The 42933-nt window shown below is 41.6% G+C and carries 47 protein-coding genes (1 of these 47 cut by a window edge); 4 read left to right on the forward strand and 43 right to left on the reverse strand.

Going from position 1 to position 42933, the window contains the following annotated elements:
• The 25 genes from M1G14_RS06475 to M1G14_RS06595 all read right to left on the reverse strand — a co-directional run.
• Nucleotides 1–384, reverse strand: the beginning of a protein-coding gene (locus tag M1G14_RS06475) for an ROK family glucokinase (RefSeq protein WP_247926413.1). 576 nt of this gene lie to the left of the window's left edge; only the first 384 of its 960 coding nucleotides appear in the window; its start codon is at nucleotides 382–384; its stop codon lies off the left edge, out of view.
• 86 nt (nucleotides 385–470) lie between these two features.
• The gene (locus tag M1G14_RS06480; protein WP_247926414.1) at nucleotides 471–989 is read right to left on the reverse strand and encodes a hypothetical protein; all 519 of its coding nucleotides are present in this window, start codon (nucleotides 987–989) and stop codon (nucleotides 471–473) included.
• A 9-nt stretch (nucleotides 990–998) separates the two neighbouring features.
• A complete protein-coding gene (locus tag M1G14_RS06485; protein ID WP_247926415.1) occupies nucleotides 999–2867 on the reverse strand; it encodes an ABC-F family ATP-binding cassette domain-containing protein in 1869 nt (622 codons plus the stop codon).
• Nucleotides 2864–4075, reverse strand: a complete 1212-nt coding sequence (locus tag M1G14_RS06490; RefSeq protein WP_247926416.1) for a CCA tRNA nucleotidyltransferase — start codon at nucleotides 4073–4075, stop codon at nucleotides 2864–2866. Before M1G14_RS06490 ends, M1G14_RS06485 begins: the two co-directional genes overlap by 4 nt.
• Complete coding sequence (dapB, locus tag M1G14_RS06495; protein ID WP_049522726.1) at nucleotides 4072–4839, reverse strand: 4-hydroxy-tetrahydrodipicolinate reductase; 768 nt, start codon at nucleotides 4837–4839, stop codon at nucleotides 4072–4074. Before dapB ends, M1G14_RS06490 begins: the two co-directional genes overlap by 4 nt.
• Before the next feature lie 10 nt (nucleotides 4840–4849).
• A complete protein-coding gene (locus M1G14_RS06500) occupies nucleotides 4850–5698 on the reverse strand; it encodes a DegV family protein (RefSeq protein WP_009731098.1) in 849 nt (282 codons plus the stop codon).
• A gap of 3 nt (nucleotides 5699–5701) precedes the next feature.
• Nucleotides 5702–6076: a DUF1149 family protein gene (locus M1G14_RS06505; RefSeq protein WP_003001888.1), complete on the reverse strand. Its 375-nt coding sequence runs from the start codon at nucleotides 6074–6076 to the stop codon at nucleotides 5702–5704.
• Nucleotides 6077–6277: 201 nt separating this feature from the next.
• On the reverse strand, nucleotides 6278–6715 hold the full coding sequence (locus M1G14_RS06510; protein WP_049472526.1) for a hypothetical protein: 438 nt from the start codon (nucleotides 6713–6715) through the stop codon (nucleotides 6278–6280).
• Between the two features lie 135 nt (nucleotides 6716–6850).
• Complete coding sequence (locus tag M1G14_RS06515; protein ID WP_049472527.1) at nucleotides 6851–7933, reverse strand: hypothetical protein; 1083 nt, start codon at nucleotides 7931–7933, stop codon at nucleotides 6851–6853.
• Between the two features lie 57 nt (nucleotides 7934–7990).
• The gene (locus M1G14_RS06520) at nucleotides 7991–8428 is read right to left on the reverse strand and encodes a hypothetical protein (protein WP_049472528.1); all 438 of its coding nucleotides are present in this window, start codon (nucleotides 8426–8428) and stop codon (nucleotides 7991–7993) included.
• Nucleotides 8429–8723: 295 nt separating this feature from the next.
• Nucleotides 8724–10700, reverse strand: a complete 1977-nt coding sequence (locus tag M1G14_RS06525) for a PTS fructose transporter subunit IIABC (RefSeq protein ID WP_247926417.1) — start codon at nucleotides 10698–10700, stop codon at nucleotides 8724–8726.
• Nucleotides 10697–11608, reverse strand: a complete 912-nt coding sequence (gene pfkB, locus M1G14_RS06530) for a 1-phosphofructokinase (protein ID WP_049522728.1) — start codon at nucleotides 11606–11608, stop codon at nucleotides 10697–10699. The genes M1G14_RS06525 and pfkB overlap by 4 nt, the downstream gene beginning before the upstream one ends.
• Complete coding sequence (locus M1G14_RS06535) at nucleotides 11605–12348, reverse strand: DeoR/GlpR family DNA-binding transcription regulator (RefSeq protein WP_049472532.1); 744 nt, start codon at nucleotides 12346–12348, stop codon at nucleotides 11605–11607. Before M1G14_RS06535 ends, pfkB begins: the two co-directional genes overlap by 4 nt.
• A gap of 229 nt (nucleotides 12349–12577) precedes the next feature.
• Nucleotides 12578–14899: a CAP domain-containing protein gene (locus M1G14_RS06540; RefSeq protein ID WP_247926418.1), complete on the reverse strand. Its 2322-nt coding sequence runs from the start codon at nucleotides 14897–14899 to the stop codon at nucleotides 12578–12580.
• Between the two features lie 416 nt (nucleotides 14900–15315).
• Nucleotides 15316–16032, reverse strand: coding sequence for a tRNA (guanosine(37)-N1)-methyltransferase TrmD (trmD, locus tag M1G14_RS06545; protein ID WP_049522798.1), 717 nt, complete (start codon nucleotides 16030–16032; stop codon nucleotides 15316–15318).
• Nucleotides 16022–16540 carry a ribosome maturation factor RimM gene (gene rimM / locus M1G14_RS06550; protein ID WP_049522797.1) on the reverse strand — a complete coding sequence of 173 codons (519 nt, stop codon included), beginning with the start codon at nucleotides 16538–16540 and terminating at the stop codon, nucleotides 16022–16024. Before rimM ends, trmD begins: the two co-directional genes overlap by 11 nt.
• A 53-nt stretch (nucleotides 16541–16593) precedes the next feature.
• A complete protein-coding gene (locus M1G14_RS06555; protein WP_049522796.1) occupies nucleotides 16594–16926 on the reverse strand; it encodes a MazG nucleotide pyrophosphohydrolase domain-containing protein in 333 nt (110 codons plus the stop codon).
• A gap of 42 nt (nucleotides 16927–16968) precedes the next feature.
• On the reverse strand, nucleotides 16969–17208 hold the full coding sequence (gene kphA, locus M1G14_RS06560; protein ID WP_003001620.1) for an RNA-binding protein KphA: 240 nt from the start codon (nucleotides 17206–17208) through the stop codon (nucleotides 16969–16971).
• Between the two features lie 20 nt (nucleotides 17209–17228).
• A complete protein-coding gene (rpsP, locus tag M1G14_RS06565) occupies nucleotides 17229–17501 on the reverse strand; it encodes a 30S ribosomal protein S16 (RefSeq protein WP_003007475.1) in 273 nt (90 codons plus the stop codon).
• A gap of 123 nt (nucleotides 17502–17624) precedes the next feature.
• The gene (gene pynA, locus M1G14_RS06570; protein ID WP_049486146.1) at nucleotides 17625–18314 is read right to left on the reverse strand and encodes a pyrimidine 5'-nucleotidase PynA; all 690 of its coding nucleotides are present in this window, start codon (nucleotides 18312–18314) and stop codon (nucleotides 17625–17627) included.
• The gene (locus M1G14_RS06575; RefSeq protein ID WP_247926421.1) at nucleotides 18314–18796 is read right to left on the reverse strand and encodes a YkgJ family cysteine cluster protein; all 483 of its coding nucleotides are present in this window, start codon (nucleotides 18794–18796) and stop codon (nucleotides 18314–18316) included. The genes pynA and M1G14_RS06575 overlap by 1 nt, the downstream gene beginning before the upstream one ends.
• Nucleotides 18797–19113: 317 nt before the next feature.
• Nucleotides 19114–19758: a hypothetical protein gene (locus M1G14_RS06580; RefSeq protein ID WP_049522793.1), complete on the reverse strand. Its 645-nt coding sequence runs from the start codon at nucleotides 19756–19758 to the stop codon at nucleotides 19114–19116.
• Between the two features lie 113 nt (nucleotides 19759–19871).
• The gene (locus tag M1G14_RS06585) at nucleotides 19872–20516 is read right to left on the reverse strand and encodes a hypothetical protein (protein WP_049522792.1); all 645 of its coding nucleotides are present in this window, start codon (nucleotides 20514–20516) and stop codon (nucleotides 19872–19874) included.
• 308 nt (nucleotides 20517–20824) lie between these two features.
• Nucleotides 20825–22651 (reverse strand): translation elongation factor 4, encoded by a 1827-nt coding sequence (gene lepA, locus M1G14_RS06590; protein ID WP_009731117.1) that lies wholly within the window; start codon nucleotides 22649–22651, stop codon nucleotides 20825–20827.
• 66 nt (nucleotides 22652–22717) lie between these two features.
• Nucleotides 22718–23155 carry a GNAT family N-acetyltransferase gene (locus tag M1G14_RS06595; protein ID WP_049523377.1) on the reverse strand — a complete coding sequence of 146 codons (438 nt, stop codon included), beginning with the start codon at nucleotides 23153–23155 and terminating at the stop codon, nucleotides 22718–22720.
• Nucleotides 23156–23351: 196 nt separating this feature from the next.
• On the opposite strand from M1G14_RS06595, the gene M1G14_RS06600 reads away from it, so the two are divergent.
• Genes M1G14_RS06600 through pepT form a run of 3 tightly spaced genes read left to right on the forward strand, consistent with a single transcriptional unit; the run spans nucleotide 23352 to nucleotide 26148 of the window.
• Entirely contained in the window at nucleotides 23352–24107 is a 756-nt protein-coding gene (locus M1G14_RS06600; RefSeq protein ID WP_049523379.1) for a LexA family transcriptional regulator, read from the forward strand.
• Nucleotides 24104–24925 carry a Cof-type HAD-IIB family hydrolase gene (locus M1G14_RS06605; RefSeq protein ID WP_049523381.1) on the forward strand — a complete coding sequence of 274 codons (822 nt, stop codon included), beginning with the start codon at nucleotides 24104–24106 and terminating at the stop codon, nucleotides 24923–24925. The genes M1G14_RS06600 and M1G14_RS06605 overlap by 4 nt, the downstream gene beginning before the upstream one ends.
• 2 nt (nucleotides 24926–24927) lie before the next feature.
• Nucleotides 24928–26148, forward strand: coding sequence for a peptidase T (gene pepT, locus M1G14_RS06610; protein WP_003011473.1), 1221 nt, complete (start codon nucleotides 24928–24930; stop codon nucleotides 26146–26148).
• Between the two features lie 249 nt (nucleotides 26149–26397).
• Here pepT and M1G14_RS06615 read toward each other — a convergent pair whose 3' ends face one another.
• From M1G14_RS06615 to M1G14_RS06700, 18 genes are all read right to left on the reverse strand, one after another.
• A complete protein-coding gene (locus M1G14_RS06615; protein WP_049523383.1) occupies nucleotides 26398–28137 on the reverse strand; it encodes an ATP-binding protein in 1740 nt (579 codons plus the stop codon).
• The gene (locus M1G14_RS06620) at nucleotides 28134–29225 is read right to left on the reverse strand and encodes a carbamoyl phosphate synthase small subunit (protein ID WP_024055662.1); all 1092 of its coding nucleotides are present in this window, start codon (nucleotides 29223–29225) and stop codon (nucleotides 28134–28136) included. The genes M1G14_RS06615 and M1G14_RS06620 overlap by 4 nt, the downstream gene beginning before the upstream one ends.
• 124 nt (nucleotides 29226–29349) lie before the next feature.
• Entirely contained in the window at nucleotides 29350–30273 is a 924-nt protein-coding gene (locus M1G14_RS06625; protein ID WP_049523386.1) for an aspartate carbamoyltransferase catalytic subunit, read from the reverse strand.
• A gap of 46 nt (nucleotides 30274–30319) precedes the next feature.
• Nucleotides 30320–30838, reverse strand: a complete 519-nt coding sequence (pyrR, locus tag M1G14_RS06630; RefSeq protein WP_247926419.1) for a bifunctional pyr operon transcriptional regulator/uracil phosphoribosyltransferase PyrR — start codon at nucleotides 30836–30838, stop codon at nucleotides 30320–30322.
• Nucleotides 30839–31100: 262 nt separating this feature from the next.
• Entirely contained in the window at nucleotides 31101–31736 is a 636-nt protein-coding gene (locus M1G14_RS06635; protein ID WP_049523391.1) for a Pr6Pr family membrane protein, read from the reverse strand.
• Between the two features lie 44 nt (nucleotides 31737–31780).
• Nucleotides 31781–32116, reverse strand: coding sequence for a zinc ribbon domain-containing protein YjdM (locus tag M1G14_RS06640; protein ID WP_003016288.1), 336 nt, complete (start codon nucleotides 32114–32116; stop codon nucleotides 31781–31783).
• Between the two features lie 128 nt (nucleotides 32117–32244).
• Entirely contained in the window at nucleotides 32245–32997 is a 753-nt protein-coding gene (locus M1G14_RS06645; protein ID WP_049523393.1) for an HAD family hydrolase, read from the reverse strand.
• Complete coding sequence (locus M1G14_RS06650; RefSeq protein ID WP_003016342.1) at nucleotides 32972–33376, reverse strand: PaaI family thioesterase; 405 nt, start codon at nucleotides 33374–33376, stop codon at nucleotides 32972–32974. The genes M1G14_RS06645 and M1G14_RS06650 overlap by 26 nt, the downstream gene beginning before the upstream one ends.
• Nucleotides 33377–33459: 83 nt before the next feature.
• Nucleotides 33460–34557 (reverse strand): hypothetical protein, encoded by a 1098-nt coding sequence (locus M1G14_RS06655; RefSeq protein WP_049523394.1) that lies wholly within the window; start codon nucleotides 34555–34557, stop codon nucleotides 33460–33462.
• 3 nt (nucleotides 34558–34560) lie between these two features.
• Nucleotides 34561–35265, reverse strand: a complete 705-nt coding sequence (locus M1G14_RS06660) for an ATP-binding cassette domain-containing protein (protein ID WP_049523396.1) — start codon at nucleotides 35263–35265, stop codon at nucleotides 34561–34563.
• Nucleotides 35262–35402: a hypothetical protein gene (locus M1G14_RS06665; RefSeq protein WP_003001697.1), complete on the reverse strand. Its 141-nt coding sequence runs from the start codon at nucleotides 35400–35402 to the stop codon at nucleotides 35262–35264. Before M1G14_RS06665 ends, M1G14_RS06660 begins: the two co-directional genes overlap by 4 nt.
• A gap of 168 nt (nucleotides 35403–35570) precedes the next feature.
• Nucleotides 35571–36041 (reverse strand): 8-oxo-dGTP diphosphatase, encoded by a 471-nt coding sequence (locus M1G14_RS06670; protein ID WP_193389412.1) that lies wholly within the window; start codon nucleotides 36039–36041, stop codon nucleotides 35571–35573.
• A gap of 633 nt (nucleotides 36042–36674) precedes the next feature.
• Nucleotides 36675–37028: a hypothetical protein gene (locus tag M1G14_RS06675; protein ID WP_049514538.1), complete on the reverse strand. Its 354-nt coding sequence runs from the start codon at nucleotides 37026–37028 to the stop codon at nucleotides 36675–36677.
• Between the two features lie 103 nt (nucleotides 37029–37131).
• Nucleotides 37132–37755 carry an NAD(P)H-dependent oxidoreductase gene (locus M1G14_RS06680; RefSeq protein WP_049523398.1) on the reverse strand — a complete coding sequence of 208 codons (624 nt, stop codon included), beginning with the start codon at nucleotides 37753–37755 and terminating at the stop codon, nucleotides 37132–37134.
• A gap of 12 nt (nucleotides 37756–37767) precedes the next feature.
• Nucleotides 37768–39756 carry an excinuclease ABC subunit UvrB gene (uvrB, locus tag M1G14_RS06685; protein ID WP_049523400.1) on the reverse strand — a complete coding sequence of 663 codons (1989 nt, stop codon included), beginning with the start codon at nucleotides 39754–39756 and terminating at the stop codon, nucleotides 37768–37770.
• Nucleotides 39757–40009: 253 nt separating this feature from the next.
• On the reverse strand, nucleotides 40010–40699 hold the full coding sequence (locus M1G14_RS06690) for a hypothetical protein (RefSeq protein WP_024055296.1): 690 nt from the start codon (nucleotides 40697–40699) through the stop codon (nucleotides 40010–40012).
• A complete protein-coding gene (locus tag M1G14_RS06695) occupies nucleotides 40680–41492 on the reverse strand; it encodes a hypothetical protein (RefSeq protein ID WP_024055297.1) in 813 nt (270 codons plus the stop codon). Before M1G14_RS06695 ends, M1G14_RS06690 begins: the two co-directional genes overlap by 20 nt.
• A 1-nt stretch (nucleotide 41493) precedes the next feature.
• Complete coding sequence (locus tag M1G14_RS06700) at nucleotides 41494–42204, reverse strand: ABC transporter ATP-binding protein (protein ID WP_023918267.1); 711 nt, start codon at nucleotides 42202–42204, stop codon at nucleotides 41494–41496.
• Nucleotides 42205–42362: 158 nt separating this feature from the next.
• Here M1G14_RS06700 and M1G14_RS06705 point away from each other — a divergent pair.
• The coding region (locus M1G14_RS06705) for a response regulator transcription factor (protein WP_247926420.1) at nucleotides 42363–42933 on the forward strand (571 nt) is incomplete at its 3' end.

Raw genomic sequence — 42933 nt, forward strand, 5'->3', positions numbered from 1 at the left:
ACCAGCCCCTTTCCAACGTTCACCCAAAGCAGCAACGTTGGCATCATTATCGATAAAGAATGGAATATGAAGGGCAGTTTCGATCTTTTCTTTGACTGGTTGAAGGGTCTTCCAGTTCAAGTTGTAGGCACCGATAACTGTACCTTTTTCACGGTCAACGACACCAGGTGATCCCATTCCAATTCCTTGGAACTCAGAAGCATCAAGCCCAAGCATTTTCAAACGATGCGCGATGGATTCGATCATATCATCTACGATATGGCCACCTTCATCCAAGATATTTGTTTTAATAGACCATTTTTCTTGAACTTCCCCATCCAAAGTAAGGATGGCAAACTTAATTGAAGTTCCTCCAAGGTCAATCCCAATAATTTTTTTAGACATCTGTAACTCCTTTCAAACTTGTAAACACTTACAGATCTATTATATCAGACTTTTTATCAAACGCAAAGGTTTGCACGTAACTTTTCTTAACTTTTTAACAAGAGACTAAAGGATTGAAATCCTAAAATGAGGAAAATCAAACCAATAATATTTAATAGAAAGACGCTAATCGAAAGCGGACTGACAATTAAGAACAAGCCGATAAAGAGCTGTACCAAGGCAAAGAATATATAGCGTTTGGAAAGTTCTTCAATTTTCTTAGAATAGAAATTAGCTTTTCGGAAGTTTAGAATCGAACGGTAGATCAGCCAAATTCCTAAAGTGACTGGAAAGACAATCGGCAAGGTCTTGTAGCCATAGAGCAGTAAGTAGACCGCAAAAACCAAGGCGACCATACTATGAAAGAGCTGTTGCTGCTGAATGATACCAGCCTGACGCAATCGGTAATAGCGTGAAAAACGCGAAAGGGAGATTAAAAAGAAACCACAGGAAATCAACCAGCTAAACGAGCCGATGTGCTCAATCGGATTGATAAACAAGACGATACCGATAATGGTAAAAATAGTGGCTGAAATCCCAAGGGATATCCGGTTCAATTGATTCATAGGGCCTCCTTATTCATCTAATTCGCTCAGGTATTCATAGCGATCGTACTTCTCAAGCAATCGCTCATTTTCCTGATCCAATTCCTTTTGAAGGGCTGACAATTTGCCAAAGTCAGAGCCGTTTTCATTCATCTCCACTTCAATCTCTGCGATCCGATTTTCAATGGCTTCGATATCTGCTTCAATGCTTGCCCACTCTTGCTTTTCCATGTAGCTCATGCGTTTCTTCTCTTCTTTTGGCTTGACAGGTTTCTCTTTTTCAACCTTGTGACTGGCCGTTACTTGAGCTGCTTCAAAGGCTTTTTCATCCAGGTAATCCGTATAATTGCCAAAGAACTCCCGAATGCCCCCGTTTTCAAAAGCCAGGATCTTGCTTGCAACCTTGTCTAGGAAATAGCGGTCGTGGCTAACGGTAATAACGGGACCTCCAAAGTTTTGAAGGAAGTTTTCCAAAACTGTCAGGGTAGCGATATCCAAGTCATTGGTCGGCTCATCGAGGAGAAGCACATTGGGTTTTTCAATCAAGAGTTTTAAGAGAAAGAGCCGCTTCTTCTCACCACCGGAGAGTTTTTCGATCAAGGTTCCGTGCATGGAACGTGGGAAGAGAAATTGCTCCAAGAGATCTGCAATTGATGTCGTCCCAACGGTCGTCTTCACTTCCTCAGCAACTTCCTGGAGGAAATTAATCACGCGCTTGCTCTCATCCAAACCATCGATTTGTTGTGAGAAATAAGCCACCCTCACGGTTTCTCCGATGATGACTTGCCCTGACTGAGGCTGGAGTCGCTCGGCGATCAGATTGAGTAGGGTCGATTTTCCGACGCCATTATCCCCGACAATCCCGATGCGGTCCTTATTTTGCACCAAGAGGTTAAAGTCCTGTATAATCGGCTTGTTTTCAAAAGCAAAACTCACATCTTTAAACTCGATAACTTTCTTTCCGATTCGGCTGGTCTCAAAGTTCATCTCCAAATCTGTCTGGCTGCTTTGACCAGACAAGTCTTGCTTGAGATCATGGAACCGATTGATGCGTGCCTGTTGCTTGGTCGCACGCGCCTGAGGTTGACGCCGCATCCAGGTCAACTCCTGCTTATAGAGTTGCTGCTTCTTATGAAGAAGGGCTGCATCACGCTCGTCTTGCTCAGCCTTTAAGCGGACATAATCCTGGTAGTTGCCCTGATACTCGATCAAGCCACCTCGATCCAGCTCAAAGATCCGCGTCGAGATATTATCCAAGAAATAGCGATCGTGGGTAATGAAGAGCACAGTTTTCTTAGAGTTCTTCAAGAAATTAGTCAACCACTCGATAGTATCAATGTCCAGGTGGTTGGTCGGCTCATCTAGTAAGAGCAGGTCATGGTGAGACAGCAAAACTTGGGCCAGTTGCACCCGACGACGCAAGCCCCCAGATAGGTCCCCAACTTTGGCGTTCAAGTCTTCAATTCCAAGTTTGGAAAGGACTGTCTTGACCTGACTCTCAATTTCCCAAGCATTGAGCGAATCCATCTCCGACATGACCTTTTCAAGACGGGCTTGGTTCTCTTCTCGGTAATCCGCCATCAAAAATTCATAATCGCGAATGAGCTGCATTTCACGCAAATCACTAGATAGCACCGTATCCAGAACTGTCTTTTGATCATCAAAGTCTGGTTCCTGGGTCAAGTAGCCAATTGTATAATCACTCTTGGCAGAAAAAGGACTCACATCTCCATCAAAGCCAGAGCGACCCGACAACACATCTAACAGCGTGGTTTTTCCAGTCCCATTGACCCCGATCAATCCGATCCGATCCAAGTCGTGAATGATAAAGGAAATCTCACGAAAGACGGTCTTATCTCCGACAGATTTGGTTAATTTATCGACAATAAAATCGCTCATTTTTCCTCCTCTTTTGCTTGCTGGATATAGGCAATGATAGCCTCTTTTTCATTGGCCAGTTTCCCATCGACAATGGCATATTCAATTTTTGTCAAAATCTCTCCCAAGGCTGGACCTGGTTGAAAACCGTATTCTTTGATCAGCATGCCACCATTGACCACCACTTCATGCTTATCATGAATGGTCAAGCTATCATAGACACGCTCAATGGCCAAATAATCCACACTCAAGGCATACGCTTCCCGGAGCTCTTCAGCCACTAGCAACAAACGCTTCTCATACTTGTAGCAGGCACGCTTGTCTAGACTTCCATTTTCTCGTAGCTTTAGAATCTCCACGATCTGCTCCACCGTCTTAGCAAAGTCTCTAGAGGTCTTCCATTTCTTAAAGAATTTTGGAATATCTTGAATCTCTAGTGCTAAGACCAAAGCAGCCCAGGCTTGCTCAGAAGTTGAAAAGGTATATTCCAACTCTATGTCAAACAAATGCTCGATAGCTTCTTTACGATCCTTCATCTCTGGCAGATAGTGATAGGCTCCACTGGCCAGCATAGCCTCCAAGCCTTGTCTCCAGTATGGAGAAAGCAAGAGCTTATCAAACTCGATGAAGGTGCGCTCTACTGAAATCTTCTCTAGTAATGGCGCACACTCCTTCATAGCGTCAAAGGTTGCCTCTTCTAATTCAAAGCCAAGACTGGCTTGAAAACGAAAGCCTCGCATGATCCGGAGCGCATCTTCGTTAAAGCGTTCGTGAGGAAGCCCAACCGCCCGAAGGACCTTGTTTTCTAAATCTTCTAGTCCATGAAAGAGGTCAACAATTTCTCCTTTTTCATTTAAAGCAAAGGCATTGACGGTGAAATCACGGCGCTTGAGGTCTTCTTCAAGTGAGCGTACAAAAGACACCGAGCTCGGGCGACGATAATCGACATAGACATCCTCCGTCCGGAAGGTCGTAATTTCATATTCTTGACCATTTTCAAGAACCAAGACGGTCCCATGTTCGATACCGACATCTACTGTTCGATCAAAAATCGCCTTGGTCTCTTCTGGGTATGAGGAGGAAGCGATATCGACATCGTGAATTGGACGATCCAAGAGGGCATCACGGACAGATCCCCCTACAAAATAGGCCTCAAAACCAGCTGCTTTAATCTTCTCTAATATTGGTAAAGCCTCCTGAAACTCAGAAGGCATCTTTTCTAATCTCATAGTAAGTGTTCCAAACCATAAACAAGCTCATGACGCTTGACAACTTCTTTAATCCCTAGATTTACTCCTGTCATGAAGGAAACACGATCATAGGAATCATGACGGAGAGTCAACCCTTCGCCTTGGCTACCAAAAATCACCTCTTGGTGAGCGACTAGGCCAGGTAATCGAACCGAATGGATGCGCATCCCTTCAAACTCTGCCCCTCTTGCACCAGGCATCAACTCTTCTTCATCTGCTGCACCTTGCTGGATTTTCTCGCGTTTCTCAGAGATCAGCTCAGCTGTCTTAATCGCTGTTCCACTCGGAGCATCTTTTTTCTTATCATGGTGCAGTTCGATGATTTCCACATTTGGGAAATACTTGGCCGCTTGCGCTGCAAATTGCATCAAGAGCACAGCTCCAATAGCAAAGTTCGGAGCAATCAAGCCCCCCAAATCCTTTTCACGCGAAAGGTCTGTCAATTCCTGGATCTGCTCAGGAGTGAATCCAGTCGTTCCCACAACAGGAGCAAAGCCATTTTCAATTGCAAAGCGAGTATTCTCGTAAGCAACCTTTGGCATGGTAAAGTCCACCCAAACATCTGCTTCAAGACCTACGACATCTTCTTTGCGGTTAAAGACGGGGACCCCTGCAACCTCTGTCTCATCAGTAAATGGATCGATCAAGCCAGCTAGTTCTAGCTCAGGATCTTCAGAAACCATCTGGTAGGCTGCTTGTCCCATTTTCCCCTTGAAACCTGCAATAATGACTTTAATTGACATAGAATTCTCCTTAAACGATAGGGATATACCCAACTGCTAAGCTATGGTCGCCTAAGTGCGTCCCAATCACGCCTCCAAAGGTAGCAAAAGGAATTTCTCCCTCTACCCCTTCAGCCACCAACATCTGACGAAGCGCTTCGGCTTTTTCAGGTACATTAGCATGGATGATAAAGACTTGGTAATGACCTCCGGTGAGTCCTTCATCAACGATTTCTACCAAGCGTTTCATAGCTTTCTTTTCCGTACGGACTTTTTCAAAAACTTCGATGACACCTTGGTCATTAAAATGAAGGATCGGCTTGATACTCAAGAGATTGCCAATGATGGCAGCGCCATTTGACAGGCGTCCCCCCTTGACCAAGTGATTCAAATCATCGACCATAATATAGGCAGTGGTCCCATCAATCTGGTGTTGGACATTGGCCACAATCTCATCAAACAAACGACCTTCACCAGCCCATTTCAAGCAATCTTCTACCATCATTCCTAATGGAGCGCTAGTGATTTTTGAGTCAGGAAATTCGACGGTCAAGCCTTCAAATTCGTCCTTCAAATATTGGATATTTTGGTAAAATCCAGAAATGCCTGATGACAAGAAGAGACCAAGAGCATGCGTATAACCTTTAGCTGTCAAACCAGATAAGAGTTCTTCTAACGCTGCCACACTCGGTTGGCTGGTCTTTGGTAATTCCTTAGACGCAGCCATCTTTTGGTAGAACTCGTCGTGTGTCAGATTCTTCCCTTCCACATAGGATTCTCCATCGATATAGATCGGAATGTCTAAAATAAATAAGTCGTCGTGATGGAGAAGGTGCTGCGGTAAATAGGCAGACGAATCCGTAATCACTGCTAATTTCATTGATTAAAACTCCAAATTAATACCCGGTAAATCAAGGGCAATTTCTGTAACTTCATAAGTCAAACGGTTGAGCATATTCAAGCAAGGGCGAGCCAATTCTTCCACTTCGTCTTTGCTGAATTCGCTTGGTTCATTGACATAACGACCAAACAAGTGGTTGATTTGAGTGATGGTTCCGCTGATCACAAAACCGTCAAAAACGATCATGTAGCTCAAGATGACAATCAAAGAAGTCGTGTTTTGTTCTTGATCACGATTGATCAATTGAAAGTTTACATCTACTTTTGTTTCAGGGATGCCATTTTCTTTTTCCCACTCAAAATTACGAGCGTCATAGTGGTATTGGCTGACAAATTCTTTTTCACGTTGAATATCCATTTTTATTCTCCTAAAAATATGCGATAGGCTTATTATATCATAATTCAGCTCAAGATACCAACGCCGAATGAGGTGATTTTTTCGCTAGTACAAGAAGAAAAGACCAGGGAAGTTTGGCCAGTCTTTAACTTGTTTTTCTCAATTCTTCTATAACTCTTTTGTAAGGATCGAAAAAACAAGATAAAGACTTTTGAATGACGATTAGTCATAATAATACCAACCGCCATCCCTATAAATTCTTATGGGTTGCATCTCATAAATTCCAAATTCTTTTGGTGTGCTGGTAGCATTATCTAAAGAAAAGCCAACCATGAATTTCGTTTGTTCATTCTGATTCACCTTTCCTCTAAGAGTTAACATATAGCCACCACCTTGAGGTGTTCCATTGCCTACTTGTCCAACTTCCATACTATCCCAATCAAACTGGACACTATCAACTTTCGGGCTCAACGATTTTACAAAATCAGCCATATCTTTTTCCTGTTCCTTTAAATAAGCCAGTTGCTTCTCTTTCGCACTGAGTTGCTTACTTGCTTGGGCGTCATTTGTAAATATATTTTTCTTTTGATTCGTAAGGATCACACCCCCTGCTATTACAGAGGTAATAGCTAAAAGAATGATCAGTTTCCCTTTTTTCATGATCCGTCCTCCTAGAAAAGGAAAAGTTGTTCCAATTATAACGAAATCTGATTTGATTGGCAATTTTCTTTACTAGTTTGTGAGGTTGAAAAAAAGAAAGACCGGAGACCCGACCTTTCTCTGAACAAAGAATACCTAATGGCGCTCGACCAAAACCTGACGTTGCTTGTTTAGCTCATCGTCCTTTTGTACATCATAATATCTGTCAAACTCATCCTTGGTATTCACTTGATGGACCAGACCATCAGAACTCAATTCTGCTGGAATCGTAATTCCTTCATAGAGATTCGTATTATCAGGAACGAAAAGTTGGTACAAGTCGATAAACTGTTGAACATTGCCGTAAACTCTATCATTTTCAAGTTTTGAGTCTAAAAGGATGTAAAATTGAGAATCTTTTTCTGACAATAATTGATATACTTTGGGAGAATATTTTTCTAAAACGCTTCCTTTTAGATACTTTTTATTGAACATTATTTGATTTTGATGGTTCCAATCATAATACGAAATCGTATTTAATTTACTATTCATATCTGACAGTCGTTCTCTCAATTCACCTAGAGCTACACTAGGTATCTCAGTATTCTGATCTTCTTTATGATCTTCCCATTCTATTGTTTTAGTTTCCAAATTCATCCAAACTTGTTTTCGATAAGAAAGATCATGGCCAGATTCATATGTAGAAATAGGTAAGTAAAATTTACCATTCATTTCAGCAATATTTCCTATGGCTGTTGGGACATAGTTAGCATTGTATTTCGCAAACAGTTTATAGAGATCTACCTCTGATTCTTCTAATTTCTTATTTGCTATTTTATAAATTGATAATGTGTAGTAATTTTCTGAGTTATTTTTTGATGACATTATTTTAGGCTTATAGGAATCAAGCTTCATATTCTCTCTAACAATGTAATTTTCATTGGATGCTCCATGTATATTATTTAAATAGTTCCTGCTGGTTTTTGAACCATACTTTAATACTAAGTCATCTTCCTTTTTTGTTTGGCTCTTCCAATGAACTGCGACACCTCGACCGTCCTCTAAAAATTCATAGGAATCAATTTTCCATTTCCCAGTATATAAAAATAACTTTTCATATTTATCACGCTCCTGCTTGGCTTTTTCTATTTTTTGCTGATGTTGATAGGCAAAAAGTCCAAAAACAGCGACTGCAATTGCTAGAACTAACGAAGTAGCAATAATTATTTTCTTTTTCATTTATCTTTTTTCCATCTCTATTATAAATCTAATAAATTTCTAAAAATTTTTAGAAGGCTACTCGTCAAAAAGTTTTCCTTCTACACGAAGTGGACTACCGCTACCAAAACCTTCGATTAAATCTTTCTCGCCATTTTTACCGTCTTTTAAATAGACCAAAACACTCCAACTTGAATTTTGGATATGATTAAAGCCTCCAAAAACTCGAAGAACTTGACCGCCGCTCTGAGGAGTACCATTTCCTACTTCTTCCCATTGTGTTTCATCCCAAGCAATCTGGACAGATTCAACTTTAGGACTTAACGATTTTACAAAATCTTCAATTTCTTTTGCATGCTTTTTTACATCTTCTAACTGTTGTTCCTTGGGACTGGCTTGCTTTACTTGATGACTATTAATTGAAAACAAGTTTGGATATTGAGAACCGATAATGGCCACTCCTGATAACGCAATTGCTGTAAATCCCAATATGAGAACTTTCTTCTTTTTTCTCATTGATCCTCCAAGAAAAATGCTTTCTACTATCATATCGAAATCTATAGAGATAAGCAAGTTCATCACTAGTTGGTGTTTTTAGCAATAAAAAAGTGAGTGGGAAAGAACTCCGTAAAATAAAAAAGTTGAAAAGGTTCCCCAAACCTTTTCAATCTTCCCACCCCCGCACAGTTGATTAGGTCATCTTTGGAGCTTATAAAGTGAACAAAGATGCCAATCAACCACTGCGTCATATATTTATTTTTATAAGACTTCAAAGGCTGGACGATTTTTGCCCAGCCTCTTTTAGTCATGTTTAGTTTTTAGGTTTGCGAAGCAATCCGAATAAGATACCACTTACGACTGCACCGATCAATACGAACAAGATGTAAAGAAGTGGATTTGATGTAAGGGCGATAACGAAGATACCTCCGTGAGGAGCCATGAGTTTCAAGCCTGCAAAACCAACAAGGGCACCTGTCAATGCTGAACCTGCAATGAAGCTAGGGATGGCACGAGCTGGGTCAGCTGCACCGAATGGAATGGCACCTTCTGTGATGAAGGAAAGACCCATGATAATGTTTGTCAAACCAGAATCGCGTTCTTCTTGTGTGAATTTATCTTTGAACAAAACTGTTGCCACGAATACTGCCAATGGAGGAACCATACCAGCTGCCATAACTGCCGCCATAACAGTAGAACCACCACCAGAAAGAGCTGAAGCTGTCAAAGTACCTGTACCAAATACATAAGCAGCTTTATTAACTGGTCCACCCATATCGACAGCCATCATACCACCGACAAGAAGACCAAGAAGAACTGCTGAACTTCCTCCAAGATTTGTAAGGAAAGTATTCATTCCAGTGTTAATAGCTGACATTGGAATGTTCAATACAAACATAATTGCTGCGGTAAATCCAACACCAAGCAATGGCAAGAGTAAGATTGAACGGATACCGTCGAGTGTACGTGGAAGACCTGCAAGAACTTTACGAAGAACAAGAATCACTCCACCTGCAAGGAAACCACCAACCAAGGCTCCAAGGAAACCGGAACTTTGTGCGGCAGGAATAGTTGCTTTAGTAGCTCCGTATGCAACATTTCCGAGGGCAGCACCGCTGTCAGCAATAGCACCTGCTACAAAACCAGCAACCAAACCTGGTTTTTCTGCAATAGAGAATCCAATAAATCCTGCAAGAATTGGTAACATGAAACCAAAGGCAGCTTTACCAGCAGTCATGAAGTAAGCAGCAGGCTGGTTATAAGAACCAAGTTGTTTCAAAGACTCAAGGTCAGTTGGCACACCAAGGATTTGGTCGAACAAGAAGGCAAGGGCGATCAAGATACCACCACCGATAACAAATGGAAGCATTTGAGAAACCCCACTCATCAAGTGTTTGTAGAAGGCTCCACCCAAGCTCAATTTTTCTTGGCTAGCGCTAGCTTGTGCTGCATTTTCAGCGTGGAAGACATCTGCTTTGCCATCCAAGATGGTTTGGATCAATTCTTCTGTTTGACGGATACCGGCTGCGACTGGTTTAGAGATCAATTTTTTACCATCGAAACGAGCAGTTTCAACTGCTTTATCTGCTGCAATAATAACCCCTTCAGCTTTGGCGATTTCTTCAGCTGTCAAGCGGTTGCCGACACCTGATGCCCCGTTGGTTTCAACGCGGACTGTGACACCCATTTCTTCCCCTTTTTTGATGAGGGCTTCTTCTGCCATATAAGTGTGGGCGATCCCTGTTGTACATGCTGTAACAGCAACGATGAGAGGTTTGTCAGATGAAGCTGCTTCTTTGACCGCTTCTGCTTTTTTCGCTTCTTCCGCGGCAGCTTCTTGCTCTTCTGCATCAAAGGCAGCGATCACTTGATCAGGAGTGCTTGCTTGGCGAAGTTTGTCCGCAAATCCTGGTTTCATCAAGTACTTAGACAATTCAGCAAGGGCTGCCAAGTGAGTGTCATTTGCTCCTTCTGGAGCTGCGATCATGAAGAACAAGTCTGTTGGTTGACCATCCAGTGAAGCATAGTCCACACCCTTGTTTGATTTGGCAAACAAGACAGTTGCTTCTTTGACTGCTTCATTTTTGCTGTGGGGCATGGCAATTCCGTCACCCAAACCAGTGGAAGTTTGTGCTTCACGGTTCATGATTCCAGCCTTGAAGGTGTCAAAATCTGTCACCACACCATTATCAACGAGCGATTGGACCATCTCATTGATCACGCCCTCTTTATCTGTTGCTTGAAGATCAAACAACATCACGTTTTTATTTAAAACGTCTTGAATTTTCATAGTTTTTCTACCTCTACTTTTTCATAAGTTTCTTTTATATAGTCAGCTGTTGCCAAATCATCTGAGAAGGTGGTCGCTGTTCCACAAGCCACGCCCCATTTGAAGGCTTCGATGACATCTCCTGTTGTTGCGAGCTTCCCAGTGAAGCCTGCCACCATGGAATCTCCAGCCCCAACAGAGTTCTTGACTTGTCCTTTGATTGGTTTTGCAAAGTAAGTTCCACTAGGACTGACAAGGAGAGCACCATCACCCGCCATGGAAATAATGACGTTTTGTGCACCCTTGGCCAAGATTTCTTTGGCGTAGCGTTCAATTTCTGGCAATTCCGTCAAGGTAACACCAAAGATATCTCCCAATTCATGGTTGTTTGGTTTGACCAATTGGGGATTGAACTCCAAGGAATCAATCAAGGTTTGTCCTTCAAAGTCGCAAACCACTTGCGCACCTGTCGCACGTGTTGCTGCGATCAATTGTTTGTATACGACATTCCCAAGTGAAGATGGAGCAGATCCTGCAAAGACTACCACATCATCCGCTGTTAAGCTCGATAAGATGTTGAGCAATTCTTGCAACTGCGCTTCCGTCACTTCTGGCCCGTTCCCATTGATCTCTGTTTCCTCATCAGCTTTGATCTTGACATTGATCCGTGTATCTTGGTCCACTGTCACAAAGTTGGTTGAAATGGCTTCGCTAGTCAGTACGTCTTCAATGAAGCGTCCAGTGAAACCACCGATAAATCCAGTCGCTGTGTTCTCGATATCGAGACGCTTCAAGACACGACTGACATTGATTCCCTTACCACCGGCAAATTTATCTTCTGAAGCCATCCGATTGACCGCTCCTGTCTCTACATGATCGAGACGGACAATATAGTCAATTGCTGGATTCAGTGTTACTGTATAAATCAAACCTCTATAACCTCCGTTTTTTCTTTTAAAACCTTTAATCGTTGCGGTTCACATTGATTGGTGATAATCATGGCTCGCTTGATCGGAGCCACTTTGACAAAGGATGTCACCCCAATTTTCGAATCATCCGCTAGGATATAGGTTTTTTTCGCATTTTCGATAATCGCACGCTTGACAGATCCTTCTTCCAGGTCTGGAGTGCTGTAAAATTCATCATCGATTCCATTCATTCCAAGAAAGGCCTTGTCAAAATTCAACTGACCGATCTGATTGAGCGCGATCCCTCCGATACTAGCATCTGTAGAAGATTTTACCTTCCCACCGATGATGACCGTCGGAACATTTCGCTCGACCAACTTGGTCGCATGGTGAATCGAGTTGGTCACCACGGTTACCGTTGGATTGACAATTTCTTGTACCAAAAGTTCATTAGTCGTCCCAGCATCGATAAAGATCACGTCATGATCTTTGATCAATTCCGCCGCTTTTATCGCGATTTTTGACTTAACTTGAATGTTTTTGATAGATTTTTCTTTATTGCTTTCTTCCTCTTGAAGAAAATGCAGGCTTTCCGCACCACCGTGAACCCGGCGAAGTTTACTTTCAGCTTCTAATTCATCCAAGTCACGTCGAACCGTTGATTCAGACGTCCCTAGCTCTTGTACAAGGGTTTCTAAGGAAACAAATTTTTCCTTCAGTACCTTCTCGAGGATGAATTGTTTTCGTTCAGACTTAAGCATTTCTCCTCCTTTTGCAATCGATTACAAAGACTATTATACTCCATCTCCAAAAAATGTCAACACTTTTTATCAATTTCTATCATTTTCTTTCAAAAATTCTAAAAGTGTACAAAAAAAGAGCAGGAAAGAACTCATTTTGTTAAAAGAGTCCTTTTCCCACCCTCATCAATCTTCTTTGAAGAGTTTAAGCAATAAAGTGTCTAAGCATCCACTCTATCTTCGGTATGTCTTAATCATTTTTTGAAGATTGTTTCTTTTTCTTAAAACCAAACAATCCAGCAAGTAGCCCGACGGCAACACCTGTTGTTGCTACTGCATATTTAGAGGAATCAGATCCAGCCACAGCTTGGCTGTTTTCTTTTTTCGGTTTGATTTCTTCTACTTTAGCTTCTTGTTTTGGAGCTGGACTAGCTGTTGGTGCTTGCACTTGCGGACTATTGGTAGTTGTTGGAAGAACGGTTGGTCTATCCGGGAAAGTTGTTGGATTGCTTGAGCGGATATCCATTGGCATATCTGCTGCTTCTAAAATAGCTGGATCCATTCGAGACGCTAGATCTTCATATTGGGAATTCAACAGTTCCACGACACTTTGATAAGATTGAAGGGTTGTGAATTCTGCTTCCAATTTTTCTTTTTTATTCTCTAAATTAGCCACCGCAGCTGATAAAACGGATTGGGCTTTGACCAATAATTCTGGAGCATTTTTAAAGTCAGAAAGACGTTTTTCAGCTGCAACTAGTCGCTCTTGCGCCGCCTTCAAGCCCTCATGCGCTTCTTGAACGACTTGGGCTTTTTCTGCTTCTTCTGCTTTTAAACGATCTAATTTCTCACGCGCAGCTGCTAACAAATCTTTCGCTTTTTGAAGTGCTGCTTCTTTTGGTTGGATGGCTGCTTCAATCCGACCTCGAGATACATCAAGAGTCGCCTTCGCCTTTTCAACCGCATGGTCCTTGCTAACGAGAAGAATCTTGTAATTTTGGATGGTCTTTTGGACATTGGCCATTTCTACTGCCACATTCGAATTAGCATGGCGAGCATCTTCTAACTTGCCTTGCAAGATAATGATTTGTGACTCTTGATTGGCCTTGTCCAGTTTGAGATTAGCGACTTCATCAGATTTTGCTTTGACATCTGATCTTGTCGTTGTAGCACCAGCTCCCTGACGCAATTGGTAAGCAAGTGCATTGGTTGACACTGCTGAGGTAACTGGACTGTGTAAGAAAGCAGCTTCTGACATGGCATTACTTGGGTCATAAGCCACTGATAAAGCCGTTGCTTTGTTGTCCACCATTTGGAGGTAATGACCAACCTTGGCAAAGGCCTCAGCCCCAATCTTCATATAGATGTCATTGGCATCGATTTGTGTTTCGTCTGTTGGTAGACCGTATTGAGCTGCTACTTCTTGGTAAGCCGCTTTTTCATTGTACCAAAAATCTACTGCACCAGCAGGTGAGAAGCCATAAGCAATGTTTTCGTTTGGCAAATACTTAAACATATGCCAGTTAGCCTTTTTGAAGTATTCTAACTGAACTTGACTGGCAGGAAGGGAATAAGGATCCAGCTCCAATTCAGGCAAACCTGCATTGCGACGATAGCTATTAATGGCATCTGCGATTTCAAGAGCTCGAAGATTGGCTTGCAAGGATCCAGACTCTCCAACCATCAAGCCGTCTTCTTCACGACCACGCTTGTAGAGGGCTAAAGCACTTGCTGCAGCTTCATTGCCATTGTCAGCCAAGTGTTGCAAATAACCTTCATAAGTCGCTTGGCTTAACTGAACCGGGCTATTGGCCGCTGCTTGTTCTAAGGCTGCCAACTCTGCTTCATTGGTTGCGATGACCGCTTTCAAATCTGTCAGACGCGTTTGAGCCAGTTGAATATCGCTCTCAATTTGAGCCACTGTATCTGAGCCAGTTTGCTGACTTGCTTGCAAGGTCGCGAGATAACTCTGAGATTCTCGAATACTTTGCTCGACTTGGCTTTGCTCCAACAAGGCCTGGTTTAGCACATTCTCATCATTTGAAATCGGTACTTTGGCTTTGTTCAATTCATTTTGTGCTACATCGACCAAAGATTCCTGAGCTGTGACCTGATTTTCCTGTTGTCGAACAGCTTCTACGACTTGATCATGTGCGGCTTCTGCTTCTCGAACCTTATTTTCTTCGATGGTCACATAGGCTTGAGCCACCTTGACGTCATTTTCTGCATTCTGAACTTGTGCATTTGAAGTCGTTGCGATGAGGTTTTCCGCATCTGTCACATCTGCTTTCTTTTCTTCTAGTTCTTGTCCAGCAGCCTTGACTTCCGTTTGAGCATCGATCACTTTTTGCTCTTGGTAGTGGACATCTTTCACCACTTGCCCTTTTTGAGCTGTAATTTGCTTCAACTCATCAACTGTAATTGGTTTTTCGACTACTTCCGTACTGTTGGTTTCTGCATTTTCATTTTGCTTCACTTCTTCCGCACTAGCCTTATGATGAAACATTCCAGACAGTACCGTTGTCGCCGCAACTCCTGTCGTAAAAACCGATTTTCCTAATTTCTTTCCCATTAAACTCACCCCCAAAACTGAATCATTTTCTTGAAGTTTCTCTACCCCATAGCATACCACATTTTGTTACCAATAACTAGTAGGTTTAAAAAGTTTTTTTCATAAAATTTTGGGGCAAAAGAAAAACAGCTAAGGCTGTTATAGAATGTAGACAAACTATTTTAAAGTAAAATAAGTTAAATGATTCTGTAAAAAAATTAAAATGAGTTCCAATTTTAATATCGATTCAGAGGAATACCGAAACTTTCCGCTGTGAGAAAAGTGCCTGAAACAATAACGTTTCAGGCACTCGGAATTATTGAGACCTTAGGCTCAATAATTAGTCATGGAACTTCGTAGAAGTTCGCTGACGTCCGTACTCACCTAAGGAAAGTTTTTAATATGACTTTGTCTTCAATCTGAAACAGCTGACGCTATTAGTCTTCTTGTTTAATTTGTTCCAACATCTTCATTTCTTCTGCTGTCAATTCGTAGTTGTCTAGCAAGTCTGGCCGACGTTCTAAGGTCTTTTTCAAACTCTGATAGAGGCGCCACTGACGGATATTTTCATGATGACCACTCATGAGAACATCAGGAACTGTCATTCCTCTGTATTCATAAGGCCGTGTGTATTGAGGATATTCCAGAAGACCAGAGGAGAAACTGTCATCCTGGTGACTGGACTCTTTTCCGATCACTTCTGGAATCAAGCGAACTGTCGCATCAATCATGGTCATGGCAGCAAGTTCCCCACCCGTCAGGACATAATCCCCCAGTGAAATCTCATCCGTTACCAAGGTCTTGATCCGCTCATCGTAGCCCTCATAGTGACCGCAGATAAAGATCAATTCATCTTCCTGAGCCAACTCTTCTGCGTAGGCTTGGTCAAAGGTCCGACCAGCAGGATCCAGCAGGATCACGCGCGGATTCTTCTTCTCAATGGCATCAAAGGCATCAAAAATCGGCTGAGCTCGCAAAAGCATGCCTTGCCCGCCACCATAGGGTTCATCATCCACATGCCGCGCCTTCTCTGCATTTTCGCGGAAATTATGGTAGTTGATCTCTAATAGACCTTTTTCACGAGCCTTTCCGACGATGGAGTGCTCCAGGGGTGAAAACATCTCTGGAAAGAGGGTTAAAATATCAATCTTCATCGTCTAACCCTTCCAAGATATCTACATCCACTCGGTTTCCTGGAATATCAATATGGAGGACCACTGGTGGGATATAAGGCAAGAGAAGGTCTCGTTTACCTTTGCGTTTGACCACCCAGACATCATTGGCACCTGGTTGAAGGATCTCCTTGATCTGACCGATGAGCTGGTCATTTTCATAAACATCAAGGCCAATAATCTCGTGGTAGTAAAATTCACCCTCCTCCAAATCCGTCAAGTCTTCCTCGGAAACCTTGAGACTAAAACCCTTGAACTTTTCGATGGCATTGATATGGTACATATCCTTAAACTTGATGATATCAAAGTTCTTGTGCTTACGGTGACTGGCAATGGTCACTGTTTGGACAAACTGATCCTTCTCATCGAAGAGAGCCAACTCCGCTCCTTTTTTAAAGCGCTCTTCCGCAAAGTCTGTCACAGACAAGACCCGCATCTCCCCTTGTAAGCCTTGGGTATTGACAATTTTCCCAACATTAAAGTAATTCATGATTTCTCCAGTGTAGTTTATTCACTCTATTTTATCACGTTCAAGAGATTTTCTCAAATGGACTTATCTGCTAGAAACTGCTCCAAATCCCGCTCGTGCTGGTATTTTACGGCTGCTGTTTTATCTTTTTCAAAGATAGTTTTAGTAAGGTCGATTTCATTAATGGCCGCGATAGCGACCGTGTAGTGAATCATATCAGCTAGTTCTTTAGCCAATTCCTCATTTGAATCTTGGACACCCGCTTTCCGTCCAGAACGTCCATTTAACACCTCGGCTACTTCGCCAACCTCTTCAACCAGCTTGATAAACAAACCTTCTTCCGTCCGGGTATTCTGGTAATGTTCTTGTAAATAGGCTTGTAACTGGCCAATGGTCACTTCTTTCATTCTTTCTCCTTCCAACAAAAAACGGGACCAAGTCCCGCCTTTTTATTTTTCGTCAATAACGATTCTTACTTTTTTATCTTCAGTTGGGACAGAGTAGACAATCGTTCTTATCGCAGAAATGGTGCGACCTTTTCGACCGATTACACGACCAACATCGCTAGGATCAAGGTCAAGGTGGTACTCCAAAAATTCAGGAGTATCTTCGATCTTGATGGTTAAAGCATCCGGTTGTGAAATCAAGGGTTTCACAATTGCAATAATGAGATTTTCAATCGTATCCATACATCAACCTACTTAAAAAATTATTTTGAGAATTTAGAATCGTGGAATTTCTTCATCACACCAGCTTTTGAAAGGATGTTGCGAACTGTATCTGAAGGTTGAGCTCCATCAGCCAACCATGCAAGAACGCGGTCTTCTTTCAAAGTTACTTGGTTTTCTTCAACAAGTGGATTGTAAGTTCCAACTGTTTCGATGAAACGTCCATCACGTGGTGAACGTGAATCTGCTACGTTAATACGGTAGTAAGGTTTTTTCTTAGAACCCATACGAGTCAAACGAATTTTAACTGCCATTTTTATAAGTCTCTTTTCTATATTTTAATTTTCGGTGAAATAGACAAGCTATTTAGCACATGATCTATTATAACACATTTTATAGAGCTGTCAAGAAAAAAACTTGACAGTATTTAAAATTTTTTATTTTATCAGTAAATCGGCGATTTCTTGATAGTTGCTAACGGTATAAGTCGGTACTACCAGGCTGGTATTTTCCTTACGATCAGGATTATACCAGACGGTATCAATCCCCGAAGCATTTCCTCCTGCGATATCCGCCGTCAAGGAATCTCCGATCATAAGGGTCTCTTCCTTGCTAAAACCTGGAATCAGTTGGCCAACTTTGTCAAAAAATGCAGGTTCTGGTTTCTGAGTATGAAGCTGTTCAGAGATAAAGACCTCTTTGAAATAAGAAGCAATTGTAGAATGAGCTAAGCGTCCTTCTTGAATGGCAGTCACTCCGTTCGTTGCACCATAGAGCTGGTAACCTGCTTTTTCAAGTCGAGCCAGTAAGTCCTCCGCACCGTGGAAAGACTGCCCCTGAAGACTGATGTAATCTTGGTAGCGAAGAGCCATCTCAGCCCCATCAACCGTGATCCCAAAGTGGGCAAACCCAATTGCAAACCGACTATCCACGAGCTCTTGCTTGGTTAATTTCTTTTGTTCCAAATCCTTCCAGAGCCCTTGGTTCATGGGTTTGTAGTAATCCTTAAAGGCCTGTACATCTGGAAAATTCATGTCTTCTAACATCTGCGTCAAGGCTGTTTCTTCAGCAGATTCAAAGTCCAACAAGGTATGGTCCAAATCAAAAAGTAAAAATCTATATGCCATTACAAACGATCCTTCAATTTTTCTACAAATAAATAAGCCGCTGGGCAAGTGAGGGTATTCTTGATGGTTAGATGGTTGATCTGATAAATCTTCTTGCGATCGGTGTGAGGGAATTCCCGACAAGCTTTTGGACGAACATCATAAATGGAACAGAGATTGTCCCCACCAAGAAAGGGGCAAGGCATGGATTTAAAAACCTTGTCCCCATCTTCGTCAACTTGAAGAAATTCTGCCTCAAAAGCAGGAAGTTTCATCTTGAAATATTTGGCGATCCGCGTGATATCGGCTTCCTTAAAATCGGGCCCTAAGGTCTTGCAGCAATTAGCACAAGCCGTACAATCGATTTCTTGGAAAACTTCATCGTGGATTTCTTGCGCTATTTTATCTAAATTCTTAGGTGGCTTCTTCTTGAGATTCGCCAATACCTTGCGGTGCTCCTTTTGCTTTTGGAGAGCTAACTGATGGTATTTTTCAATATCAATTTCCTGTGTCGTCCTCTATTTCCTCTTCTAAACAATAGAAGCATTATACCACAAAGACTGTGAAAAAGGGAGTGGGGCAGAACTCCGAGGAATTCAAAGAGTTGAAAAGGTTCCCCAAACCTTTTCAATCTTCCCACCCCCGCACAGTTGATTAGGCTATCTTTGGAGCTTAAAAAGCGAACAAAGACTTGTGAAACTTGCTGCGCAAGTCCTATCCACCACCTCAAAGCAGTGCTCTGAGCAATCAACCACTGCGTCATACTGTTATTCTTATCAAACATCGAAGGCTGGATAGTTTAAGTAAAACTTCCTCTTCATCAATCCGTTACAGCGCCTGTTCCATCTAGGCTCCAAGTGTCTTCGACATAAGGAGTAAATTGAGTTATTGTTTTCTCAAATCCTTCAACAACAATCAAATAAACCTTATCATCTTTTTGGAATACCCATCCAGCAACCTGCAGACCTGACTTGAGAAATATATGTATTTTAAGCGACTCATTTCCTCCAACAGTCGTCGTAGATTTTGTCATTTTCTCAACAATTTTATAATCATTCCACCTACTCTCCAACCTTTGAGCTATTAGCTCTGCATTAAATTCAACTCCTTCGGGGACATTTGCTTTTTCTCTAGTGGCAGCATTTAAAACAATAATATTGAAGGCGTTTTTATCTGTGTACTGAATGTTATCCCCAACTTGGATATTGTCATTCTTTTTCCAATCACTCGGGATATTGACATAGCCATAATCTGCTGAGCCGATTCGTTTCGTTTCTACAGTCCCCTTATCACTATCTGGAATTTTTTTCTCTACATTGCTACTTGATGTTGTAGTCTCTTTCACCACATTCGTGGAACTAGATGCTGCCGATGATTTACTAGACTCTTTCTTTGGACTTGTACAAGCAGAAAGGCTTACAACAGACAAAAACGTAACAGACGCGAGTAGGAACTTATTTTTCATATTCTCTCCTCAATGATGTATTTTCTTTCCACTAGTCTACCATGATTTTCTAGGATTTGAAAGTGCGATATCTATAGCATAAAGAGACTAGAAATGATTCTAGCCTCTCTTCATCAATCCTTTACAGCACCTGTTCCATCTAGGCTCCAAGTGTCTTCAATGTATGGGATAAAGGTTTTCAAGGTTTCTGCATCCCCTTCAAAAGAAATGGTATACACTTTATCACCCTTCTGGAAGATCCAAGTAATCAGGTATTGACCAGATTTCATGACAATTTGAAGCTGGTAGGCGTCCAGACCTGAGACTTTAGTCCGCGCTCCCGTCATCTTCCCAACATCTTGGTTATCTTGCCACATTACGGCCAGTTTCTTGGCTAAAAATTCTGCATTAAACTCGATATCTGCAGGGACTTTTGCCTTTTCCCGCGTAAAGCTGTTCAAGGTGACAATATTATAGCCACTCCCATCCGTATACTGGACAGCTTCTGTCCCATCGATATCCGTGAATTTGAACCATTTACTTGGAATATCGATGTATCCATAATCTGCATTTCCAATTCGCTTGGTTTCTTGACTGGAAGTGTTTTTCTTTGTAGAAGAAGTATTCTTTGACGAAGAGCTGCTTGTTTGCTTTTCGACTTTGCTGCTACTTTCTTTTGTAGAAGAAGCTGCTGTGTCCTTTTGAGTGGTGTGACTACAAGCCATTAATGTGCAGGTAGAAAGAATCGTCAGTGATGTGACCCATAATTTGTGTTTCATGCTCAACCTCCTTGAGAACGTTTTCTTTCTTCTAGTCTACCATGAAAGTGGGTATTTTAAAATAGGATAAGTGTCACATCTGATCGATCCTTTCTACTTCAGTCTATTTCTTTTACACCTAAAACAAAAGGCTGGGACAAAAGTCCTAGCCTCTCAATTATTTTTGGATTGTCGAGCAAGACGCAGTGGTTGAGTGGGCTCTACTACGCTGATTTCATCAGCTTTTACATCCCTACTCAACTGTGCGGAGGTGGGACGACGAAATCGAATTCTAACGAATTACCGATTTCTGTCCCACTCTCTAATTGTTATTCTTCATCCATTGACAAGACAGATAAGAAGGCTTCCTGTGGTACTTCTACAGATCCAATGGCCTTCATCCGTTTCTTACCAGCTTTTTGCTTTTCAAGAAGCTTGCGTTTCCGGGAGACGTCCCCACCATAACACTTGGCCAAGACATTCTTACGAAGGGCCTTGATATCTGTACGGGCCACGATCTTATGACCGATGGCTGCTTGGATAGGAACTTCAAACTGTTGACGAGGGATGATCTTCTTGAGTTTCTCAACGATCAACTTACCACGTTCATAGGCAAAGTCCTTGTGAACGATAAAGCTGAGGGCATCGACAGTATCCCCATTAAGAAGGATATCCATTTTAACCAATTTAGAAGGACGATATTCAGACAACTCATAGTCAAAGCTCGCATAGCCACGAGTAGAAGATTTCAATTTATCAAAGAAATCAAAGACAATTTCCGCTAGTGGGATTTGATAGATGACATTCACCCGATTTTCATCGATATAATCCATGGTCACAAAATCCCCGCGTTTGCGTTGAGCTAATTCCATAACTGCCCCGACAAACTCTTGTGGCACCATGATTTGGGCTTTGACATACGGTTCTTCGATCGAAGCGATCTTGGTTGGATCTGGAAACTCAGATGGGTTTGAGACATCCAGTGCTTCTCCATCTGTCAAATTAACCTTGTAAATAACAGACGGCGCTGTCATGATCAAGTCAATGTTGAACTCACGCTCCAAACGCTCTTGGATAACGTCCATATGAAGAAGACCCAAGAAACCACAACGGAAACCAAAACCGAGAGCTTGAGAAGTTTCCGGTTCAAATTGAAGACTGGCGTCATTCAATTGCAATTTTTCTAAAGCTTCACGAAGATCATTGTATTTGTTGGATTCGATCGGGTAAAGACCAGCAAAGACCATTGGGTTCATCTGCTTGTAACCATGAAGAGGCTCACTTGCTGGATTGGTCGCTAGGGTCACCGTATCCCCGACACGGGTATCCGCAACGGTCTTGATAGAGGCCGCAATATAGCCAACGTCTCCAGTCGCAAGGAAATCACGTCCAACTGCTTTAGGAGTAAAGATCCCAACTTCTGTGACATCAAAGGTCTTACCATTGCTCATGAGTTGGATCTTATCGCCTGGTTTAACCATTCCATTGACCACACGAACCTGAAGAATTACCCCACGATAGGCATCATAAACAGAGTCAAAGATCAAGGCTTGAAGAGGGGCTTCAACATCACCCGTCGGTGCTGGAACTTTCTCAACAATCTGCTCCAAAATTTCTTCAATCCCGATACCAGCCTTGGCAGAGGCTAGGACAGCTTCACTAGCATCCAGACCGATGACATCTTCTACTTCTGTGCGCACCCGCTCTGGATCTGCAGCCGGCAAGTCAATCTTATTAATGACTGGCAGGATTTCCAAATCATTGTCCAAAGCAAGGTAAACATTGGCTAGAGTCTGGGCTTCAATCCCTTGAGCGGCATCTACTACGAGAATGGCACCCTCACAGGCAGCGAGCGACCGCGAAACCTCATAGGTAAAGTCCACGTGTCCTGGTGTGTCAATCAAGTGGAAGATATAGGTTTCCCCATCTTTAGCCGTGTAGTTCAACTCTATGGCATTCAGCTTAATGGTAATCCCACGTTCCCGTTCCAGGTCCATACTATCTAAAAGTTGGGCTTGCATCTCTCGACTAGATACGGTTTCGGTTTTTTCTAAAATTCGATCGGCCAAGGTTGACTTTCCATGGTCAATATGGGCGATGATAGAGAAGTTCCGAATCTTCTCTTGTCGTTTTTTTAATTCTTCAAAATTTGGCATAATCATCTTCCTAGTCAATTTAATCGTACTCTTCATTATAACAAAAAAGATAGGCCTTTGCCTATCTTAATTCATTATTTTCAAAAATCGCTTCTGCGTTTTATTTCCCTCATAGCCAATGCGTTCGTAAAAGAGATGCGCTTCTTTTCGATGAGAGGCAGAATTTAAACGGATAAAAGCAGAATGCTTGCTTTTGGCAAGATCTTCTACTCGCTCCATCAATTGGCGACCAATCCCACGTCCTTGAGCAGATGGAAAAACCGCTAGACCCAAAACATTCAGACCGGCGTCACTATAGAGACTTTCATAAACTTCTGCTTCCGCATAACCAAGAATATGGCCTGTTTGGTCCTCTTCATAAACAAAGCAAAAATGACCCGAATCTGGCGAATTAAATTTATCGATCTGAGCTGCCACTTTCTCAAGGGTCGAATCATACCCCAATGCTTGGTGACATAAATCTCTAATTTGACCTGCATCTTTGACTTGAACAGTACGAATCATAGCTCCACCTCCATGAACTCTTTGCTTTTATCTTAGACCTTTTTCCTCAAAAAGTAAAGGAATACCCGATGAAATTTTAAGCGAAAATCCGATTTAGATCAAATTCATCTTTTTTTCACATTTCTCAGGGATTTCTATTTACTTTTTCGATTTAATTCATTATAATAGTAAGGGTAAATACAAGGAGGTGAGTACGTTGGCCAGAGGTCGTGGAAAAGCAAGCCCTCAAGACAAAGAGGCATTACGGATTATATCGGAAAAAATTAGAGAATTACTGAAAGAACAAGGAAAAAAGCAGATCGAATTATCTCGTATTACTGGAATCCCTGCAAGTACCCTGACTGGATATGTAAAAGGAACTTCTCTTCCCGTTCCTGAAAATTTAGAGAAGATTGCAGCCTTTTTCCAAGTAGCAGTTGCTGAAATTGACCCTCGATTGCGCAATGATTTTGTTGTCATTGATTCTGAGATTGAACGATTATACAAACAGCTCGATGAAGGAAATCAAGAAAATCTTCTTTCTTATGGAAAAAGTCTCTTGACCCATCAAAAAGAAAGACAGAAGATTGAAAAGCAATACCACTCTTATTCTGTCTATGATTCTTTTGCAGCTTACCAAAATCAGAAACAAGCGGATATCGTCTGGTTTGATCAAAAGATTTCTTACGATTTGGCTTTTTGGATTCATACAGATTCCCTCGAGCCTAAATACGAAAAAGGGGCTGTTGTGTTAATCAAGCAAACCTATTATGATCAGGCAGGGGCTATTTATGCCATTGATTTTGACGGGCAAACGTTGATCAAACGGGTATTTCGTGAGGCCAACGGTATTCGACTGGTTTCCCTCAATAAGAAATATAGTGATCAAATCATTCCATTAGATGAGGAACCTGGGGTGATTGGAAAAGTGATTGATGGCTTTGTTCCTCTTGATTTGGAGGAAATCAAATGATTAAATTAATCGCGATTGACTTGGACGGAACTCTTTTGCATGAGGATAAGACTCTCTCTAAAGGCAATATTGAAGCTCTTCACCGGGCCCATGAAGCCGGCTATGATATTGTGATCTGTACGGGGCGCCCCTTAGCGGGTGTACGGCCTATCTTTGAAGAGATTGGACTCCCTGATGGTAACTACTATATGATTATCAATAACGGGTGTACAACCTTGTCGACTAAGAATTGGGAAATCATTGGCAAGGAAGAATTGAGCCTTGAGGACATGCACCGGTTGCATGTTTTGACAGAAAATACAGACGTCCAGCTAACCTTATTTGACATGGATCACTACCTAGTGGTCGCACCTGAAGCCAGTGAACTTGTCACGATGGATGCGGGTATTGTTAATAGTAAACCGACACCTGTCTCAGAAGAGGATCTGCCCAACCTTGTTCCTATTTTTCAAGCCATGTACGTAGGAGATCCCTCTGCTATTGATGATTTCCAAGCCCAACACGAGGCTGCGTTGGAAGCCGATTTTAACACTGTTCGTTCACAGGATATCCTGTTTGAAATCCTGCCAAAAGGCGCGAGCAAGGCTTCTGCTCTTCAAGCATTAAGTCAAACATTGGGCTACAGGAGAGACCAGGTCATGGCTCTTGGAGATGCCAATAATGACCTTGAAATGCTACGTTTTGCTGGTTACAGCGTTGCTATGGGAAATGGCAATGCTGCTGTCAAGGAAATCGCCAACTTCATCACCCTGACCAATGATGAGGATGGCGTGGCCCATGCTATTCACAAATTAATTGAAACTGAAAAAGGAGAATGACCATGAAATACCAAAATTTGTTGGACCGTTTTATTACCTATGTAAAGGTTAACACACGTTCAGACGAAAACTCTACAACCACTCCAAGTACCCAATCACAGGTTGATTTTGCAACAAATGTATTGATCCCTGAGATGAAACGCGTGGGTCTTCAAAACGTCTACTATTTGCCAAACGGCTATGCTATTGGAACGCTTCCAGCTAATGATCCAAGCTTTACACGCAAGATTGGATTTATCTCTCACATGGATACCGCTGACTTCAATGCCGAAAATGTCAATCCACAAATCGTTGAGAATTATGATGGGGGTGTCATTGCCCTTGGTGACTCTGGTTTCACACTCGATCCAGCCGATTTTGCTCATTTGAACAACTACAAGGGACAAACCTTGATCACGACGGATGGTACTACTCTTCTGGGTGCAGACGATAAGTCAGGTATCGCTGAAATCATGACAGCTATTGAATACCTGACAGCTCATCCTGAAATCAAACACGGAGAAATCCGTGTCGGCTTTGGTCCAGATGAAGAAATCGGAGTTGGGGCAGATCAATTTGATGCAGAGGATTTTGACGTAGACTTTGCCTATACTGTCGATGGGGGTCCTCTTGGAGAGCTTCAATACGAAACCTTCTCAGCAGCTGGGGCTGAAATTACCTTCAAAGGACGCAATGTCCACCCAGGTACAGCCAAAGGTCAAATGATCAACGCTCTTCAATTGGCCATTGATTTCCATAACAAACTCCCTGAAGGAGCACGTCCAGAATTAACCGAAGGCTATGAAGGCTTCTACCACTTGATGAACATCGATGGAACTGTCGAGGAAGCAAGTGCCAGCTACATCATTCGGGACTTTGAAACTGAAAGCTTTGAGAAACGCAAAGACCTTATGAAATCTATTGCCGATCAGATGAATGCGGAGCTCGGTAGCGAACGCGTTCTCCTCACCCTCAAAGATCAGTATTACAACATGAAGCAAGTGATTGAAAAAGATATGACACCGATTACCCTTGCTAAGGAAGTCATGGAAGATCTTGGAATCACTCCAATCATTGAACCAATCCGTGGTGGTACAGATGGATCTAAAATTTCCTTTATGGGGATTCCAACACCAAATATCTTTGCCGGTGGCGAAAACATGCATGGTCGCTTTGAATACGTTAGCCTCCAAACCATGGAACGCGCAGTTGATACCATTATCGGTATTGTGACCAAAAAATAAGAAACAAAAAGGATTCGCATAATACATCCAAATCCTTTAAATATCATTGAGAATGTACCGAAACTTTCCGCTGTGAGAAAAGTGCTAGAAACACGCTTGTTTCTAGCACTCGGGAGTTTTGAGACCTCAGGCTCAAAACTAAGTCATGGAACTTCAAAGAAGTTCGCTGACGTCCGTCCTCACCTAAGGAAAGTTTTAAAATATAATTTTATTTTTAATCTAAGGATTCGGATAGTTTGTCCGAATCCTTTATTGTCTATCAGAAAGCTTGATAATATCTTTGATCTGATCAATGGTCTGAATCAGGCGAAGGCTTGTCTCATTGATAGAAAGATAATAGACTTTATCTGCCAAAGATTCTGTAAAAGGACGATTCGTGAGTAAGATCACCTGTTGTCCTTTTTCTTTCAGCTCTTTCACCTGCTTTCTCACCTTTTGGTAAAAACGCTCATCGCAGATTTCTAGATCATCCACCAAGACACAAGCAGCGTCCAAACCCAATGATTCATTGGTTCCGTTTTGGGTCAGATAATAGGATGCGCCCGCTTTGACCTCATATAAGCCAGCTGATGGCTCAACCGGAAGGAAGGCTGGACCGGTTGCAACTTCTGCTTCTTTTTCCATTGCTACAAGATTGGCTAGGACCTGCAAATAGACAGGTGCTAATTTACTCAAATCCAAGAGTTCCTCAAACTCAAAACCACGTTTCAAAGCTTCTAAGATATAGAAGAGCCGGTGGGGCATATGACGAGCAATTTTCTGGATTAATTCATCATCGCTCATTTCCTCAGGAAGGATGGTCAGCAAGTTCTTGTCTTTAATGGTTTCTAGGGCTTGTTGATAAGCTTCATCGATTCTCTTTCCAAATCCATAAACTGCCCCATAAGAGTGAATTTGGGTATTGAGGCGGGCATTTTTAGCAGCATCAGAAAAAATCGGGATCTTAAAGAAGATATAGTCCAAACTCGGTTCGTAAACGGCCTTTAAATCCTTTAATAAGGGATGAGGCAAATGCTCGAGAGAGCGCCCTAATTGTAACTGAACTCCTTGCTCAAACAAGGAATAGCCCAAGCCCATAGAGGCCATCGAGATACTATCGGAAGCAAATGGATTAACCTCTAGAATATAAAAAGCATAGCTCGTCGGATCAAGAGCAAACTTGATCGAAATGGCTCCTGTCAGCTTCAAATAGCGACTGATGTGGATCGATGCTTCTCGAAGATTTTGAAACTCTCGGTCAGTCAGGGTGACAGCTGGCATAAATTGATAAGAGTCACTAGAGTGGATCCCGACAGGATCAATGCTTTCAATAGAGGCCGCCAGGTAGTGATTGTCTTCACGATCGCGCATGACGACAAAATCCAATTCCTTAAAGCCATAGGTCGAAAACTCTAGCAAACACTGCTGACTTGGAGAGACTGAAAGTCCCGTTTCCACTGCTTCGCACAGGTCATCTAGATTATGAGCAATCTTTCGTCCCTGCCCTTGCTTACTCGCTACCGGCCAGATCATAATGGGAAATTGAATGCCTTCAGAAAACTCGATGGCTTCTCGAACAGAACCGACCAGGGCGGAAGCGGGTACCTGATAGCCCAACTCTTGAAAAAGGCGTCGTTGGTCCGCCTGCTGATAAAAGGTCCGGTAGCGTTGAAGACTCGGACCGACAATCATGATCGATGCTTCTTTGAAAAATCCAGTTTCTTCCAATCGGAACAAGAGATTTAAAATCTGTTTATCCGCAAAAGCTAGGAGCAAGCGAGATCCAGTACAAGAAAGAAGAGTCGTCCTAAGAGCATCCAGCTTGAGCTTGCTGACCACAACCTGTTCTCCAGCTTCTTGTGTGATAGTATTTTCTTCGCCCAGATAAAGGACAAGAGCATTCCCGTCCTTGGCATTGAGTTTTTGGGCTTCATTTACCGCAGCCAAGAGGCTAATATCCTGATAAGAATCTCCACATAGGAGAAGCAATTTCTGGTTTTGTTTCATTATTCCTTCTCCCTTCTACTTTCGTGAATTTTGGCATCAATCAACTCTAAAAATTCATCGTAAAAATAGAGATTTTCCCTTGGCCCTGGACTAGCATCCACTTGGAATTGAACCCCTAAAATCGGTTGGTAACGATGGCGAAAAGCTTCGATACTATGGTCATTGACGTTTTCATGCGTGACCAATAAATCATGGGGTAGGCTATCGCGTGCGATACTATACAAGTGATTTTGACTCGTTATCTCGATTTTTCCTGTCGCAATTTCACGAACAGGAATATTTAATCCGAAGTGTCCAACTTCCATAGGAGCTAGCTCCGCTCCATAAGCTTGAGCCAGTACCTGTGCTCCCAAGCCCATGCCCCAGATCGGAATCTGTCCATTGAGCTTTTTGATCAAGCGGCAGAGTTTTTTTACCTGATGGGGATCGCCAGGCCCACTAGATAAAATAACGCCATCGGGCTGCTGTTCCATCAGTTCATCATAAGAGATATCATAGGGATAGACCGTGACATTACAGTCCCTTTGACTCAGCTGGCGCAAGACAGAGTGCTTGACCCCTAGATCGATCAAGGCAATACTCTTTCCAAAACCTGGTACAGCATAGGCCGTTTTTGTCGAGACTTGACGCACTTGGTCTTTGGGAAGCACTGTCGCTCGCAACTGATCCAGGATATGCTCGATTGAATCCCCCTTGTTAATGACAGTCGCCTTCATCCGTCCATACTTGCGCACAATTTTTGCCACCTGTCTCGTATCAATCCCTACAATACCAGGGATTTTTTTTCGCTTCAAGAATTCATCCAAGGTCATCTGCTGCCGCCAATTGCTTGGCATCTCCACCAGATGCTGAACGACTACTGCTAAACAAGTGGGCGTAATGGATTCAGAATCATCTCGATTGATCCCTGTTGCGCCAATAACTGGAAAGGTAAAGGAGAGGATCTGGCCACTAAAAGCCTGATCCGTGATCAATTCTTGATAGCCTGTCATGGCTGTCGTAAAGACCAATTCACCAGTCACATATAAGTCTGCACCAAAGGCTTCCCCTTCAAATACAGTCCCATCCTCTAGGACCAATAATCGTTTCATCGAACCCCTACCTTCTTTTACACTAGTCCAATTTTATCATAGTTCCTCAAAAAAAGGAAAGTCAGATTCCATGTAGCTCTCTACTCTGTCCTCTTCCTTTCCTTTCAATGAATGGTCAGTTATCTTATTTTGCACCGCGACCTTTAAGGACGGCTTCAATGATGGCCATACGGACAAAGACACCGTTGGTCATTTGTTCTACGATACGTGATTTAGGAGCTTCTACCAAGTGGTCCGCAATTTCAACGTCACGGTTGACTGGTGCTGGGTGCATCAAGATCGCTGTATCTTTCATACGCTCATAACGTTCTTGAGTCAAGCCATGAAGACGGTGGTAGTTTTCTTTAGAGAAGAGTGATTCGTAATCATGACGTTCATGTTGCACACGCAAGAACATCATCACATCTACTTCTTCAATGACTTCATCGATAGTGACGAAACTTCCATAGTCTTCAAATTCCGCACTTCTCCATTCGTCTGGACCTGCAAAGTAAAGGGTTGCTCCCAAACGTTTCAAGATTTGCATATTTGATTTTGCCACACGTGAATGATCCAAGTCCCCAGCGATACAAACTTTCAAGCCATCAAAGTGACCGAATTCTTGGTAAATGGTCATCAAATCAAGCAAGCTTTGGCTTGGGTGTTGACCTGAACCGTCTCCACCATTGACGATAGAGGCTGTGATCGTTGGGCTTTCAACCAATTCTTTGTAGTAGTCCACTTCAGGATGACGGATGACACAGACATCTACTCCAAGAGCTGACATGGTCAAGATGGTATCGTAAAGTGTTTCCCCTTTGTTCACAGAGCTTGTCTTCACATCAAAGTCAAGGAGATCACATCCCAATTTCAACTCTGCCACTTCAAAGGCTTTGTGGGTACGAGTTGAAGGTTCAAAGAAAAGGTTTGAGATGATGTGTTGGTCTTCGTAGGATGCTTTAGCTCCGTTTTTGAACTCAATCCCACGTTTGATCAATGCCATTACTTCTTCATTGGTAAGAGTTTCCATTGAGACAAGGTTTTTAAGAGCGATTTGATTTTCAGACATGTTGATTCTCCTTTTATAATGTGAATGCAAATAGTTTACAATTTATTTAAGCTTCTCTGATGAGGACGCGGTCTTGACCGTCTAGCTCCACCATCTCGACAATGATTTCCTCTGACTTACTTGTCGGGATATTTTTCCCAACAAAGTCCGGACGAATCGGCAACTCCCGATGCCCACGGTCGACTAGAACCGCAAGACTCACTCGAGCAGGACGACCGTGACTGACCAAATTGTCAATGGCAGCGCGTATCGTGCGACCTGTATAGAGGACATCATCGATCAAAATGACTTCTCTATGAGCGATATCAACTGGTAAGACCGTTGTATCCTCAGTCGCCTTCATGTCATCTCGGAAAGGCTTGGTATCTAGTTCTGCTACAGGGACATCGATTTGTTCCAGCTGAGAGAGGCGTTCTTGGATCCGGCGAGCGATGTAAACACCACGCGTCTTGATCCCCACCAGCACAATCTGGCTCAAATCTTTGTTTCGTTCAATGATTTCGTAGGCGATCCGGGTAATGGCCCGTTTCATCGTCAAATCATCAACGACTTCTTTGGTTTTCATTCAGTCCTCCTTAATTGTAAAAGAAAAACCTCCTTTTTCAAGGAGGTTCAGCAAATGAATGGTCTAAGAGGATAGAGTCTCGCCCTATGGTCCTAGCCATTGTTTTTCACAGTCTCCTTGCCTGCCTCACGGGACAGGATTAAAGGATTTATTTAATTGAGATAACTATATCACAGTTTCAAACGACATGCAAGAAAAAACTCAACATTTTTCAAAAAAATTTAAAAACATGACTTTACGTCCGAATAATGTTCGGTTTTTACTAAGAAGCAGCCGATTTCCGCTTGATATTTTTCATCCCATAGAGCACATAGCCAGCTAAGAGGTAAGCGATAAAAATGATCACCACCCATTTGCCCACAAAGGCCCAGCCGTATTTATTAACATTGATAAAGAAATAGGCAAAGGGACTATCTTTTGCACCTGGAATCGGCCACTTCAAGACCAACCCATTGAGAAGGGCAAAGAGCATGTAAGCCAGTGGAATCGAGGTCCAAAGGAAGGGATCGAACTTACGGTATTGCTTGGCTTTATCAATCACTAGAGTATCAAAGAAGAACATCAAAGGAACGATGTAATGACAAAGGAAGTTTTCCAAACGATAAAACTTCTCTGGTGTCGCAAGAGGCGCCAACATAAAGTGGTAGATGACACAAGTGATCATAATGGACATGGTAACTGCGCCTTTCATGCGAAGGTAGCCCTGAGTCTGGGTCGAACGCCCTCGAAGCATGCGCCAAACCATGTCTCCCATAAAGAACATGACCAACATGTTAGATAAAATGGTGTAATAGAGCATCATGCCAAAGCCACCATGCTTGGTCAGTTGCAGATAAACGCCAAGTACACTCAAAATAAACAATAGAAAACGATAGCTAAATAATAGTTTGAATTTCATAGTATTCTCCTGAAAGAAAAGGGGCTAGGCCCTTATTCTCATCTTTAGATTTTCTTCACAAATTCTGATTTGAGTTTCATTGCACCAAAGCCATCAATCTTACAATCGATGTTGTGGTCTCCTTCCACGATACGGATGTTTTTCACGCGCGTACCTTGTTTCAAATCTTTCGGTGCACCCTTGACTTTTAAATCTTTGATCAATGTCACTGTATCGCCATCAGCCAATTTGTTTCCGTTGGCGTCAATCGCTACGACACCCTCTTCTTCTTCGACCTCAGCTGGGTTCCATTCATACGCACACTCTGGGCATACCAAGAGCGCTCCATCTTCATAGACGTATTCAGAGTTACATTTTGGACAGTTTGGTAAGTTATTCATTTTTATCTCCTTATTCAAATTAACTTTCATAGTATACCATGAAAGCGAAAATTTGACAAATCCTGCTCGACTGTAGCATTTTCAAGAAAAAAGGAGGCGACTTGGCCTCCCTACATAGATCATATTTTTCAATCTTCCTGCAATTCTTGAATATCTCGAATCACGCGCACACCTGCTTGATTCTTCTCGCGCAGTTCAGCATCAGAGTATGGGAAGGTATTGATCAAGATACTCTCCATCCCGATACTTTGGGCAACAGCGACATCTGTCGTAAAGTCATTCCCCACCATGACCGTTTTCTCAGGGTTCAACTGGTGTTCTTTCATCACTTCCAAGAGAAACTCTGGCTGAGGTTTACGAATACCTGCGTCAGACGACAAGTAAATGGCATGGAAAAGCTCTCTCAAACCAACCAAATCAATCTCAGGATTGGTAAAATCTGCTTGGGCATTGGATAAGAGAAAGATTCGGCAACCTGCAGCTTTCATATCCTCTAATACTTCTTTCGTGTGAGGATAAAGCTCCAACCGTTTGCGAGAAAGGACACGGAAAGTCCGTGCAATCAAACGTCCCCACTCTTTGAGATGGGCAACACTATTCCCACTTGGATGACTTTCTAAATACAATTGCACAAAAATGACCGTCAGATCAATCTCAGGATAGGCAACTTGTTTTTCCTTAGCTAAGTCTTCTTCAGCTTGCTGCACCAACTCTCTATAACGCAGGCGCAGACCTTCTCCAGTGTAACTTACCCCGTAGGATTGGTAGATCTGAGCCATGGTATCCCATAAGACTGGACTTGACTCATCGGTTTCGATCTCAACCAAGGTTCCATAAAAATCAAAAATATAATTTTTAAATGCGTACTTGTGCGGATTCATCTCTCACTCCCGTAACAAACATCGTAAAGGTTGCCTTGCAGACATTGGCACCGTCTTGATTGGTAATATCCACATCCACAACTCGAGTCGTCCGTCCACTGTGGACACATTCGCCATGGATCGTGAGGACGTCACCCAGACGCCCTGCTTTCAAGTAATTGATGGAGGATTGCAAGGTCACCCCATCAACCCCCTGAGAAACTACGACCAAACCACTGACTTGGTCACACAGAGTAAAGAGATAACCTCCATGCGCATTTCCATAATAATTGAGCGAGGATTCCACGACCTTGGTTGTCACCACTACATGGCCATCTCTCATCTTTTCGATTTCATAATTTTCAAATGCAGCAATTGCATCAAAGTGAAAATCTTTCATATACTTGCCACCTTTTCTAGCATCTTTTCAACTCCTCTATCATACTACAATTAAGAAGCAGATACAAGCAAAGGGGCAATTCCTTAGAAGCAGAAAAGGAGACTCCAACTAAGTAAGAAGACGATACTAGGAACAATGTATTTTCTTGGGTGCTTCCAACATTCTCTCTTTAAATTCCATTTTCTTAAAGGAAAATAGATTTCAATCAGTAAGTGCAAAACAGCTTCAACCACTGCTAGAATCATCATACCTAGTAAAAATAGGATCCCCAAGTCAGGCATGACCACCATTTTTAATAAAAGAGCAACAAATAGATTAACAGATAAGAAATAAGTCAGCAATACACGGTAATACATCAGGTAAAAGAACCGACTCTTAGGAAGAGACTTAACATGATCAATCAAATCTTTATCCGCAGAAATGAGAGTGGTTAATGGCGTATTGACAGAAGCAATTGTTAAAAGGATGATGATTTTTAATGGAGCCTCGTAATCCTGTATCAGAATGAGAAGGAGGAAGATGAGAGTAAAGACAAAATTGATGGAAAAATAGCGCTCTTGAAACAAGGAAATCCAAAAATAATTGCCACTTCTTCTCTTTGCGACGAGCAACTGATCATTTTTTGAAATCGCGACCAGGTCCTCATTTTTAAAAATCAAGACAGCAAGGAGGGCTGACAGTAAGATCATATAGGACACTTGTTGGACCCATAAAGAAGAGACTGTAAGAGCAGTCGTTACAAAAATGAGCACCCCTCCTAGAAAACTGGGCCTTGTATTGAACTGGATAAAGACATAAAACACACTCAATACCACCAGTAAAGATAGGAGGACAAGCTTAAAGGATTGTGGCAGGTCTAACTGGACTCCCAAAAAGAGGATCAATAACAGCACGCGCTCTAACAAATTGAGAAGAAAGGTTACCGTCAGAAAAGAACCTTTGAAACGATTGAGAGACAACGGAAGCTGGTAATAGGCCTGGACCCTGTCCATCGAAAAGTAGGAATACAACAATTGAAAGGTTGATAGAGCAGTGACAATAGCCGTACTGATCAATAAGACTTGAAAGCTCGTAGAAAATTTGCCCCCAACAACATGGTAATAAAGAGCAAAGGCTAAGGAAGTCAAGAACAAAAAGAGCCGATTTTTGGATACCAAATCTCTAAAAATTGCTAGTAGCATGCTCTACCCCCTTTGACGATTGACGTCATGAAACCAATCTTCTAAATTCGATTCGATCGCGTCTAGATGACCATCTTCAATAGTATAAGCTGTATCACAGACTCGAACGATACTCTCTGCGATATGCGAACTCATCAGAATAGAGCCTTCTTCTTTATACTGCAATAGTAAACCATATAGAAATTCTGTCGCATCAAAATCAAGGCCATCAAATGGTTCGTCCAAAATAAGGAGGGGAGGTTTGAGATAAAAAGCTGTGATCAAGAAGACTTTCTTCTTATTTCCCGTTGACAAACTACCGATATCGGTGTTGAGAAATTCTTCAAAATGAAAACCTGAGATCAGGTCCTGCAATAACGTTTCATCTCTCTTTCGATGATACAAACGACAGACAAAATTAAAATAATGAACAAAATCCCAGTTTAAAAAACTATTGTTTTCAGTAAAAACTGTATAGGTACGGCTCTTATAGAAATTCGTATGAAAAGAGGTCACCTTATCTTCTATAGTAACAGTCTCAACTGCATACTGCCGATGATCAAAAACACTACTTAAAGCTTTTAGCAAGGTTGTCTTCCCAGCTCCATTTCGACCAATCAACCCTACTACAGAATGATTGGGTACAAGCAGATTCGTGTCTTTTATAACGGGCTTGTCTTTTTTATACCAAACATTTAGCCCCTTGATGTTTAAACACTCACTCTTCATCGACGCACTCCTTTATAAAGGTAAGAAGCCCCAACTAAAAGCAACAGCAAAGCGTATAACCATTCCTTTTGAAAGGCAAAGACTAAGGCACCGATCAAGAAGCAAATTCCTATAAGGATTCTAAATTGTAATTTCATATCTTGCCTTCTTTCTATTCACAGTATGAAAGATTACAATTGTATTTTATGCTTATACTATAGTACTTTTTAAAAGCAGATTCAAGCACGAATGGAACATTCTCAACGCTTTAAGCAACATTTTATCTTTGAAGAGAAAAAAGAACTAGATACCTCTAGCCCCTTTACTTAAAATCTTAATTTTTCCCAGTCGTCGTCTGTCCGTTTGCGATAATAGTACTCGGACAAATCCGGGTCTTCCATCACTTCCAGCAGAGGAAGCATGTCGTAGGACAAGTCCAACTTTTCTAATTGGTCCTTCTTAACCCAAGAAACTTCTCCTTCTTCAGATGATCTGAGCTGGCCTGTAAATTCTGTTGCTTTGTAGCAAAAGACAATATAGCGGCCTCCCTCTTCTGGCTCCCAGTCTTTGACTGCGACGAGTTTTGGATCTGCAATTGTCAGTCCTGTCTCTTCGTAGACTTCACGAATGACGGATTCTGCAAGACTTTCTCCTTCTTCAATATGGCCTCCAGGAAAGGCATAACCAGACCATTTCTTGTAGCGCTCTGGTGAACGGTATTGGAGGACTACCTTCCCATTTTCAAGATCTTCGACCATACAAAGATTGGTCAGTATAGTAGGCGTTGTACGTGACATATATTTCCTTTCTATGGATTTACCATCCATCTTCTCTGTATTTCACTTCTAGCTTCATGATGAAGGGATTGACCAGTTCATAGTAATCACGACTCCGTATAGGGATCGCTCCATGTGGGATTTCAACATAATTCCCTCGTATTTCCGAATTATGATGGATTGGAGGGATTATGGTATTAGTTGAATCTGTAAAAGACACTTGGAGAATGAACCAAATGAAAAATGCTAGAATGACACTCAAAAATTGTAAGATTAGATGAAAAAACTTGAACTCTCTCTTTTTATAAAAGATAGACCAAAGATGGAAAAAAAGAACTAGAAATAAGAAATCAAACCAGAGACAACTAAGTAGAGGGGTAAATGATAGACCCAAAAAAACTAGTATTACTTCAATAACGAAAAAAGCTAAGAAGAATAAATAAAACATTTTAAAACCATTTAACTGCTTTAGCATAGAGAAGTCCCCCTAATTTAGAAAAGATGTAACTAACTAGATTATAAAGCGAATCCATAACTACGTCAATGTGCATTGATTGATACCTTCACTTGAGATTTTTAACTTCCGTTTCTGGTGGTTGCAAATCTCAAGGGACAAAAAACTCCACATTCAGGCTTGAAAGTAGAGTTCTTGCCTTAAATAATGATCAGTAGAATATGAACCCCCAATCGTAACCAATGATCAATGAGAGGCGTTTCCGGATTACTATTTTTGCTATCTAAGAATAGGCTAAGAGATAACAAAAGCAAAGCAAGGGCAATAACTATTTTAAGAGATAGCATCATACCTCCAATAGCAAGAGCAGCTAGAAAGCCAAAAAATGGCAATGGACTAAATAAAAATGCCAAAAATCTGAAATAGAACATAAACAAAGAGAGAATCAATAGGCCGTAAACAATCACCTTAGTAAAAATAGAGACCCTTTTTCCTTCATTTTTCATTTTGGATAGTGAAAAAACGACATAGATCATATAGATAAATAGCAGCATATTGAATCATCCCTATGTTTTATAGATTATATTAATAGTTTAACTAAAACCTATTCAAAATACAACTAAAGACCCTAACTTATTAGAACAAACTAACTTTTGATCAGAGTTTTTTCACTTCTGCTGCTATCTTTTGGAGATGGTGTTCCCGCATGCTAGCGGTATTCACATCCCGTCCGAGTTCTCCCAAGATGCAGACGCGCTTGGTTTTAATCCCACAGTGGTTCAAGACGGCATTTTTCAAAACAGAGATACCATAACTATCCGGAATGTTGAGAGGACCTGAAAAGATCTTGTACCACCAAGTAGGCGCCATGGAGGTCGCATAAATACTGGCGGTTTTGCCTTTAAGCAACTTCTTGAATTGCTTGCCTCTAAGGTAATTCCAGATGAAGCTTCCTTGATCATTGGCTGAGTATGCAATCCCTGGTGTAAAGACCCGGTCGATCCAGCCCTTCATAAGGCTCGGCATACTACTCCACCAGATGGGATAGACAAAGATCAGGTGATCCGCCCACTGGATTAATTCTTGGGAACGAAGAATAAAAGGATCTTCCTCCATCCGCTTTCGATAGCCGTAGCGAAGGACTGGATCAAAGTCCTCATCATTGAGACTGATCACTTTAAGCTCGTGGTGATTTGGATCAATATTCTCTACAATGGTTTGAAAAATAGCCTGACAGTAACTTTCCTTATCCGGATGCCCATTGATGACTAGAATTTTCATTCTTCCCTCCTACTAATCCAAAGCCTTGACTTCCAACATCCTATCGCGGATTTGTGCTGCCAATTCGAAATCAAGCACTTCGACGGCTTCTTGCATTTGGCCTTGCAGTTTCTTGACCAGTTCCTTGCGCTCTTGGCGGTTGAGACTAGTGATATCCACTTCCTTGTCCTCTTCCTTGGCCACCGCCTTGGTAACAGAGATCAGGTCACGGATTTCCTTCTTGATGGTTTGTGGTACAATACCATGCTCTTCATTATAAGCCATCTGGATTTTCCGACGACGGGCTGTTTCATCGATGGCTTTTTGCATAGACTGGGTCATGGTGTCCGCATACATGATCACGTGACCCTCGCTATTACGAGCAGCACGACCAATGGTCTGGATCAGCCCCCGTTCGTTACGGAGGAAACCTTCCTTATCCGCGTCGAGAATGGCAACTAGACTCACTTCCGGTACGTCAATCCCTTCCCGAAGAAGGTTGATACCGACCAAGACATCAAAAACGCCCAAACGCAAATCACGGATAATCTCCGTCCGCTCCAAGGTCTTAATGTCCGAGTGCATGTATTTGACCTTGACCCCCATTTCCTTGAAGTAGTCGGTCAAGTCTTCTGCCATCTTCTTGGTCAGGGTGGTAACAAAGGTCCGCTCTCCACGTTCTACACGCGCATTGATCTCACCTAAGAGGTCGTCCATTTGTCCCATGGTCGGACGCACTTCCACCTCAGGATCGAGTAGACCTGTCGGACGAATGATCTGCTCGATGATGGTATCGGTTTGTTCCATCTCATAGTCACCTGGTGTCGCTGACACATAGACAATCTGGTGGACATGGCTTTCAAACTCCTCACGGCGAAGTGGACGGTTATCTAAGGCCGACGGCAAACGGAAACCATAGTTGACCAGCATCTCCTTGCGCGAGCGGTCACCATTGTACATGCCCTTGATCTGTCCCATGGTCATGTGGCTTTCATCGATCATGATGAGAAAATCTTCTGGGAAGAAGTCAAGGAGGGTGTAAGGAGGCTCTCCTTCACTCCGACCATCCATGTGACGAGAGTAGTTTTCGACCCCATTGGTGTAGCCCATCTCCCGCAGCATTTCAATATCATACTCGGTCCGTTGTTTTAGACGTTGAGCTTCTAGCAACTTGCCTTCTTTTTCAAAGACCTTCAACTGTTCTTCCAGTTCCGCCTGAATCTTGGCAATGGCCACTTCCATATGGTCGTCATTGGTCACAAAGTGAGTAGCCGGAAAAATAGCCAAGTGATCCACATCTCCCAGAACCTGGCCTGTCAGAGCTTCAATCTCACGAATCCGCTCAATCTCGTCTCCAAAAAACTCAACCCGAAAGGCATGTTCATCGCGCGAAGCTGGGAAAATCTCGACTACATCTCCCCGAACACGGAATTTCCCCCGTTGAAAGTCGATGTCATTGCGCTCAAACTGGATATCTACCAAGTCATTGAGAAGTTTATCACGAGAAATCTCCAGACCTGGACGCAGGCTGACTACGCTATCGGCATATTCCTTAGGCGAACCCAAACCATAGATACAAGAAACAGATGCGACTACAATGACATCGTTACGCTCCAACAAAGCTGATGTTGCGGAGTGACGTAGTTTATCAATTTCATCATTGACAGAGCTGTCCTTTTCGATGTAGGTGTCACTAGATGGCACATAGGCTTCTGGCTGGTAGTAATCGTAGTAAGATACGAAGTACTCAACCGCATTTTCAGGGAAAAATTCCTTGAACTCCCCATAAAGTTGGCCTGCTAGGGTTTTATTGTGGGCGATAACCAGGGTCGGTTTATTGACCTGGGCAATGACCTGGCTCATGGTATAGGTCTTCCCCGTACCAGTCGCTCCCATCAGGATTTGCGCCTTCTCACCACCCTCGATATTATCCACCAACTGCTCAATGGCCTGCGGTTGATCACCAGACGGTTGGTATTTGGATACTAGTTTAAATTTGTTATCTATTACTCGATTAATCATCTCTTTGTCCTCACATATATAGACCTTATTTTACCATAAATCACTAGAATTCTCTGAGATGAGGAATGAAAGGGAAAACAACATATTACAAAATAATTAATTGGACACGCATTAGAGTGAAAACTAAACAAGACTCTCGCAATTACTTCGAAAGTCTTGTTTTTTATTCTAAAACAATGCAATACGTAATAAACATCAGTGTCCATGATATACAAAATTAGCAAGGTTTGCTCATTAGTATCATTTTTATTTACTACTTAACTTCTTGATTCCTTACTAAGAGGTAGAGAGTTGCTCCAAGTGAGCATACAATTCCAATAATGTAAGTACAGAGTTGTAAATTGGAAGCAGTACCTAAAATGGTATCCGCAACAATATTATAAAATAGATAACTAATCAATGGTTCCACTACTCTTTCTATGAATGGTTGTACCAAAATAGGAAATAGCAGCAAAATAGCTAAACTTCCCATTGGACTTTTGAAAAAATAACTTAAGAAGTAAGAAATTAAAAAATATTGGATGGAGCCAATCAAATAGAAACTGAAAATTTCTAAACTGACACCATTTTCACTACTTAAAAAATGAAACCATATAAGTAGTACAATGAAATATAAGGTTGATTGTAGTACTACATCACATAACTCTACGAACAGGATCCTAATTGAACTTAAGATCCTTTTTCCACTTACCAAATAAACCAGTTTTGTTTCGTGAGCTTGTAACTCAACAAATGCATTAACACACCCAATGCTAACAGAGAGCATTGAAGCAAAAACAAGAGCTTGCTTTATAGATAATTGTACAACAGTATCATTGATTGAAACTGGTAAAACACCTAAGAGACACACAAAACCTATAAAAAGTGACTGTATAGCTATCTGGTACTTTACGGGTTTTAAACTATATTTTTTGACAATAAGACTAAAAAATATTCTTGCCATTCTTCCTCCTCATTCGAATCATTTCTACAAGCATTATGAATACCAAGAACAAGATCCCTTCAACTACTAAAAGTGTAAATCCATACAATTGGCTCGTTTGAGTTCCTTCAATTCGGCCAAAAGCAAATGACTTTGCTCCAATCAAAGGCAATAGATTCTCTATGTTAGAAGAAAGTCCTCTTAGAATACCTGATAAAGTGATTACCAATAACAAAACGTCTGCAATTAATGAAGTCATTGATTTTTTCGTTACTATTACGAAAAGTAAAGCTAATAAAGTAAGAACGATTGCAAATATCATAACTCTTACCGTGACATCTAAGAACAATGTAAATTCTAAATAATTCTTTAAAGTTGAATCTAGAAAAATGAGTAAGATAATAGCATTTACTATAGAAAATATTAAAGTAGAGAGTAACGATAGGACAATCGAACTTGCAATAAACCCAGTAAGACGAACTTTCCAGTTAGGAATCAATAACTGGCTAAAATAATCATCACCAAATTGATAATGGGTTGAATAAACAAGTGAAACAAGAATTGGCAAGAAAATGACACTTGCTTGGTAGGGTGAAGATAAGAGAGCATCCCTGACTGTATACACTGGATTCGATGATAACATAGATGGATCAAGGTTAACCGCTTGTCCATTTCCTTCTACTAAGGCATTTATCACCTGGATATTTTGAATTGAAAAAAATATGCTGACTCCCAAAATAAGAAAAAAAGTGAATTTAAAAGTAGCTAAACTACAATATTTATAGAGGTCACTAAAAAAGGAACGTTTCAACATATTATTCACCTTCTTTCCCTTCGAGCGCCTTAAAATATGCTTCCTCAAAAGATCCAAACTGTTTCAAAATATCTTTTGTAGGAGCATCAATAACAATTTTCCCATTAGAAATACCAACCAGATGATCTACAGTTAATTCTAACTCACTCATATAATGACTTGTCATTAATACAGTTTTACCTTCATTGACAAAAGACTGCAAAAAATTGCGTACCCAGCGTATTCCTTCTGGATCTAGTCCATTGATTGGTTCATCTAAAATTAAGATGTCAGGATTTGCTAATAAGGCTGTTGCTAAACCAAGACGTTGCTTCATTCCTAATGAATAGTCTTTTACTTTTTTATTTTTAGCTTCACTTAACCCCACCAACTCTAAACATTCGTTGCACCTATTTTTGTCAACGCCACAAGCCAAGCCAATCCACCGAAGATGCTGAAATCCTGTTCTAGTTGGATAAGGTTGACAACTATCTAGGAATGATCCAACAATACAAAAAGGATTATCTCCCAATTGAGAATATTTTTTCCCATCGATCAACGCCATTCCCATTTGACTATTTTCTAAACCAAGTAAAATTCTAATTAAAGTTGATTTTCCAGATCCATTCGGTCCAATCAATCCAGTAATCTCACCTTTTTTGGCTTTGAAAGACACGTTTTGAAGGACAATTTTATTATTATATTCCTTATGTAGCTTTTGAATTGTTATCATTCATTCTTTTTCCTTTCTGACTTTTAGTGAAAATCCATCTTCACTTGGAGCAAGTATAACAGGAGAAAATCAGGAAATTATCAGAATAATTATTTTCTTCATTTCTAACAAATTGCATTCTAAATTTGCTATAATATGCTCATATAATTGGAGGAACTATGAAGTATAAAATTTTAGCCATTGACGATGATGAAAAAATCTTACGATTAATAGCGAATGCATTAAAAGCCAACAACTTTCACGTGGAAACTCGTAAAAATATAGAGGAGATCAATATCTGTGACTTTACTGGATTCGATCTAATTTTACTTGATGTCATGATGCCTATTTCTGGTTTAGAAATCTGTCGTTCCATTCGTTCACAAATTACTACTCCAATTCTATTTCTAACCGCTAAAGATTTTGAAGAAGATTTACTAAAAGGAATACAAGCCGGAGCCGATGATTACATCACAAAACCATTCAGCATAAAGGAATTGATTGCAAGAATTCAAATGCATCTTCGTAGGGAAGAAAGATCTCACAACTCCTCTAAAGAAGAGATGGATTCAAATATAACTTTTTATCGAGATAGTCAAGAAGTTTATTATCAATCAAAGAGAATTTCATTGACCAAGAGAGAGTTTGATTTACTTTACCTTTTAGCAAAAAATGGTTCTTTGTCAACTGTAGTGGGTGACGAAAAGCTAACATCTAGAGAGGACCTGATAGGTCTTCTCTTTTTGTATG

The organism is Streptococcus parasanguinis, assembly GCF_023109675.1.
GTDB lineage: Bacteria > Bacillota > Bacilli > Lactobacillales > Streptococcaceae > Streptococcus > Streptococcus parasanguinis_I.

Excerpts from the sequence above, each read along its gene's own strand:
- M1G14_RS06555 (WP_049522796.1), bottom strand. The coding sequence starts at position 16,926 with ATGAAAGAAGTGACCATTGGCCAGTTACAAGCCTATTTACAAGAACAT.
- M1G14_RS06485 (WP_247926415.1), bottom strand. The coding sequence starts at position 2,867 with ATGAGCGATTTTATTGTCGATAAATTAACCAAATCTGTCGGAGATAAG.
- M1G14_RS06650 (WP_003016342.1), bottom strand. The coding sequence starts at position 33,376 with ATGAAAGATTTTCACTTTGATGCAATTGCTGCATTTGAAAATTATGAA.
- M1G14_RS06625 (WP_049523386.1), bottom strand. The coding sequence starts at position 30,273 with ATGTCTGAAAATCAAATCGCTCTTAAAAACCTTGTCTCAATGGAAACT.
- M1G14_RS06695 (WP_024055297.1), bottom strand. The coding sequence starts at position 41,492 with ATGTTGAAACGTTCCTTTTTTAGTGACCTCTATAAATATTGTAGTTTA.
- M1G14_RS06700 (WP_023918267.1), bottom strand. The coding sequence starts at position 42,204 with ATGATAACAATTCAAAAGCTACATAAGGAATATAATAATAAAATTGTC.
- M1G14_RS06480 (WP_247926414.1), bottom strand. The coding sequence starts at position 989 with ATGAATCAATTGAACCGGATATCCCTTGGGATTTCAGCCACTATTTTT.
- M1G14_RS06635 (WP_049523391.1), bottom strand. The coding sequence starts at position 31,736 with ATGAAATTCAAACTATTATTTAGCTATCGTTTTCTATTGTTTATTTTG.
- M1G14_RS06640 (WP_003016288.1), bottom strand. The coding sequence starts at position 32,116 with ATGAATAACTTACCAAACTGTCCAAAATGTAACTCTGAATACGTCTAT.
- M1G14_RS06655 (WP_049523394.1), bottom strand. The coding sequence starts at position 34,557 with ATGCTACTAGCAATTTTTAGAGATTTGGTATCCAAAAATCGGCTCTTT.
- pynA (WP_049486146.1), bottom strand. The coding sequence starts at position 18,314 with ATGGCATATAGATTTTTACTTTTTGATTTGGACCATACCTTGTTGGAC.
- M1G14_RS06595 (WP_049523377.1), bottom strand. The coding sequence starts at position 23,155 with ATGATTCGTACTGTTCAAGTCAAAGATGCAGGTCAAATTAGAGATTTA.
- M1G14_RS06520 (WP_049472528.1), bottom strand. The coding sequence starts at position 8,428 with ATGAGAAAAAAGAAGAAAGTTCTCATATTGGGATTTACAGCAATTGCG.
- rimM (WP_049522797.1), bottom strand. The coding sequence starts at position 16,540 with ATGAATTACTTTAATGTTGGGAAAATTGTCAATACCCAAGGCTTACAA.
- pepT (WP_003011473.1), top strand. The coding sequence starts at position 24,928 with ATGAAATACCAAAATTTGTTGGACCGTTTTATTACCTATGTAAAGGTT.
- uvrB (WP_049523400.1), bottom strand. The coding sequence starts at position 39,756 with ATGATTAATCGAGTAATAGATAACAAATTTAAACTAGTATCCAAATAC.
- trmD (WP_049522798.1), bottom strand. The coding sequence starts at position 16,032 with ATGAAGATTGATATTTTAACCCTCTTTCCAGAGATGTTTTCACCCCTG.
- dapB (WP_049522726.1), bottom strand. The coding sequence starts at position 4,839 with ATGTCAATTAAAGTCATTATTGCAGGTTTCAAGGGGAAAATGGGACAA.
- M1G14_RS06515 (WP_049472527.1), bottom strand. The coding sequence starts at position 7,933 with ATGAAAAAGAAAATAATTATTGCTACTTCGTTAGTTCTAGCAATTGCA.
- M1G14_RS06675 (WP_049514538.1), bottom strand. The coding sequence starts at position 37,028 with ATGCTGCTATTTATCTATATGATCTATGTCGTTTTTTCACTATCCAAA.
- pyrR (WP_247926419.1), bottom strand. The coding sequence starts at position 30,838 with ATGAAAACCAAAGAAGTCGTTGATGATTTGACGATGAAACGGGCCATT.
- M1G14_RS06690 (WP_024055296.1), bottom strand. The coding sequence starts at position 40,699 with ATGGCAAGAATATTTTTTAGTCTTATTGTCAAAAAATATAGTTTAAAA.
- rpsP (WP_003007475.1), bottom strand. The coding sequence starts at position 17,501 with ATGGCAGTTAAAATTCGTTTGACTCGTATGGGTTCTAAGAAAAAACCT.
- M1G14_RS06645 (WP_049523393.1), bottom strand. The coding sequence starts at position 32,997 with ATGAATCCGCACAAGTACGCATTTAAAAATTATATTTTTGATTTTTAT.
- M1G14_RS06620 (WP_024055662.1), bottom strand. The coding sequence starts at position 29,225 with ATGAAACGATTATTGGTCCTAGAGGATGGGACTGTATTTGAAGGGGAA.
- M1G14_RS06525 (WP_247926417.1), bottom strand. The coding sequence starts at position 10,700 with ATGAAAATTCAAGACGTTTTAAATAAAAACGTGATGTTGTTTGATCTT.
- M1G14_RS06540 (WP_247926418.1), bottom strand. The coding sequence starts at position 14,899 with ATGGGAAAGAAATTAGGAAAATCGGTTTTTACGACAGGAGTTGCGGCG.
- M1G14_RS06660 (WP_049523396.1), bottom strand. The coding sequence starts at position 35,265 with ATGAAGAGTGAGTGTTTAAACATCAAGGGGCTAAATGTTTGGTATAAA.
- M1G14_RS06680 (WP_049523398.1), bottom strand. The coding sequence starts at position 37,755 with ATGAAAATTCTAGTCATCAATGGGCATCCGGATAAGGAAAGTTACTGT.
- M1G14_RS06670 (WP_193389412.1), bottom strand. The coding sequence starts at position 36,041 with ATGTCACGTACAACGCCTACTATACTGACCAATCTTTGTATGGTCGAA.
- M1G14_RS06580 (WP_049522793.1), bottom strand. The coding sequence starts at position 19,758 with ATGAAAAATAAGTTCCTACTCGCGTCTGTTACGTTTTTGTCTGTTGTA.
- M1G14_RS06605 (WP_049523381.1), top strand. The coding sequence starts at position 24,104 with ATGATTAAATTAATCGCGATTGACTTGGACGGAACTCTTTTGCATGAG.
- M1G14_RS06665 (WP_003001697.1), bottom strand. The coding sequence starts at position 35,402 with ATGAAATTACAATTTAGAATCCTTATAGGAATTTGCTTCTTGATCGGT.
- M1G14_RS06585 (WP_049522792.1), bottom strand. The coding sequence starts at position 20,516 with ATGAAACACAAATTATGGGTCACATCACTGACGATTCTTTCTACCTGC.
- kphA (WP_003001620.1), bottom strand. The coding sequence starts at position 17,208 with ATGGATACGATTGAAAATCTCATTATTGCAATTGTGAAACCCTTGATT.
- M1G14_RS06510 (WP_049472526.1), bottom strand. The coding sequence starts at position 6,715 with ATGAAAAAAGGGAAACTGATCATTCTTTTAGCTATTACCTCTGTAATA.
- M1G14_RS06535 (WP_049472532.1), bottom strand. The coding sequence starts at position 12,348 with ATGCTTAAGTCTGAACGAAAACAATTCATCCTCGAGAAGGTACTGAAG.
- lepA (WP_009731117.1), bottom strand. The coding sequence starts at position 22,651 with ATGCCAAATTTTGAAGAATTAAAAAAACGACAAGAGAAGATTCGGAAC.
- M1G14_RS06490 (WP_247926416.1), bottom strand. The coding sequence starts at position 4,075 with ATGAGATTAGAAAAGATGCCTTCTGAGTTTCAGGAGGCTTTACCAATA.
- M1G14_RS06500 (WP_009731098.1), bottom strand. The coding sequence starts at position 5,698 with ATGAAATTAGCAGTGATTACGGATTCGTCTGCCTATTTACCGCAGCAC.
- M1G14_RS06505 (WP_003001888.1), bottom strand. The coding sequence starts at position 6,076 with ATGGATATTCAACGTGAAAAAGAATTTGTCAGCCAATACCACTATGAC.